Source organism: Streptomyces sp. NPDC059567, from assembly GCF_042735655.1.
In the GTDB taxonomy this organism is placed as follows: domain Bacteria; phylum Actinomycetota; class Actinomycetes; order Streptomycetales; family Streptomycetaceae; genus Streptomyces.
Genome location: NZ_JBHWBS010000022.1, coordinates 1 through 54,204 on the forward strand (window position 1 = coordinate 1; position 54,204 = coordinate 54,204).

The 54,204-nt window shown below is 71.3% G+C and carries 47 protein-coding genes, 4 tRNA genes and 1 other RNA gene; 21 read left to right on the forward strand and 31 right to left on the reverse strand.

What is annotated here, in order from left to right; translation table 11 throughout:
* Positions 1–413 precede the first annotated feature (413 nt).
* Positions 414–2,684: an ATP-binding cassette domain-containing protein gene (locus ACFVZW_RS13100; protein ID WP_384520350.1), complete on the reverse strand. Its 2,271-nt coding sequence runs from the start codon at positions 2,682–2,684 to the stop codon at positions 414–416.
* Between the two features lie 98 nt (positions 2,685–2,782).
* Between ACFVZW_RS13100 and ACFVZW_RS13105 the strand changes: the two genes are divergently transcribed.
* On the forward strand, positions 2,783–3,571 hold the full coding sequence (locus ACFVZW_RS13105) for a TetR/AcrR family transcriptional regulator (RefSeq protein ID WP_384520352.1): 789 nt from the start codon (positions 2,783–2,785) through the stop codon (positions 3,569–3,571).
* Here the strand turns inward: ACFVZW_RS13105 and ACFVZW_RS13110 are convergent.
* Complete coding sequence (locus tag ACFVZW_RS13110; protein ID WP_384520354.1) at positions 3,543–4,235, reverse strand: TetR/AcrR family transcriptional regulator; 693 nt, start codon at positions 4,233–4,235, stop codon at positions 3,543–3,545. The two genes, ACFVZW_RS13105 and ACFVZW_RS13110, sit on opposite strands and share 29 nt — an antisense overlap.
* Positions 4,236–4,402: 167 nt before the next feature.
* Here ACFVZW_RS13110 and wrbA point away from each other — a divergent pair, with 167 nt between their 5' ends.
* On the forward strand, positions 4,403–5,011 hold the full coding sequence (gene wrbA, locus ACFVZW_RS13115; RefSeq protein ID WP_384520356.1) for an NAD(P)H:quinone oxidoreductase: 609 nt from the start codon (positions 4,403–4,405) through the stop codon (positions 5,009–5,011).
* Positions 5,012–5,220: 209 nt separating this feature from the next.
* Here wrbA and ACFVZW_RS13120 read toward each other — a convergent pair whose 3' ends face one another.
* From ACFVZW_RS13120 to ACFVZW_RS13145, 6 genes are all read right to left on the reverse strand, one after another.
* Complete coding sequence (locus ACFVZW_RS13120; RefSeq protein ID WP_384520358.1) at positions 5,221–6,429, reverse strand: RNA polymerase sigma factor; 1,209 nt, start codon at positions 6,427–6,429, stop codon at positions 5,221–5,223.
* Positions 6,430–6,431: 2 nt separating this feature from the next.
* Complete coding sequence (locus tag ACFVZW_RS13125) at positions 6,432–6,857, reverse strand: YciI family protein (RefSeq protein WP_384520360.1); 426 nt, start codon at positions 6,855–6,857, stop codon at positions 6,432–6,434.
* A 22-nt stretch (positions 6,858–6,879) separates the two neighbouring features.
* Positions 6,880–7,872, reverse strand: a complete 993-nt coding sequence (locus tag ACFVZW_RS13130) for an ATP-grasp domain-containing protein (protein ID WP_384520361.1) — start codon at positions 7,870–7,872, stop codon at positions 6,880–6,882.
* A gap of 59 nt (positions 7,873–7,931) precedes the next feature.
* Positions 7,932–9,113, reverse strand: coding sequence for a winged helix DNA-binding domain-containing protein (locus ACFVZW_RS13135; protein ID WP_384520363.1), 1,182 nt, complete (start codon positions 9,111–9,113; stop codon positions 7,932–7,934).
* 476 nt (positions 9,114–9,589) lie between these two features.
* On the reverse strand, positions 9,590–10,645 hold the full coding sequence (locus ACFVZW_RS13140) for an aldo/keto reductase (protein ID WP_384520365.1): 1,056 nt from the start codon (positions 10,643–10,645) through the stop codon (positions 9,590–9,592).
* 167 nt (positions 10,646–10,812) lie between these two features.
* Positions 10,813–11,817 carry a DUF5937 family protein gene (locus ACFVZW_RS13145; protein WP_384520367.1) on the reverse strand — a complete coding sequence of 335 codons (1,005 nt, stop codon included), beginning with the start codon at positions 11,815–11,817 and terminating at the stop codon, positions 10,813–10,815.
* Between the two features lie 79 nt (positions 11,818–11,896).
* Between ACFVZW_RS13145 and ACFVZW_RS13150 the strand changes: the two genes are divergently transcribed.
* Positions 11,897–13,003: an MFS transporter gene (locus ACFVZW_RS13150; protein ID WP_384520369.1), complete on the forward strand. Its 1,107-nt coding sequence runs from the start codon at positions 11,897–11,899 to the stop codon at positions 13,001–13,003.
* 137 nt (positions 13,004–13,140) lie between these two features.
* Here ACFVZW_RS13150 and ACFVZW_RS13155 read toward each other — a convergent pair whose 3' ends face one another.
* The 4 genes from ACFVZW_RS13155 to ACFVZW_RS13170 form a co-directional block, all read right to left on the reverse strand.
* Entirely contained in the window at positions 13,141–15,423 is a 2,283-nt protein-coding gene (locus tag ACFVZW_RS13155; RefSeq protein ID WP_384520371.1) for an FtsX-like permease family protein, read from the reverse strand.
* Positions 15,420–16,079 (reverse strand): ABC transporter ATP-binding protein, encoded by a 660-nt coding sequence (locus ACFVZW_RS13160; protein ID WP_384520373.1) that lies wholly within the window; start codon positions 16,077–16,079, stop codon positions 15,420–15,422. The genes ACFVZW_RS13155 and ACFVZW_RS13160 overlap by 4 nt, the downstream gene beginning before the upstream one ends.
* A gap of 70 nt (positions 16,080–16,149) precedes the next feature.
* Positions 16,150–16,575, reverse strand: coding sequence for a hypothetical protein (locus ACFVZW_RS13165; RefSeq protein ID WP_384520375.1), 426 nt, complete (start codon positions 16,573–16,575; stop codon positions 16,150–16,152).
* A 219-nt stretch (positions 16,576–16,794) separates the two neighbouring features.
* Positions 16,795–18,336 (reverse strand): MFS transporter, encoded by a 1,542-nt coding sequence (locus tag ACFVZW_RS13170; protein WP_384520377.1) that lies wholly within the window; start codon positions 18,334–18,336, stop codon positions 16,795–16,797.
* Between the two features lie 218 nt (positions 18,337–18,554).
* On the opposite strand from ACFVZW_RS13170, the gene ACFVZW_RS13175 reads away from it, so the two are divergent.
* Complete coding sequence (locus tag ACFVZW_RS13175; RefSeq protein ID WP_384520379.1) at positions 18,555–19,274, forward strand: TetR/AcrR family transcriptional regulator; 720 nt, start codon at positions 18,555–18,557, stop codon at positions 19,272–19,274.
* Positions 19,275–19,379: 105 nt separating this feature from the next.
* On the opposite strand, the gene ACFVZW_RS13180 is transcribed toward ACFVZW_RS13175, so the two are convergent.
* Positions 19,380–20,123 (reverse strand): DUF4232 domain-containing protein, encoded by a 744-nt coding sequence (locus ACFVZW_RS13180; protein ID WP_384520381.1) that lies wholly within the window; start codon positions 20,121–20,123, stop codon positions 19,380–19,382.
* 329 nt (positions 20,124–20,452) lie between these two features.
* Here ACFVZW_RS13180 and ACFVZW_RS13185 point away from each other — a divergent pair, with 329 nt between their 5' ends.
* Positions 20,453–21,895, forward strand: coding sequence for a helix-turn-helix domain-containing protein (locus ACFVZW_RS13185; RefSeq protein WP_384520383.1), 1,443 nt, complete (start codon positions 20,453–20,455; stop codon positions 21,893–21,895).
* A gap of 361 nt (positions 21,896–22,256) precedes the next feature.
* Here ACFVZW_RS13185 and ACFVZW_RS13190 read toward each other — a convergent pair whose 3' ends face one another.
* Positions 22,257–23,678, reverse strand: coding sequence for a PLP-dependent aminotransferase family protein (locus tag ACFVZW_RS13190; RefSeq protein WP_384520385.1), 1,422 nt, complete (start codon positions 23,676–23,678; stop codon positions 22,257–22,259).
* Between ACFVZW_RS13190 and ACFVZW_RS13195 the strand changes: the two genes are divergently transcribed.
* Both ACFVZW_RS13195 and ACFVZW_RS13200 read left to right on the forward strand, forming a co-directional pair.
* Positions 23,677–24,915 (forward strand): aminotransferase class V-fold PLP-dependent enzyme, encoded by a 1,239-nt coding sequence (locus tag ACFVZW_RS13195; protein ID WP_384520387.1) that lies wholly within the window; start codon positions 23,677–23,679, stop codon positions 24,913–24,915. The genes ACFVZW_RS13190 and ACFVZW_RS13195 overlap by 2 nt on opposite strands.
* Positions 24,912–26,228, forward strand: a complete 1,317-nt coding sequence (locus ACFVZW_RS13200; protein WP_384520389.1) for an MFS transporter — start codon at positions 24,912–24,914, stop codon at positions 26,226–26,228. The genes ACFVZW_RS13195 and ACFVZW_RS13200 overlap by 4 nt, the downstream gene beginning before the upstream one ends.
* Positions 26,229–26,957: 729 nt before the next feature.
* Here the strand turns inward: ACFVZW_RS13200 and ACFVZW_RS13205 are convergent.
* From ACFVZW_RS13205 to ACFVZW_RS13220, 4 genes are all read right to left on the reverse strand, one after another.
* Positions 26,958–27,524, reverse strand: a complete 567-nt coding sequence (locus ACFVZW_RS13205; RefSeq protein ID WP_384520390.1) for a hypothetical protein — start codon at positions 27,522–27,524, stop codon at positions 26,958–26,960.
* A 96-nt stretch (positions 27,525–27,620) separates the two neighbouring features.
* Entirely contained in the window at positions 27,621–27,914 is a 294-nt protein-coding gene (locus tag ACFVZW_RS13210; protein ID WP_384520392.1) for a hypothetical protein, read from the reverse strand.
* A gap of 282 nt (positions 27,915–28,196) precedes the next feature.
* Positions 28,197–28,622: a PIN domain-containing protein gene (locus ACFVZW_RS13215; RefSeq protein ID WP_384520394.1), complete on the reverse strand. Its 426-nt coding sequence runs from the start codon at positions 28,620–28,622 to the stop codon at positions 28,197–28,199.
* Positions 28,619–28,897 carry a CopG family transcriptional regulator gene (locus tag ACFVZW_RS13220; protein ID WP_384520396.1) on the reverse strand — a complete coding sequence of 93 codons (279 nt, stop codon included), beginning with the start codon at positions 28,895–28,897 and terminating at the stop codon, positions 28,619–28,621. The genes ACFVZW_RS13215 and ACFVZW_RS13220 overlap by 4 nt, the downstream gene beginning before the upstream one ends.
* Positions 28,898–29,473: 576 nt before the next feature.
* Here ACFVZW_RS13220 and ACFVZW_RS13225 point away from each other — a divergent pair.
* On the forward strand, positions 29,474–29,848 hold the full coding sequence (locus ACFVZW_RS13225; protein WP_384520398.1) for a hypothetical protein: 375 nt from the start codon (positions 29,474–29,476) through the stop codon (positions 29,846–29,848).
* A 695-nt stretch (positions 29,849–30,543) separates the two neighbouring features.
* Here ACFVZW_RS13225 and ACFVZW_RS13230 read toward each other — a convergent pair.
* From ACFVZW_RS13230 to ACFVZW_RS13245, 4 genes are all read right to left on the reverse strand, one after another.
* Positions 30,544–30,966 carry a PIN domain nuclease gene (locus tag ACFVZW_RS13230; protein WP_046777528.1) on the reverse strand — a complete coding sequence of 141 codons (423 nt, stop codon included), beginning with the start codon at positions 30,964–30,966 and terminating at the stop codon, positions 30,544–30,546.
* The gene (locus ACFVZW_RS13235; protein WP_046777527.1) at positions 30,963–31,178 is read right to left on the reverse strand and encodes a type II toxin-antitoxin system VapB family antitoxin; all 216 of its coding nucleotides are present in this window, start codon (positions 31,176–31,178) and stop codon (positions 30,963–30,965) included. The genes ACFVZW_RS13230 and ACFVZW_RS13235 overlap by 4 nt, the downstream gene beginning before the upstream one ends.
* Positions 31,179–31,300: 122 nt before the next feature.
* Positions 31,301–33,724 (reverse strand): helicase-associated domain-containing protein, encoded by a 2,424-nt coding sequence (locus ACFVZW_RS13240; RefSeq protein WP_384520400.1) that lies wholly within the window; start codon positions 33,722–33,724, stop codon positions 31,301–31,303.
* A gap of 282 nt (positions 33,725–34,006) precedes the next feature.
* A tRNA-Ser gene (locus tag ACFVZW_RS13245) sits at positions 34,007–34,091 on the reverse strand.
* Between the two features lie 108 nt (positions 34,092–34,199).
* On the opposite strand from ACFVZW_RS13245, the gene ffs reads away from it, so the two are divergent.
* The 6 genes from ffs (at position 34,200) to ACFVZW_RS13275 (ending at position 42,757) form a co-directional block, all read left to right on the forward strand.
* Positions 34,200–34,298: signal recognition particle sRNA small type (ffs, locus tag ACFVZW_RS13250), an RNA gene on the forward strand.
* Between the two features lie 36 nt (positions 34,299–34,334).
* On the forward strand, positions 34,335–36,461 hold the full coding sequence (locus ACFVZW_RS13255) for a DNA polymerase III subunit gamma and tau (protein WP_384520402.1): 2,127 nt from the start codon (positions 34,335–34,337) through the stop codon (positions 36,459–36,461).
* A 61-nt stretch (positions 36,462–36,522) separates the two neighbouring features.
* Positions 36,523–37,773, forward strand: a complete 1,251-nt coding sequence (purD, locus tag ACFVZW_RS13260; protein WP_384520403.1) for a phosphoribosylamine--glycine ligase — start codon at positions 36,523–36,525, stop codon at positions 37,771–37,773.
* 217 nt (positions 37,774–37,990) lie between these two features.
* Positions 37,991–40,066, forward strand: a complete 2,076-nt coding sequence (locus ACFVZW_RS13265; protein ID WP_384520405.1) for a hypothetical protein — start codon at positions 37,991–37,993, stop codon at positions 40,064–40,066.
* A gap of 211 nt (positions 40,067–40,277) precedes the next feature.
* Positions 40,278–41,738, forward strand: a complete 1,461-nt coding sequence (locus tag ACFVZW_RS13270) for a N,N-dimethylformamidase beta subunit family domain-containing protein (protein ID WP_384520407.1) — start codon at positions 40,278–40,280, stop codon at positions 41,736–41,738.
* Positions 41,739–41,857: 119 nt separating this feature from the next.
* On the forward strand, positions 41,858–42,757 hold the full coding sequence (locus ACFVZW_RS13275; protein ID WP_384520409.1) for a phosphoribosylaminoimidazolesuccinocarboxamide synthase: 900 nt from the start codon (positions 41,858–41,860) through the stop codon (positions 42,755–42,757).
* Between the two features lie 52 nt (positions 42,758–42,809).
* Here the strand turns inward: ACFVZW_RS13275 and ACFVZW_RS13280 are convergent.
* The 8 genes from ACFVZW_RS13280 to ACFVZW_RS13315 form a co-directional block, all read right to left on the reverse strand.
* Positions 42,810–42,885, reverse strand: a tRNA-Gly gene (locus ACFVZW_RS13280).
* A 22-nt stretch (positions 42,886–42,907) separates the two neighbouring features.
* Entirely contained in the window at positions 42,908–43,525 is a 618-nt protein-coding gene (locus ACFVZW_RS13285; RefSeq protein WP_383558023.1) for a response regulator, read from the reverse strand.
* Entirely contained in the window at positions 43,522–44,748 is a 1,227-nt protein-coding gene (locus ACFVZW_RS13290) for a sensor histidine kinase (protein ID WP_384520411.1), read from the reverse strand. Before ACFVZW_RS13290 ends, ACFVZW_RS13285 begins: the two co-directional genes overlap by 4 nt.
* An 18-nt stretch (positions 44,749–44,766) precedes the next feature.
* Entirely contained in the window at positions 44,767–45,531 is a 765-nt protein-coding gene (locus tag ACFVZW_RS13295) for an ABC transporter permease (protein WP_384520412.1), read from the reverse strand.
* Positions 45,528–46,445 (reverse strand): ABC transporter ATP-binding protein, encoded by a 918-nt coding sequence (locus tag ACFVZW_RS13300; protein ID WP_384520414.1) that lies wholly within the window; start codon positions 46,443–46,445, stop codon positions 45,528–45,530. Before ACFVZW_RS13300 ends, ACFVZW_RS13295 begins: the two co-directional genes overlap by 4 nt.
* Before the next feature lie 150 nt (positions 46,446–46,595).
* A tRNA-Gly gene (locus ACFVZW_RS13305) sits at positions 46,596–46,668 on the reverse strand.
* A gap of 80 nt (positions 46,669–46,748) precedes the next feature.
* A tRNA-Gly gene (locus ACFVZW_RS13310) sits at positions 46,749–46,820 on the reverse strand.
* 112 nt (positions 46,821–46,932) lie between these two features.
* Positions 46,933–47,286 (reverse strand): Lsr2 family protein, encoded by a 354-nt coding sequence (locus ACFVZW_RS13315; protein ID WP_376445109.1) that lies wholly within the window; start codon positions 47,284–47,286, stop codon positions 46,933–46,935.
* Positions 47,287–47,609: 323 nt separating this feature from the next.
* Between ACFVZW_RS13315 and purS the strand changes: the two genes are divergently transcribed.
* The 5 genes from purS to ACFVZW_RS13340 all read left to right on the forward strand — a co-directional run bounded on the left by purS (position 47,610) and on the right by ACFVZW_RS13340 (position 52,253).
* Positions 47,610–47,855, forward strand: a complete 246-nt coding sequence (gene purS / locus ACFVZW_RS13320; protein ID WP_015035032.1) for a phosphoribosylformylglycinamidine synthase subunit PurS — start codon at positions 47,610–47,612, stop codon at positions 47,853–47,855.
* The gene (purQ, locus tag ACFVZW_RS13325) at positions 47,852–48,532 is read left to right on the forward strand and encodes a phosphoribosylformylglycinamidine synthase subunit PurQ (protein WP_329118159.1); all 681 of its coding nucleotides are present in this window, start codon (positions 47,852–47,854) and stop codon (positions 48,530–48,532) included. The genes purS and purQ overlap by 4 nt, the downstream gene beginning before the upstream one ends.
* Positions 48,532–50,781, forward strand: a complete 2,250-nt coding sequence (purL, locus tag ACFVZW_RS13330) for a phosphoribosylformylglycinamidine synthase subunit PurL (protein ID WP_384520416.1) — start codon at positions 48,532–48,534, stop codon at positions 50,779–50,781. Before purQ ends, purL begins: the two co-directional genes overlap by 1 nt.
* Before the next feature lie 112 nt (positions 50,782–50,893).
* Positions 50,894–51,400, forward strand: coding sequence for an ArsR/SmtB family transcription factor (locus ACFVZW_RS13335; RefSeq protein WP_384520418.1), 507 nt, complete (start codon positions 50,894–50,896; stop codon positions 51,398–51,400).
* Positions 51,401–51,425: 25 nt separating this feature from the next.
* A complete protein-coding gene (locus ACFVZW_RS13340) occupies positions 51,426–52,253 on the forward strand; it encodes a M23 family metallopeptidase (protein ID WP_384520420.1) in 828 nt (275 codons plus the stop codon).
* Here ACFVZW_RS13340 and ACFVZW_RS13345 read toward each other — a convergent pair.
* Positions 52,241–52,645, reverse strand: coding sequence for a nuclear transport factor 2 family protein (locus tag ACFVZW_RS13345; RefSeq protein ID WP_384520422.1), 405 nt, complete (start codon positions 52,643–52,645; stop codon positions 52,241–52,243). The two genes, ACFVZW_RS13340 and ACFVZW_RS13345, sit on opposite strands and share 13 nt — an antisense overlap.
* 77 nt (positions 52,646–52,722) lie before the next feature.
* Here ACFVZW_RS13345 and ACFVZW_RS13350 point away from each other — a divergent pair, with 77 nt between their 5' ends.
* Positions 52,723–53,511 carry a sterol carrier family protein gene (locus ACFVZW_RS13350; RefSeq protein WP_384520424.1) on the forward strand — a complete coding sequence of 263 codons (789 nt, stop codon included), beginning with the start codon at positions 52,723–52,725 and terminating at the stop codon, positions 53,509–53,511.
* A gap of 57 nt (positions 53,512–53,568) precedes the next feature.
* A partial coding sequence (locus ACFVZW_RS13355; RefSeq protein WP_384520426.1) for an META domain-containing protein occupies positions 53,569–54,204 on the forward strand: 636 nt, incomplete at its 3' end.

The window sequence follows — 54,204 nt, forward strand, 5'->3', positions numbered from 1 at the left end:
GTGGGGTGCCGTGGGTGGGGGAGGCGTGACCGGCCGGTGGGGGGCCGTGGGTGCGGGAGGTGCGCCCGGTTCCTGGGGTGCCGTGGGTGCGGGGGGTGTCCCCGGGCTGTGGGGTGCCGTGGGTGGGGGAGGCGTGTCCGGCCGGTGGGGGGCCGTGGGTGCGGGAGGTGCGCCCGGTTCCTGGGGTGCCGTGGGTGCGGGGGGTGTCCCCGGGCTGTGGGGTGCCGTGGGTGGGGGAGGCGTGTCCGGCCGGTGGGGGGCCGTGGGTGCGGGAGGTGCGCCCGGTTCCTGGGGTGCCGTGGGTGCGGGGGCGTGCCTGGCCTGTGGGGGGCCGTGGGTGCGGGAGGCGTGTCCGGCCTGTGGGGGGCCGTGGGTGCGGGAGGCGCTGCCCGGTCCGCACCCACGGTCACGGCTCAGGCGCCCACGTACGCCTTCAGGTGGCGTGCCGTCAGGGTGTCGCCCTTCTCGACCAGTTCGGACGGGGTCCCCTCGAAGACGATGCTGCCGCCGTCGTGGCCCGCGCCCGGGCCCAGGTCGATCAGCCAGTCGGCGTGGGCCATGACCGCCTGGTGGTGCTCGATGACCACGACCGTGTTGCCCGCCTCGACGAGCCGGTCCAGGAGGGCCAGGAGCTGGTCGACGTCGGCCAGGTGCAGGCCCGTCGTCGGCTCGTCCAGGACGTAGATCGCGCCCTTCTCGGCCATGTGGATCGCCAGCTTCAGGCGTTGGCGCTCGCCGCCCGAGAGGGTGTTGAGGGGCTGGCCGAGGCGGAGGTAGCCGAGGCCGACGTCCTTCAGCCGGCCGAGGATCGTCCGCGCCTGACCCTTCGCCGTGAAGAAGTCGTACGCCTCCTCGATCGACATCGACAGCACCTCGTGGATGTTCTTGCCGTCGAGGGTGTAGGAGAGCACCTCAGCGGTGAAGCGCTTCCCCTCGCACTCCTCGCAGACCGAGGCGACGCCCGCCATCATCGCCAGGTCGGTGTAGACGAGACCGAGCCCGTTGCACGTCGGGCACGCGCCCTCCGAATTGGCGCTGAAGAGCGCGGCCTTGACCCCGTTGGCCTTGGCGAAGGCGTTGCGGATCGGGTTGAGCACTCCCGTGTACGTCGCCGGGTTCGAGCGGCGCGAGCCGCGGATCGGGGACTGGTCGGCGACGACGACACCTTCACGGCCCGGCAGGTTCCCGTGGATGAGGGAGGACTTGCCGGAGCCGGCCACGCCCGTGACGACCGTCAGGACGCCGGTCGGGATCTCGACGCTCACGTTCCTGAGGTTGTGCTGGGTCGCCCCCTCGATGGAGAGCGAGCCGGTCCGGGGCCGTACCTCGGCGCGCAGCTTCGCCCGGTGCGCGAGGTGGTCGCCGGTCAGCGTCCCGGAGGTGCGCAGGCCGGGCACGTCGCCGGAGTAGCAGATCTCGCCGCCCGCCGAGCCCGCGCGCGGGCCCAGGTCGACCACGTGGTCGGCGATCTCGATGACCTCCGGCTTGTGCTCCACGACCAGGACGGTGTTGCCCTTGTCGCGCAGCCGCAGCAGCAGGTCGTTCATGCGCTGGATGTCGTGCGGGTGCAGTCCGGTGGTGGGCTCGTCGAAGACGTAGGTGACGTCGGTGAGCGAGGAGCCGAGGTGGCGCACCATCTTGACGCGCTGCGCCTCGCCGCCGGAGAGCGTGCCGGAGGCCCGGTCCAGGCTGAGATAGCCGAGGCCGATCTCCACGAGGGAGTCGAGCAGCTCGCGCAGGCCCGCGAGGAGCGGGGCGACGGAGGGGTCCTCGATCCGGCGGATGAAGTCGGCCAGGTCGCTGATCTGCATCGCCGAGCACTCGGCGATGTTGACCCCGTCGATACGGGAGGACAGGGCGGCCCGGGTCAGGCGGGTGCCCTCGCACTCGGGGCAGGTGCGGAAGACGACGGCGCGGTCCACGAAGGCCCGGATGTGGGCCTGCATGGCTTCGCGGTCCTTGGAGAGGACCGTGCGCTGGAGCTTCAGGACCAGGCCCTCGTAGGTGAAGTTGTTGGAGCCGACCCTCACCTTGCAGGACGGCTTGTGGAGGAAGTCCTCCCACTCCTGCTCGGTGAAGTCCGCCAGCTTCTTGTCGGGGTCGTAGAAACCGGAGTGGGCCATGATCTGCCACATCCAGGAGTCGACGGCGTAGCCCGGGACGGTGATGGCGCCCTCGTTGAGGGACTTGGTCCGGTCGACGAGCTCGTCGACGTCGATGTCGGAGATCTCGCCGACGCCCTCGCAGCGCGGGCACATGCCCTCGGGCAGGTTGAAGCTGAAGGCGCCGGAGGTGCCGATGTGCGGGGTGCCGAGACGGCTGAAGACGATCCGGAGCATCGTGTACGCGTCGGTCGCCGTGCCCACCGTGGAGCGGGAGTTGGCGCCCATCCGCTCCTGGTCGACGACGATCGCGGCGCTGAGGTTGTGCAGTCCGTCCACGTCCGGCCGGCCGAGGCTCGGCATGAAGGACTGGAGAAAGGCGCTGTAGGTCTCGTTGATGAGGCGCTGCGACTCGGCGGCGATGGTGCCGAAGACGAGCGAGGACTTCCCGGAGCCGGAGACGCCGGTGAAGACGGTGAGACGGCGCTTGGGGAGGTCGACGGAGACGTCCTTGAGGTTGTTCTCCCGGGCTCCGCGGACCTGGATGACGTGGTGGCTGTCCGCTGCGGCGGGGGTGGTCATGTGTGCGCCCTCCGATGGTGGTCCCGTACCAGGACCACGTTACTCTATACAGCGTACAAAGTAACGAGGAATGGGTCTGACCTGCGAGAATGGGTGTCATGGCAAAGGAGCGGAGCAGCGGGGCGGGGGATCCGGCGCGGACCCTGGAGCTGCTGTGGCGGGACGGCGCGTCGGCGGCCCCGGGGGGACGGCGAGGGCCTCGGCAGGGGCTCACCGTCGACGCGGTCGTCGACGCGGCGATCGGTCTGGCCGACGAGGGCGGGCTCGACGCGCTCACCATGCGCGCGGTCGCCCAGCGCCTGGGGGTGACCCCCATGACGCTCTACACCTACGTCCCGGGCAAGGCCGAGCTGCTCGATCTGATGCTGGACGCCGTCTTCCTGCGGATGCCGCGCGCGCCCTTCGCGGGGGACGAGCCCTGGCGGGAGCGGGTGACGGCGGTCGCCGGCGCCAACCGCGCGCTCTATCTGGGCCATCCGTGGCTGGCGGAGCTCAGGGTCCACCGGCCGCCACTCGGCCCGGGGGTGATGACGAAGTACGAGCACGAGCTCGGCGCCTTCGAGGGCGTGGGGCTCGACGACGTGGCCATGGACTCGGCGCTGACCCATGTCCTCGGCTTCGTACAGACCATGGCGCGGACGGAGTTGGACGCGCGGGCCGTGGCGCGGGAGAGCGTGCTGTCCGACCACGAGTGGTGGACCGCGCACGAGCCGCTGCTGGCCCGCGTGCTCGACCCCGAGCGCTTCCCGCTGGCGACGCGGGTGGGGGAGGCGTCGGCCGTGGCGTACCAGGGCCTGTACGACGCCGGCCATGCCTACGCCTTCGGTCTCGCCCGCGTCCTGGACGGGCTCGCGGCGCTCATCCCCCCAGGTTCAGCAGCGCGTTGAGCCCCGCCTTGAGCTCCTCCGCCGAGAGCTCGCGCTCGACCGACAGGTGGTGCATCAGGCTCGGCGAGAACGGTGCGAGCAGGAGGTGGGCGAGCAGCGCGCCGTTCGCCTCGGGCCGCAGCCGCGAGAGCAGCAGGGCGACATGGGTGTGCATCGCGAGGTACGCGCCGCTGGTGTAGCGCGCGCTGGGGGCGGCGGCCTGGGCGGCGAGCAGGAGCGCGCGCTGTTCGATGACCCGGTCGACGAGGGCGTCGAGGAAGGCGTGCAGCCGCTCGTCGGCGGGGGCGCCGGGGCCGAGCGGGGGCGGGCCGCTCATGTACGCCTCCTGGAACTGTCGCTCCCGGTCGTCGAGGAGGGCCCACAGGAGCTGGGAGACATCGCCGAAGCGGCGGTAGACCGTGCCGACGCCGATCCCGCTGGCGTGGGCGACCTGGTTCATGGTGACGGCCTCGGGCCCCACCTCGGCGACGATCCGGGCCGCCGCGTCGAGGATTTTGCGCCGGTTGCGCGCGGCGTCGGCCCGCTCGGGCGCGGCGCGCCCGGCGGTGGGGAGCAGGGTGATCCCGGGGACGGTGGGGACGCCGGAGGCGGGGAGTGGCCCGGGGACCGGCTCGGGTCCGCCCGGTCCCGGCCCCTGCGCCGGCTTCTTCTTTGCCGTGCTCATGTCGTCCGCCTGCCCTTCGCCCTTCGCCCCGAGCCCCCTCGGTCCGTCCGTGACACGAGCATAACGGAGCGCTATCCGGTTTTCGCGGCTTCCCCTTGCGAAGTGGATTGGTATCCACTTACGCTCGACTCGTTGAACCGGAACAGAATCCGTTTAAGGGGCTCGACATGTCCGTCAAGGTTGCTGTCATCTACTACTCGGCCACGGGGAACGTGCACGAGCTCGCCCAGGCCGTCGCCGAAGGCGCCGAGAAGGCGGGTGCGGAGGTCCGGCTGCGCCGGGTCCCCGAGCTCGCCCCCGACGCCGCCATCGACTCGAACCCGGCCTGGCGCGCCCACGTGGACGCCACGGGCGACGTCGAGATCGCCACGCTCGACGACCTGGAGTGGGCCGACGCCTACGCCTTCGGCTCGCCCACCCGGTTCGGCAACGTCGCCGCGCAGCTGAAGCAGTTCATCGACACCTCGGGCGGCCTGTGGCAGCAGGGCGGCATGGCCGACAAGCCGGCGACCGCCTTCACCAGCGCCCACAACGTGCACGGCGGCAACGAGTCGACGCTGCTCGCGCTCTACAACACCTTCCACCACTGGGGCTCGGTCATCGTCTCCCCCGGCTACACCGACCCGTCGGTGTACGCGGCGGGCGGCAACCCCTACGGCACGGCGCACCCGGGTGCGAACGGCACCCCGGAGGAGAACGTCCTCCAGGCCGCGCGCTACCAGGGCGCGCGCCTCGCGAAGTTCGCCAAGAAGCTGAAGGGCCTCGCGACCGACTGACCCCGCGCGCCGCACCGCGTTCCGCACCACCGGCCAGGGCCGGGACTCCACACGACGGAGCCCCGGCCCTTCGCCGTTCCGGCAAGCGGCTGGATACCCCTGGGGGAGCGGTCGGAGAGCGTGATGACGGCTTCGTAGCCCCGCCGGGTAGCGGTGTCCATGTAGTTCTGGACCTGCTCGGCGCACAATCACGAACCCGGCCGAGCCGCTCACTCACCCAGCCTGGATGCCTTTGTGCGCAGGTAGTGGCGTTCCGGGAGGCTGAGGGTGAGGCGGGCCGCTTCCTCGTAGGCGTCGCGGGCCGCTTCGGTCGCGCCGGTGCGTTCGAGGAGGTGGGCGCGGACCGCCGCGAGGCGGTGGTGGTCCTTCAGGCGGGGTTCCAGGGCGGTGAGTTCGGTGAGGCCGGACTCGGGGCCATGGACCATCGCGACGGCCACCGCGCGGCCCAGTTCCGCCATCGGGTCGGGGGCCTGGGCGACCAGGAGGTCGTAGAGGGCGAGGATCTGCGGCCAGTCCGTGTCCTCGGGGCGGGCCGCCTCGTCATGGAGGGCCGAGATCGCCGCCTGGAGCTGGTACGGGCCCGGCGGGCCCTCCGCGAGGGCCTCCTCGACCAGGGCCGTGCCCTCGGCGATCGCTGCGGAGTCCCAGAGCGTGCGGTCCTGCTCGTCCAGCGGGATCAGCTCGCCGTGCGAGCCCGTGCGGGCCGCGCTCCGGGCCTCCGTCAGGAGCATCAGGGCCAGCAGACCCGTCACCGTGCCCTCCCGCGGCAGCAGGCGGCGCACGGCACGGGTCAGCCGGATCGCCTCGCCGGCCAGGTCGCCGCGGTGGAGGGCCGGGCCCGAGGTCGCGGTGTAGCCCTCGTTGAAGATCAGGTAGAGCACCTGGAGGACGGTGGCCAGCCGGGCGTCCCGGTCGTCCGGGCCGGGAGGGTGGAAGGGGTGGTCGCGGAGCTTCGCCTTCGCCCGGCTGATCCGCTGCGCGATCGTCGCCTCGGGTACGAGATGGGCCCGGGCGATCTCCGCCGTGGTGAGGCCGCCGACGGCGCGCAGCGTCAGCGCGATCCGGGCGGCCGGCGCGAGCGCCGGGTCGCAGCAGAGGAAGAGGAGCGTGAGGGTGTCGTCGTCGGACGGGGCGGCCCGGGTCTCGCGGGGCTCCAGACGAGCGGCCGTCTCCTCCCGCCGCGCCCGCGCCTCGTCCGCCCGCAGCTGGTCGGTCAGCCGCCGCGAGGCCACCCGGATCAGCCAGCCGCGCGGATTCGCGGGCGTCCCCGCCTTAGGCCACTGCCGCGCGGCGGCCAGCAGCGCCTCCTGCACGGCGTCCTCGGCGGCGTCGAAGTGCCCGTACCGGCGTACGAGCGCGCCGAGGACCTGCGGCGCGTGCCGGCGCAGTAGGTCCTCGACCGTCTCCTCCCCGTCCACGCTCAGCCGGCGAGGAACTCGGACTCGGAACGCTCGTCGATCTGGCGGATCACCACCGGGTACTCCGGCGCCCCGGCCGGCTGCGGGCACCGGGCGACGCGCGCCGCGATCTCCGTGACCCGCTCCAGGCTCGCGCAGTCGAGCACCCAGTACCCGGCGAGCAGCTCCTTCGTCTCGCTGTACGGCCCGTCGGTGATCACCGGCTGCCCGGCCTTGTCGACGGACACGAACCGCGTCCTGGCCGGCTCGACGAGCCCCTGCGCGTCGACCAGCTCGCCCGACTCCGCGAGGTCGTTGTTGATCGACCCCATGTGCTCGAACATCGCCTTCATGTCCTGCTCGCTCCACACGGGACCCTGCCCGGAGCGCTTGCCGGTCATCACGTCGTAGTCGGCCTGGGATCCCTGCACCATGACGAGGTACTTCATGACGTTCTCCTTCGGTGGTGGCTCATCCGGTTTCCGGATGCCTTTCACAGGGGACGTCGGAGCCGGGCGCCGATCCTCGACACCTCGCGGGCGCCGTTCCGGATTCTTCTCGGATTCCACCCGCAGGAACCACGGCTCGAACCCCGGACCGCCTCGGCCGCAGGAAGCGACGGTCCCGCTCCGCGACGTGGTGCAGCGGGCCCGCCGCGCGCAGGACGACATCGAGGACCCGGTCGGGCTCGGCCGCGTAGCTGTGCGCGAACCACGGCATGTTCGCCTCGACCACCGCCCACCGTTCCCCTCCGGCGTCCATGTCCGTGACCAGGCCGATGTCGACGGCGACCGCGCTCGGCAGCGACTCGCCCGCCTCGGCGAGGAGCCGCTCGCCGAAACGGCGGGCACCGGCCGGGAGCGGACCCGGGTCGAGACGGCCGTACACGGCGTACCGGCTCCCCGTGACGATCCGGCCGTCCAGCGCGAACAGCCGGAACTCGGAGGCGAAGCTCACCACGTCCGAGACGAGGACCGCCGTGTCCGGTGGCAGGCGCCCCGGCACCCCCTCCGCGAGCCGCCCGCCGTCCTCGTACACGGCGGGCGGGAAGGACTTGTCGCCGGGCGGCTTCACGAACGCGGGCTGCCGAAGGCTCGCCCTGGCCTCGTCCAGCGTCGTCAGGACGACGTGCCGGGCGGTGAACTCCTCCGGGAGGTCCGCGAGCCACGTGTCCGCCGGTTCCAGAAGGCCCAGGCCGAGCGGCAGGGCGATCCGGTCGGCGAGCAGCGGGCCGCCGTACCAGTGGTACCCCGAACGCCCGGGGGCGCGCGGCTCGGGTGGCCCGTCCAGGACCCGTACCCCCATGCCCCGGCGTGCCGCCGCCTCGGACATCAGGAGGGTCGTGGAGGTGCGCTGGGGCGAGGTCAGCAGGACCGACTCCCTCGTCCTGCCGGTTCCCTGCATCCCGTTCTCCGTCGTGTCGGTTCCCGACGCCTCGTCCCCCGCCGTGCTGGTTCCCGGCATCTCGTCCCCCGCCCTGTCGGCCCCCGACATCCCGTCCCCCGTCGTCACTTCTCCCCGACTCACCGCCCGGCGGCCAGTTCCCGCTCCAGCGGCGAGCGGAAGCGGGGAGTCACCCGTACGTCGCCGATCCAGCCCGCGAGCCGCTCCGCCTCGGCCGCGATGGCGGCGCCGGCCTCCGCGCCCATGTCGGCGAGCAGCCGATGGACGATCTCGCCGTCCGGGCGCTGGGCCCAGACGCCGACGACACGGCCGTTCCACCACACCGTCGGGCCGATGTTCCCGCTGCGGTCGTACAGCGCCGGCCTGTACGCCGGGTCGATGTACCAGTCGCGCTGCTGCCAGCCCATCGCCGTCGGGTCGAGCAAGGGGAGCAGCGCCGCCCACGGCTCCGGCTCCGGTACGGGCGCGGTGTCGTCCGGCAGGACGTAGCCGGTGCCCTCCGCCAGCTCCACCTCCTCCGCGCCCAGCGCCGCCAGCGCCTTGCGGACGTCGGTGACCTTCCAGCCGGTCCACCACTTCAGGTCGGCCTCGGTCGCGGGCCCGCAGGCCGCCAGCCAGCGCCGTACGAGATCGGCATGGGCGTCCGCGTCGCTCGGGTCGGGGCGCTCCGGGGTCAGCGTCCAGCGGAAGCGGCTGGAGGTCCAGGTGCCCTGCGGCCGGCCGCGGGCGATCCGGCCCTCCATGCCGAGGACGCGCAGCAGCCGGCTGGAGAGCGGCTGGTCGCCCTCCTGGCGGGTGCCGACCCCGTGGACGTACTGCGCGCGCAGCCGAGGGACGGCCGCACCGAGCTCGGCGCCCGTCGCCTCGCCGCGCGCCGCCAGCTCCTCGGCCAGCAGACGCTCGGTCTCCGCCAGCCACTCCTCGTCGTACGCGCTGCCCTTGCGCAGGTCCCTGACCAGCATGGCCCGTTCGCGGGTGGCGACGTCACGCGTGGTGGAGGCGTGCACGGCCGGGGTGAGGTCGGTCGGGAAGACGAAGATGGTGTGCCGCATCCCGTGCATCCGGGTCAGCGTCCGGTCCTCGTAGAGGGCCTGTTCCAGGGCTCGTACCGGCCCTTCGTCCCCGCTCAGCCGCGCCCCCACCGCGAGGAAGACGCTCGCCGGATCGGTCGCATGCAGGGCCACCAGGGACCCCGCCACCTCTGCCACGTCCGTCGCCCGTGCCGCCCCGGCCAGCCGGTGCCGTACGGCCAGCCGGGCCCTGCGCTCGTCCGCCGTGATCGGCCGCCTCTTCGTACCCATGCCGGTAAGCATGGCCCCTCACACCGACAGGAAGCCGGTCAGGCGCTGCACGACCGGGCGGGATGGGGCCACTGGACTCACCGGGCGCGATGGGGGCCACTGAGCCGACGGGCCGCGGCCGGGCTCGCCGACGGGCTCACTGGGCGCGCGGGGGCCACTGGGTGGGATGGGGCCACCGGGTCGACGGGGCCACCGGGCGGGATGGGGCCCACCGGGCGGGATGGGGTCGACGGGTCGACGGGCCGACGGGGCCCACCGGGCGGGATGGGGTCGACGGGTCGACGGGCCCACCGGGTGGGATGGGGCCACCGGGCCGACGGCCCATTGGGGTTCGGCGCGCGGGGCGGGGCGCCCCTCAGGTGCCGCCGCGCGGTGGGGGCCCGCCCTTGGATGCCGTCGTGCGGTCGCCCCGCCCCTCAGCTGCCGCCAAGGGATGGGGCCCCGTCCCTCACCCCGCCGCGGGGTGGGCCCGTCCCTCACCCCGCCGCGCGGTCGCCCAGCGGCCGGCGGCGCAGGGCCGCGTTCGTCAGGGCCGGCGGGCGCCAGACGCCGTCCGCCTGGTAGAGGTTCGTCCCGGGCGGGACGATCTCGTCGATCCGGTCGAGGACCTCGTCGTCGAGGACGAGCGAGGCGCCCTTCAGGAGCCCCTCCAGCTGTTCCCCCGTCCGAGGCCCGATGATCACGGACGTCACCGCCGGGTGCGCCGTCACGAACGCGAGGGCCAGCTCGGGCAGCGAGCAGCCGATCTCCTCGGCCAGGGCGATCAGTTGCTCGACGGCGTCGAACTTGGCGGCGTTGCCGGGGAGCTCCGGGTCGAAGCGGTGCGGGGTGAGCGCGGGGCGGCCGCCGGTCAGGTCGACCGGCCGGTCCTTGCGGTACTTCCCGGTGAGGAACCCGGACGCCAGCGGGCTCCAGGTCAGCACCCCCATCCCGTACCGCTGCGCCACCGGCAGCACCGAGGCCTCGATGCCCCGCGCGAGCAGCGAGTACGGCGGCTGCTCGGTGCGGAAGCGGCGCAGGCCGCGCCGCTCGGCGACGGCATGCGCCTCGACGATCTCCTCGGCGGGGAACGTGGAGCAGCCGAACGCCCGTATCTTGCCCTGCGCCTGGAGGTCGCCGAGGACGGCGAGCGTCTCCTCGATGTCCGTACGGTGGTCGGGCCGGTGGACCTGGTAGAGATCGATCCGGTCGGTGCCGAGCCGCGTCAGGCTGTCCTCGACGGCCCGGGTGAGCCAGCGCCGCGAGAGGCCGCCGCGGGCCGGCCCCTCGCCGATCGGGAAGTACCCCTTGGTGGCGAGGACGACGTCGTCCCGCCGCTTGGGGTCGCGCAGCGCCTTGCCGACGATCTCCTCGGACTCGCCGGCCGAGTACATGTCGGCGGTGTCCACGAAGTTGATGCCCTGGTCGAGCGCGGCATGGATGACCCGTACGGAGTCCGCGTGGTCGGGATTGCCGACGGCTCCGAACATCATCGTGCCGAGGCAGTACGTGCTGACTTCGATCCCGGTCCCGCCGAGTACGCGATAACGCATGTGTCGGATCTCCCCGTTGGCCTTCCGGCGTGAAGCCGGTTCGCGCGGCACTCTAGAAGCTGGAGTGGACTCCAACGCAAGAGCGCACGGGAGCCGGGAAGTCCATCAGCGCCACGAGAGCCGTACTCCGCCACGTACGACGACGACCCGATCCGACCGGGACCGGGTCATACGAGCTCGTCCGAGGGGGCGAGCAGGGCGTCGGCGACCGAGGTGCGGGCGTAGAGGACGGAGCGGCCGCTGCGGTGCGCGGTGACGAGGCCCGCGTTGCGCAGTGCCGTCAGGTGCTGGGAGACACCGGCGGCCGACAGGCCGCAGTGGACGGCGAGTTGGGTGGTGGAGGCCGGGGTGTCGAGTTCGGTGAGGAGCAGGGTGCGGGAGCGGCCGAGGACGGCGGCGACGGCGTCGGTCGCGGCGTTCGTACGCGGCTCCCAGAGATTGCCGACACCCCGGGCGGGATAGGCGAGTTGGGGCGGATCCGGCGCCACCGCACGGGTCAGGACGCGGGGCCAGGCGAACGCCGAGGGGACGAGCAGCAGCCCGGAGCCGGTCTGGTCGCGGGTGAGTGCGCAGTGGCGGCGGACCAGGTGCAGGGTGCCGTCGTCCCACCGTACGGTCTCGTGCAGTTCGCTCAGGACGCGCGCCGAGCCGTGCTCGGCGACCTGCCGCGCGCGGTGGAAGACATCGGCTTCGAGGAGCTGGCGGATGCGGGCCCAGTAGGGGGCGAGGGCGAGTTCCCAGTACGTCTCGATCTCGGCGGCGACCTTCTCCAGGGCCTCCTCGGGCGCCTCGCGCAACAGCCGCAGCCGTGGCGAGGGGCGCCGGCCGGCCGGGTCCTTGGTCCGGAGGATGTCCAGGTCGGCGCGGACCTGAGCGGGCGTGGACGCGCGGATGGCGTCGAGTTCGGCGGCGAGGGTGGGGAAGGGGGTGGCGGGGGTGGGGTTGAGGAAGTCGGCGAGATAGCCGTGGCCCGGGACCAGTTCGGCCAGCCAGCCGCTGTCGAGTCCCGCCTGCGCTAGCCGGGGCCGTACCTGCGCGGCCCAACGCCGGTGCAGCGGCGGCTCGGTGGTGTCCCGGAGCAGCCGGAAGCTGGTGACGACCTCCCACATGGGGGAGACCGCGAACCGGGTCTGCGCCAGGTCGGCCGCCGAGAAGTTGAGCCCCGATTCCATGTGTCCCCCACACCGTAGATCGATTCGGTCTGAGCTTAATCAATGGCCGGTCCCGGTGTCCCGGGCGCAAGGTCCTCGCATGTTCTCCTCCTTCCGCGGACTTCCGCCCACCGTGTGGACCGTCTTCGCCGGCACGGTCATCAACCGGCTCGGTTTCATGGTCACGCCGTTCCTCGTCTTCTTCCTCGCGGCGCGTGATGTGACGGGGACCGAGACGACGTACGTCCTCGGTGCCCTGGGCGCCGGCAATCTGCTCGGCCCGGCCGTCGGCGGCGTCCTCGCCGACCGCGTCGGCCGCCGCCCGACGATGCTGATCGGGCTCGTCGGCTCGGCCGCGGCGCAGGGCGCGCTCTTCGTGGCGCCGGGCGTGTGGACGATGGCGGTCGCGGCGCTGCTGATCAGCGCGATGGGTGCGCTGGTGGGCCCGGCGGCGTACGCGCTGATGGCCGACGCGGTCGACGCGGAGCGCAGGCAGCGCGCGTACGCCCTGTTCGGCTGGGGCGTGAACATCGGTACGGCGGTGGCGGGCGTCCTCGGCGGCTTCCTGGCGGCGCAGGGCTACTGGCTGCTGTTCGCGGTGGACGCGGGGACGATGCTGATCTACGCGGTGGTGGTGGCGACGCGCCTGAGCGAGCCGCCGCGCGCGAAGGCGGCGGAGGGTTCGGACGACGGCATCGGCTACGGAGTCGTCTTCCGCGACCGACTGGCCATGGCACTGCTCCCCCTCTTCGGCGTCGAGCTCTTCGTCTACTCCCTGACCGAGGTCGCCCTGCCGCTCGCCGTCCACGACAGCGGTCTCTCTCCGGCGGTGTACGGGGCGATGGCGGCGGTCAACGCGATCCTGGTGGTCGCGCTGCAGCCCTTCGTCACGGCCAAGCTGGCGCGCCTTCCCCAGCTCCCGGTGCAGGGCGCGGGCAGCGCCCTGATCGCGATCGGCGTGGCCCTGACGGGCCTGGCGGACGGGGTCGTGGGCTTCACGGTGTCGGTGGTCGTCTGGTCCCTGGGCGAGGTGGTGGTCGCGGGCATCGCCGCGACGGTCATCGCCAACCTGGCCCCACCCCACGCCCGCGGCCGCTACCAGGGCGCCTTCAGCTGGACCAGCGCGATGGGTGCGCTGGTGGGCCCGGCGGCGTACGCGCCTGGCGCTGACGGGTCGGGTGGGGCGGCGCGCGGGGACGGGGCATGAGCTGGTGGCGTGAGGCCGGGGCGGTGGGCCGGGGGCGGGGTGGTCGGGCAGGCGGGGGCCAGGGTCGTGGGACAACTGATCGCCGGGCGGCCTTTGGGGGGCAGCCCGGCGACGACGGTGACGTACGCACGGCCGAGTCAGTCGCGCCGGATGTGCTCCGGGTCGACGTGGCGGCGTACGAGGGGCAGCGAGGCGACCGCGGCGGCGATCAGCACCCCGAGACAGCAGACGAGCAGCAGCGGCAACCCACTCCAGTCCCAGTGCACGGCCCCACCCCCGGTGATCAGATAACTCGACTCGGCCAGCCACCCGGTGACCACGGCCGCCCCGAGCCCGACGGCGAGCGGCAACACGACCTGCGCACACTGCACGACCCGCAAGGTCGCCGCCTTGGCCCCGAGCAACGCGAGAGCGGCAACCTGCCCCCGCCGCTCCATGGCCCGATCGGCGACGGACACGACGAACGCGGCGACGCTGATGACGAGACCGAGGACCATACCGGCGGCGAGGAGGCTGCGGATGACGGTGAGCTGGGCGAGTGAGTCGACGACGATGCCGACGGGCTCGACGGTGGCGGTGGGGGCGATCGTGCCCAGGGCGTCGAGGGTGGTGCGGACGGTCTGTGGTTCGGAATCGGTGGCGAGAACGAGCTGGCCATCTGCGGGAAGCGTGCCGGCGGGGAGCAGCGCAGGTGGGACGAGCACGTCCGCGGCACCCAGGTCGTACGACTCGTAGGTGCGAGCAGTCAGCAGTTCCCGAGGGACATCGATCGCGAACTTCTTGCCGTTGTCCAGAAGGATAGGGAACTTCCTCCCCGGCTGGGCATCTTCATCCGGCAGATTGTCGGGGCGTTGCAGGCGGACGATCTTCCCGTCAACGCACCCGTGGGACGACTTGCTGAAGGCCATGAGATGAGCGCATGTCGCGACGGTCACGTCGATGGTTGCACTGCTGGCGTCGTTGGCATCGGACCAGGTCGGAGTGCTGATGCCATGTGCTCTGATTCCCTCGACCTTGGTCATGCTCTCCCGCTGTTGAGGCGTCAGGCCAGCGAGGCTGATCTTGTACTCCTGGATGGGTGAGGTGTTGCGGCTCACCTGGCTGAGTTCCACGAGAACGCCCTGGGTGAGGGACGTGGCGTAGACGAGCAGTACGAGTCCTGTGATCACCCGCAGCGAGGCGCCGGGCTCGACCTCGGCGCGGCGCATGGCTAGCGTCAACGGCAGGGACCGTGTGGTGCCGGCCAACCGACGGGCGAGCCATGCGGTGATCGGTGGCAGCCCCAGGACCAGCCCGGCTCCGGTGAGCAGCACGGCAGCCGGGACAAGGATGGTGCTGGACGATCCGCCGGATGGATCTCTTCCCAACACGCTGAGGAGGCAGTAGCCGCCGATGACTCCGAGTCCCGGGACAAGTAGAAGCGTCCCGTAGACCCTGGGCGGCCTGTGCTCGGCTGTACGGCGGACGTTGAGCGGGGTGCGCGCGGCCGCACGGGCGCCGTGGCGTCCGACGAACCAGGCAAGGGCCGGACAGAGGATCAGGCAGGCGGCGAGCGTGGTGGCCTCGGGGCGTCCATCGATTGGGTACCAGTGGAGGCCTGGCAGGCCGATTCTTGCCATGATCTCGTTGACGACGACGTACCCGCCGATGCCGAGCAGTGCCCCGAGGAAGGCTGCGGCCACGGTTTCGCCCGCGCTGACGCGCAACGTGTCCTTGACGCTCAGTCCGACGAGCCGCAGCGCTGCGAGTCTGCGGGAGCGGGTCTCGGCCGAGAGTCGGGCGCACACCGAGAGGAACACGACGAGGGGGAGCAGTACCACGCAGGCGAGGGTGAACCGCAGGATGTCGAGGGTGGATTCTTCGACGACCTCGGTTACGGGGTAGCGAGCGCCGAAGTGGTCGACACGCTGGACACCCTCAGCAGGGAGACGGGCATGGGTGGTGCCGATGTAGGCGTACAGCTCGTCGGGTCCGGCAAGTCCCTGCTGCCCGATCGTGCCAGTCACCTTGCCGGGCAGGAGTCCAGCAACTCCCGGTGCCTCGGCCAGGACCGCGCGCAACTGCGGCGAAATAATGACTTCTCCGGCTGCCGGTAGCCTGTCGATGCCCGGAGGAACCGGCGTCCGGCCGGACGATGATCGGGCGACGAAGACCCGGTGGAGCGGCTGAGATCCGTAGGCATCCTTGCGGCTGAATGCGACGGTGTCGGCGGTCGACCATCCGTCCTTCAGCTCGTACCCGGCGCGTGGCTCACGGGCGGCGGAGCGGGCATCGTGGGCGGCGAGGATCGCCGGAATGGTGAGAACGGCGGCGAGGCAAGCAACCCCAACAGAGGTGCCACATGTCATGAGCAGGAATCGGGTCCAGCCTGTGCGACCACCACGCCACAGCAGGAGCATGCCAAGGAAGAGGGGGTTCACTTCAGGATCCCGTCGGCCATCGTGTACCGGCTGTCGGCCTGCTCAGCCACCGTGGCGTCGTGCGTGACGATGACGACGGCAGTGCCTTGTTCCCGTGCGAGCCGCAGGAACTCCTCCAGTACGGCAGAGGCGTTGGCGCTGTCGAGCGCGCCGGTCGGCTCGTCGGCGAACACGATGTCCGGCCGGTGTACGAGCGCCCGGGCAACCGCCACGCGCTGGCTCTGGCCACCGGACAGCTGCGAGGTCCTGCGTCGCAACAGGTCGGTCATGCCCAGTCGTCCGAGAACCTCACCGGCCGCCGCGTGAGCAGGCGCCTTACGCTGGCCGGCTAGGCGGAGAGGGAGTGCGGCGTTCTCTTCGACCGTGAGCTCCGGCAGCAACTCACCGTATTGGAAGACGAATCCGAACCGCTCTCGTCGCAGAGTGCTCAGGTCGTCGTCGGAGAGTGTCGAGAGCGCGACTCCGTCGAACGAGACCGTGCCGTTCGACGGAGCCAGCACCCCTGCCAGGCAGTACAGCAGCGACGACTTTCCCGAGCCGCTGCTTCCCATGATGGCCGTCACCTCCCCGCGCTTCAGCGAGAAGTCCGCGCCACTGACGGCCTTCTGCGTTCCGTAGAAGAGATCCACGCCCTTAGCGCGGAGAATGGCTTGCATCCTGGTGTGACTCCCTCGCATGCGGAGGGCGCACGCAGGCGGCCTCCGGAACCTTCGACGTTCGGAACGGCTACGGGCGGAGTGACTCCGGGCGCAGGTAGTGCAAGGTATCGGCACAATTGTCCGGGCGAAGGGACCCGCGGTCGCGGCAGACGCGGAGCCACGCCTCGTTCGTGTACTGGGCGGCGCCGTCGTAGATCACCTTCTTCAGAGTGACGGTCTTCCTCTGCGTGCCGTAGAGGCGGCTCCAGCTGTAGCCCTCGACCTTGGACTCCACGTAGACGTTGTGGCCGTCCGTGGCATCGTCGTCCTTGAGCTTCACCTCAAAGTTGAAACCGCCATGGTTCTGTCCCCTGAGCTCCCACTTGTACTTGCCCGTGGCGATCACACCTCGGGTGTCCATGCGCGGCAGGTTGTGCCACCCATCGGCCGCAGCCGCCCCCGCCCCACCCAAGAACAACCCCGCCGCAACCGCCACCGTCGCCAACTTCCGCATGCTTCCTCCAACTTGAGAGAGCCCCCACTGGGGTGTTGCGGAAAGTGTTCCAGCGATTACGGAGAGCTTCATCCGCCGTAACGTCTCTGCCGCCCCGGACCCCCCGAACCGGTGACATCACCACACGAGTCGGGCCATCGGGCGGTCCCGGAAACGCCGAAGGCCCCGGCCGGTTTCCCGGGCGGGGTCCTCCGTGCGCTTGCTGGTGTGGCGGCGGGGTCAGCCGACGAGTTCCCGCTTGTCGGCGGCGACCTCCGCGCCCTCCACGTCCGTGCCGTCCGCGGCCTCCGTCTCCGCCGCGCCCGGCTTCGTGTTGCGCATGACCACCGCCGCCAGGACCGCCGCGGCGAGGACGCCGATCGCGCTGATCGTGAAGGTGGCCGACATCGAGGTCGTGAAGGCCTCCCGGGCCGTGTTCATCAGGCCCGCGTCGCCCTGCGCCGCCGCCAGGGCGCCGCCGATCGAGCCCTTCGCCTGCTCCGAGGCGTCCGCCGGCATCTCCGCGGCGAAGCGGCTCGACAGGAGCGAGCCGAGGATCGCGATGCCGAGCGCGGTGCCGGCCTGCTGGATCGTGTCGTTCAGGGCCGAGCCGACGCCCGCCTTCTCCGCCGGGATCGTGCCCATCAGGGCGCCGACCGCGGCCGGCATCGCCAGGCCGGCACCGAGGCCGAGCAGGCCGAGGGCGACGGCCGGGACGGTGAAGCCGGAGGAGGCGTCGACCGTGGTCAGCAGGCCGAACGAGGCGGCCATGGTGAGCAGTCCGGCCAGGACCAGGGCGCGGTAGCCGAGCTTCGCGGCGAGCCCGGCGCCGGCGGCGTTGCCGATCAGGGCGGCGACGGCCAGCGGCATGAAGGCGAGGCCCGCCTTCACCGGCGAGTAGCCGAGGACGAACTGCAGGTACTGGGTGAGGACGAGCAGCAGGCCGCCGTTGCCGATCTGGACGAGAGTGAGCGAGAGCGAACCACCGCTGAAGTTGCGGTTCTTGAAGAGGACCAGCGGGACCATCGGCGACGGGGTGACGTTCTCCCAGATCACGAATCCGGCGAGAGCGGCGACCGCGACCACCAGGGTGATCGCCCCACGGCCCTCGAAGGCGCCGTGCTGCGGAATCTCGATGATCCACCAGATCAGGGCGGTCATGCCGATCGCGGACAGCACCGCGCCGAGCGGGTCCGGCTTCTGCCACGGGCCCTTCGACTCCGGCATGAGGGTGAGAGCGGCGATCACGGCGAGCACGACGACCGGGACGTTGATGAGGAAGATCGACTGCCAGGAGAAGTGGTCGATCAGCACACCGCCGAGGATCGGGCTGCCGACGAGGCCGAGCATGGACACCGAGCCCCAGGCCGCCATCGCCTTGCTGCGCTCGTCCTCCTCGAAGACGGTGATGAGGATCGACAGCGTCGAGGGCATGATCAGCGCTCCGCCGACGCCCATCGCGATGCGTACGGCGATGACCTCACCGGGGTCGTTCGAGAAGGTCGCCGCCAGCGACGCCAGGCCGAAGAGCAGCAGGCCGATGATCATGACCTTCCGCCGGCCGAACCGGTCGCCGAGGCTTCCGGAGGTGAGCAGGAGTCCGGCGAAGACCAGGATGTACGAGTCGAGGATCCACTGGATGTCCTGGGCGCTCGCGCCGATGTCCTCGGTCATCGAGGGCACCGCGACCGTCAGCGCCATGCTGTCGACGACCAGGACCAGCGTGCTGAGGCACAGCACGACGAGGATCCACCAGCGGCGTGGATTGCGGACGGTTTCCATGGGAGTTCCTCTCGGGCGAAGCGCACGGTGTTCCTTCGGTGCGAACACTGTACGCAGACGCGTACGCCGTGCGCAACCCTTCAATCCGTACGCAGCGGCGCACGCTGTGCGCAGAGCCCGACTCCTGTACGCTCGATGCGAACGCTGTACGCACTCGGGTATGGATGAGTACGGACGCGTATGCGCCTGTACGTACCTGTACGCACCGAAGGAGGATCATGGCCGCCAAGTCGAACCCGATCCCGTCCGTCTGGGCCCGGCAGCAGGCCGCGCCCGATCAGCCCGCGCTCAGCCGCGCCGCGATCGTCCGCGAGGCGATCGTGATGCTGGACGCCGACGGCACCGAGGCGCTGAGCATGCGCAAGCTCGGCGCCCGCCTGAACGCCGGCGCCACGTCCCTCTACCGGCACGTCGCGACCAAGGACGAGCTGATGGAGCTCGCGGTCGACGAGGTCTTCGGCGAGATCGTCGTACCTCCCGTCGACAGTCCGGACTGGCGCGCCGCCGCGACCGAGGCCGCCGGCTCGTTCCGCGCGACGGCGCTGCGCCACCCCTGGCTGGCCTCGGTCCTCGGCCAGGCGGGCCTCGCCTACCTGGGGCCCAACCTCATGGCGTACTCGGAACGGATGGCCACTCTCTTCACGAACGTCGGCTTCCCCGAGCCGAGCCGGGCGATCGAGACCCTCCTGACGTACGTCATCGGGATGAGTACGACGGAGGCCGCCTGGCTCACGACGGTCGCCCGCTCCGGTGACACGGAGGTCGAGTTCATCGCCCGCTTCACCCCCGCCGCCCAGCAGGCGGCGGCCGGACACGACTACCTGGTCGCGGCGTACGAGGCGTCCCTGAACGTCGATCCGGTCGAGATCCGCGACGCGAAGTTCACGTACGGCCTGGAGGTCGTCCTGGACGGCCTCGCCCTGCGCCTCCCGCGCTGACCCGCCGGTACGCACCGGTACGCACCGGCGCGACGAAGGGCGCGACCGGTGCCGGGCGCGCCCTTCGTCGTGCGTACGGATCGTGGTGCGCGCGGCGCGGTGCCGTCAGTAGGCGAGCGCCTCGTCGAGGCTGTTCAGCCAGTGCGTGACCTTGGCGTCGTCGGTCTTGTACGTGTCGGCCGGGAGCGTCAGGATCGCCGGACTGCCGACCGAACCGGACGCGTCGCGCGAGTCGAAGTGCACGCCGAGCCGGGACGTGGTGCGGCCGTTGGCCTCCTCGCCGGTGCGCTCGCCGATCAGGATGACGGAGGCGTAGGCGGACTGGCCCGGGGCGAGCCGGATCACGCTCTGCTGCTGGGTGCCGTCGTCGATGGCGGTGGCGGCCTGCTCGTCGTCGAAGCGGAGCAGCGGCGCCCGGTACAGGTCGCAGGACGCGGGGCCCTTGTTGGTGGCGGTGAGCAGCAGGTGGTTGATGGGGCGCGAGGGCCGGTTGACGACGACCCTGGTGTTGTCGCCGGTGCAGGTGACGACCTTGGCCTGATCGCCGCCCGGCTTCTTGGTGCCACCGGTGGTCTGCTTGCCGTCGGTGCTCGTCCCGCCGTTGGCGCCCGCGCTCGTTCCGCTGTTCGTGCCTCCGGCGCTCTCCTTGCCGCCGGAGTCGGTGCCACCCGTGCCCGACTGGCCGGACGAGGGCGCAGGAGCGACCGTCGACGTGGCGGACGGGCTCTTGCCCGACGCTTCGGCGGACGGTGCCTTGCCGGTCTCCGTGCCGCCGCAGGCGGTGGTGAGGAGAGCGGCGGTCATGACGGTGGCGGCGAGGGCGGTGCGGCGGACGGTGAAGGTACGCATGAGGTTGTTCCCCGTTGTGTGAGTGGTGGTGACGGTCAATCAGCGGAAGCGCCCGGCTGATCGGTGGAAGCGCCCGGCCCGAGTGGCGGCGCTGCACTCACCTTGCGTGCCGCCTTCGCATTCGCACCAGCAGCCGGGGACAATGTCGTAGGCGCGAATGCGCAGAGTGGGGTTGACCTGGGGAAACGTCTTCCCCCTGGAACGCCTGCCTGGGACGTCGAACGGCAATGGCGAACGGCACGGCGAACGGCACGGCGAACGGCACGGCGAACGGAAGGCTGCTCGGGGTGGGGATGCAGAGTGATGATCTGGCGGGTTTCCTACGGGAATTGAAGGAACGGTCAGGGCTCAGCTACGGCACCCTCGCCAAGCGCCTGCACATGAGCCCGTCGACGGTGCACCGCTACTGCAACAGCGATGCCGTGCCGACGGACTTCGCGCCCGTGGAGAAGATCGCCCGGCTCTGCGGGGCGCAGCGCGAGGAGCTGCTGCGGCTGCACCGTCTGTGGATCGTCGCGGACGAAACCCGCCGCCGGGCCAGGTCCGCGGCGGCAGGACCCGCGGTGGAGAAGTCCCCTTCGGGCTCTGAGCGGCCGACGGAGCCGAAGGGGCCGACGGAACGGACAGAGGCCGACCCGCAGCAGCATCAGGAGCAGCAACAGCAACAGGAGCAGGAGCAGCAGAACCCGCATTCGGAGCCGACCCCCGCCCCCGACACCGATCCCGCCTCCGCCCCCGACACCGATCCCGCCCCCACCCCCGCCCCGGACCTTGATCCCGCCCCCGCCCCCACCCCCGAGTCGCTACGGGACGAGGCGGCGTCGGCGCCCCAGGAACCCACCACCGCCCCGGCGTCCCGCCGGCGCCGGTTGCCGTGGCCGTTGACCGCCGCCGCGGCGATGGTCGTCGTCGCGGCCATCGGTACCGCGGTCGTCTGGACCAACACGCACGACACTTCGCGCGCGGGCGACCGGCCCGCCGAGGGCCCCGAGGCCTCGTCCTCGGCGGCTCGTACCCCCGGCGGCCCGGCCACGGGCGACGCGAAGCCCAGCCGTACGACGTCGAGCACACCGACCCCCGGCGGGCCGTCGACCGGTACGCGTACGGACGCCCCGGGGAAGACGGGCGGGGCCGGGGACGAGTCCCTTGAGGTGCCGGTGGCGGCGAGCGTCAACCCGTACGTGTGGAAGGACCCGTGCAGTCAGTTCTACGTCGTGGACCAGGGCCCGAAGGTCGTGCCGCCGCCGCCCTCCCAGCAGAACGCGCGCGGCTGGGTCACCGCCCTCGGCGGGGTGCCCGGGGGCGAGGTGGTGATCGACGTGTCGCTTCAGGGGCTCGGCGACGACACCGTCGTCCTCAACGCCCTGCACGTACGGACGGTCGAGACGTCCGAGCCGCTGCGGGGCAACGTGTACGCGATGGGCGTCGGCTGCGGCGGGGACGCCCGCATGCAGAGCCTGGACATCAACCTGGATGCGGCCCAGCCGCGGCCGGTCCCCGTGGCGGGGTGGAAGGGCGACCGGTACGTCCCGGCGTCGGACTTCCCGTACACGGTGTCCGCGAGCGACCCGCAGGTCCTGACGATCACCGCGCACACGCGGGGCCGGAGCGTGCGGTGGTACCTGGAGCTGGAGTGGAGCAGCGGCGAACGCAGCGGAGTGCTCCGGGTGGACGACCGGGGCAAGCCGTTCTCGACGAGCGCCACGGCGAACATGCCGACGTACCAGTTCCCCTTGGGGTCGAGCGCCTGGGAGCCGTATCAGTTCGGGTGACAGGTGATCGGCCCGTGGCCCGCAACCGGCGGCCGGTGTCCGCGACCCCCCACCTGTCACCGGCCGCCGACCTGTCACCGACCCCTCACCTGTCACCGGCCCCTCACCTGTCACCGGCCCCCCACCTGTCACCGGCCGCGACCTGTCACCGACCCCCCACCTGTCACCGGCCGCGACCTGTCACCGGCCGCCGACGTGTCACCGGCGGCGCGGGAGTCGCGCGCCACGCCATCCCGGGATGCCGGGGGAGTAGGCGCTCACGGGCCGCGGCATCCTGTACCGCCTGAAGGTCAGCGGCTCCACGGCGACGGTCGTCGATCACCGCGACTCTGCCCGCAGAAGCCGGTTCTTGGCGTGGGCCTCACTCCTGCCTATGGCGCAGATCCGCAAGCGCGGCTCCCAGCCGTCGTACACCCTCGGTCAGCTCGGCGTGGTCGGAGGTGGCGGCGAACCCGATGCGCAGGTGAGCCGCCGGCGGCTCGGTGGCGAAGTAGCGGCTGCCGGCGCTCACGGCCACGCCGCGTTGCCGGGCGGCGTTCGTCAGTACGGTGTCGTCCACGCCGGGCGGCAGGCGCACCCACAGGTGGAGTCCGCCCGTAGGCAGCGCGCCCAAGGCCGCGCCGGGGATTTCCTGGGCGACCGCGGCGGCCAGCACGGCGCACCGCTCCCGGAGCGCCATGCCGAGGGAGCGGACGTGCCGGTCCCAGGACGGGGAGCTGAGTACCTCGAGCGCGGCCTCCTGCAGCGGGCGGGTGACGAAGAAGTCGTCGACCAGGCGCACCGCCCGCATCCGCTCCATCACCGGCCCGCGGGCCACCAGTGCGCCGATCCGCAGGCTGGGTGCCGCGGGCTTGGTGAGTGAGGTGACGTAGACGACTGTGCCGTCGCGGTCGTCGGCCACCAGTGGCCGCGGCACGGCGCCGCCGTGTCCCAGATGCCGCGCGAAGTCGTCCTCGATCACGAACGCGCCCGAGGCGCGCGCCACATCGAGGACCTGGCTGCGCCGTTCGGGCGCCAGCACAGTGCCGGTCGGGTTCTGGTAGGTCGGCTGGCAGTACAGCAGTCGTGCGCCGGTCATCGCGAACGCGTCGGCCAGCAGGTCGGGTCGGACGCCGTCGGCGTCGAGCGGTACCGGCACCGGCCGCAGCCCGGCGGCGCGGGCCGCGGCCAGAGCCCGGGGATAGGTGGGTGACTCCACCAGGACCGGGCTGCCGGGCGCGGCGATGGCCCGGAACGCGATCGACAGCGCGCTCTGCCCGCCCGCGGTGACGAGTACGTCCTCCGGTGCCACACTGCCGCCGATGATGTGGCCGAACACGGTGCGCAGCGCCATCAGGCCGCCGGCCGGGGCGCGGTCCCAGGCGTCCGGACGGCGTGCCGCCCGCGCCAGCGCCGCGCTCAGGGCCCGGGCGGGCTGGAGCGACCGGTGCACATAGCCGCCGTCCAGGGTGATCGTCCCGGCCGGTGGCGGGCCGAGCGGGTCGGCGATCAGGTGGGTGTCGACGGCGCGGTCGGTGAGGGCGACCGTCTGCCAGGCCGTGTCGCCGGCGGTCGCTTCGTCGCCGAGCCGGGTGCGCTGCGCCACGTACGTACCGCTGCCCGGGCGGGTCACCACCGCGCCCTCGGCGGCCAGTGCGGCGATGGCCCGCGCCACGGTCGCGGGGCCGACCCGGTACTCCTTGATCAACTCCCGGCTGCTCGGCAGCCGGTCGCCGGGCGCAAGCCGGGAGAGCAGCGTACGGAGACTGTCGGCCAAGTCGCCAGAAGTGCTACCGTCGTTCATGAGAGACAACAGTAGCGCTTCTGGTCCTGGTCAGGAAGCACTTCAGCTGGACGTCGCCGCTCTGCGGGCCGACACTCCGGGGTGCCGGCAGGTCATCCACTTCAACAACGCGGGCTGTGGCCTGCCGGCAGCCCCGGTCCTCGACGCGATGGTCGGCCATCTGAACCTCGAAGCCCGGATCGGTGGTTACGAGGCTTCGGCCGCCCGAGCCGCCGAAGTCCGCGAGTTCTACACGGAGATCGCCGCCCTCATCAACACCACGCCCGACAACATCGCCTTCGCGGGCAGCGCCACCCACGCCTACTCCAACGCCCTGTCGTCGATCCCGTTCGAGGCCGACGACGTCATCCTCACCACCCGAGACGACTTCGTCTCCAACCAGATCGCCTTCCTGTCCCTGCGCAAGCGATTCGGCGTACGCATCGTCCACGCGCCGGACGCGCCCGAGGGTGGGGTCGACGTGGAGGCGATGGCCGCGCTGATGCGGACCCACAACCCGCGCCTGGTGTCCGCCACCCATGTCCCCACCAACTCGGGTCTGGTCTCACCGGTTGCCGAAATCGGCCGTTACTGCCGCGAGTTGGACCTGCTCTACCTGGTCGATGCCTGCCAGTCGGTGGGACAGTTCGTCATCGACGTGGAAGAGATCGGCTGCGACTTCCTCACCGCCACCTGCCGCAAATTCCTCCGCGGCCCGCGCGGCTCCGGATTCCTGTACGTCTCCGATCGCGTACTGCGCGCGGGCCACGAACCGCTGTTCATCGACATGCACGGTGCCCGCTGGACCGAGCCGGGCGGCTACGAGCCCGTCGGGACGGCGGCCCGGTTCGAGGAGTGGGAGTTCCCCTACGCCACGGTCCTCGGCAGCGCCGCCGCGACGCGCTATGCCCGCAAGGTCGGCATCGAGGCCATCGAGCAGCGCACCCCGGCGCTCGCGGCCCGGCTGCGCGACCGGCTCGCACCCATACCCGGGGTGCGCGTGCTCGACCGCGGCCCGCGTCTCGCCGCGCTCGTCACCTTCGGCGTGGAGGGCTGGGAGCGGCAGCCGTTCAAGGAGGCCATGGACGCCCGCTCCATCAACTCGGCCCTCAGCTTGCGTGAGTTCGCGCAGTTCGACTTCGGGGACAAGGGCGTCGACTGGTGCCTGCGCCTGTCGCCGCACTACTACAACACCGAGGAGGAGGTGGACCACGTCGCCGACGCGGTCGCGGACCTCGCCGGCCAGGGGCGGCGATGACCGCCACGGAGACGCGCACCGTGGAAAGGTCCACGGAAAGCCTCTGGCGCAACGGCGACTTCCTCAGGTTCTGGCTCGGCGAGACCCTCTCGCTCCTCGGCGCCCAGGTCACGAACCTGGCCCTGCCGCTGACCGCGATCATCGCCTTCGGCGCCACCGACGAGCAGGTCGGTGTCCTGCGCTTCCTGCAACTCGTCCCGTACCTCGGACTCGCCTTGGTCTTCGGGGTGTGGGTGGACCGCGCCAGGCGTCGGCGGATCATGCTCGGCGCGAACCTCGTCCGGATGATCCTGCTGGCCCTCGTGCCCGTCCTGTACTGGACGGACGCGCTCAGCATGGGATCGCTCCTTGTGATCGCCTGCGCCGTCGGCGTCGCCTCGGTGCTGTTCGACGTGAGCTGGATGTCGTACGTGCCCACCCTGGTGCGCGATCCCAAGCACTATGTCGAAGCCGGCGCCAAGATGGGGATGAGCTCATCGGCGGCCGACGTGGCGGGACCCGGGCTCGCCGGTGTCCTGATCGGCGCCCTGACCGCACCCGTGGCGCTGATCGTGGACGCGTTCTCCTATCTGGTGTCCCTGGTCTCGCTGCTACTCATCCGCACCCCCGAGCCCCGCCCCCAACCCCAGGCCGCACGACGGCACGTGCCGACCGAACTCCGGGACGGCCTGCGCTGGGTCCTGAAGAACCCGGTCCTGCGGTCCCTCGCGCTCATCGGGTTCTGCTGCAACTTCTCCATGGTCACCGTGTGGACCATGTTCCTGCTGTACGGAACACGCGACCTGCACCTGGACTCGACCACCCTCGGCGGCGTCTTCGCCACCGCCTCCGTGGGCGGACTGATCGGCGCGGCGATCTCCCGCAAGGTCATCCGGCGCTTCCGGCTCGGTCGTGTCTACCTGGTCGCCCAGTCGGCCCTTCTCGTCGGCCCGATGCTGATCGTCCTGGCCACCGGCCCCCGGCCGGTGATGGTGGGGATGTTCGTCCTCTCCTTCTTCACGACCTACCTCGGGCTCGGCGTCGCCGGCGTCATCATCGTCAGCCTGCGGCAGGCCAGTACCCCGCAGTCGATGATGGGCCGGATGACGGCGGTCTTCCGCACCCTGCTGTTCGGCGGCGGCGCACTCGGCGGCCTGTCCGCGGGTCTGCTGTCCGGCCGGGTCGGCGCCCAGGACGCGTTGACCGTGGCGGCGATCGGATCCGCCGCCGTGCTGATCGCGCTCGTCCTCTCCCCCGTGAGCCGACTCCATGGCCTTCCAGCGCCACCGGAAGACCCCCTCACGGCGGCAGCGAACGGGCAGGCCGGGGGCTGAGACCACCGAAGCCGGCAGACTGCGGAGCCGGGATCTCCATCTCGGCTCCGCAGCATGCTTCTGACCCGTAGCTCTGGCCGGATCGGTCAGTGGTGGCCATTCCGGCCGCTACCAGGCCCCGAAGGGGCGGGGCCGGCCGCGGGCGATCGCCGGGGTTGCGGTACCTGGCTGCTGTACCGCAGGATCCAGACGGGGGTGACCATGGAACGGCATGTGCTGGAATCGCTGTTGGCCGGTGACGACGAGGCGTCCGTGATAGCTCTGGCCCTCCTCCGGAGCGGCGCCACCTACAGCGTGGGAGACCGGGCACAACCCGCTGGCGCGCACGCTGGAGTCTTCAACCGCCGACTTCAGCGCATGCGGATGCACGGATTCGAACCACTTGGGCTGGCACGAGCAGTGCAGCTCGTCCGCGAACACGGCCGGCCCGTGCGCACAGGGCTGATCGATTCTGCCGATCGGACATGGACGTCCCTGCTCTTCCTCACCGAGGACGGCAGTGCGCTGGTTGCCTGCGCCAGCTGGCCGCGGGTTGTCAGGGAACCACCGCTTTAGGAGTTCGATCGGAGGTCGCCCGGAGCGCTTCACCACAGGACGGCACAGCCACCTCCAACCGCCCTGGACCGCTGGTGTTCTCGGACGTTGATGTCAGCCCTGGCGCGAACGAGACCAGAACTGAGACCAGCCTGCGCCGGTTAGCGGTGACCACTGCGAAACGGTCGGAGCCGATCAGGTGAGTGACAAATCACTGCCTTGGAGTGCTTGCCCCGCGATGGCGGCGATCTGTCCGACCTGCTCTCGCAGCCGGGCGAGTTCTGAGGTCTGCTGCCGTCCTGCCGCGATCTCGGACAGGGCGGCGATGACGGTCTCCTCGTGGCCGCTGGTACCGAGCACCTTGGCGGCCCGGCGGAGCAGAGCGGCGTTCACGCTGACCAAGTGGCTCGACTCCGCTGCGGACGGGATTGCGGGCCCAGGGGCCGGCCTGGCCTTGCGGCGGGACGAGGAAGGCGCCGGAGCAGGCGTGGGTTCGGCCGCCGGCGGGGGTTCGGTCGCAACGGTGTCGGGGCTGCCGAGCACTGTGACCACCGGCTTTCGATAGCAGACACCTCTACCCGCCTTGGTTGTGTAGACGACGAGCCCCAGGGTGAGGTCGCAGATGGCCGGGCCGTTGACCCGTTCCAGCGCGTCCGTCAGGTCGGAGAGCTGCGCGGCCATTTGCCACGAGCTGGTCATGAAGCGGAATTCGCCGAGCGCGGGTTCTGCTGCGATCCGGAAGGTGAGGCCGATGGACGGCATCGGGCCGCGGCCCTCTCTTGCGGCCAGCTTTCGGTCCTCGAGTCGTGGAGGGCAGCCGCATGGACGGCCCTTCTTCTCTTCTGGCGACAGGAACTCCTAGCCGTCACATTGGTGGACGATCCCCTTGCTGCCCCAGAGGACCATGTGAGCCGCCACCGCGTCAGGCCCATCCATGAGTACACGTACCGTCTCGACCTTTGTCAGGACCTCGTGGGCAAGTTCACCTCCCCCTTCGTTTGGTTGAGGCTGGCCGCCCAGGAGGCCGGCGACGGGGGCGGCTACCTCTGCGTCATCGGTCGTGACACGCCAAGCGTCCAGAGCCTGAGGGCACCCCTCGGCCGAACGTCCTGTGCGGAAGCGACCGACTGGGGTGAGTGCGCTCTGCGTCATTCGGGATCCTCGGTGGAGCGGAGTGTGGACAAGGCGGCAGCCAGTTCCCTGAAGCGGGCTCACGTTCCGTGCTGCAACGCCGACGACGGTGCGGCGTTCACCATTGTTCTCCCACCGGGCGGCAGTGCGGGAGATGCTCAGACTTGGCGGCAGAGGGCCGTCAGGGTGATCAGTTGGACGACCGGATCGGCCCGCGCCGGCCGTCCTGACCTGTGGCTGAGCGGGGGAATTGACGGTGCTGGGCGGGGAGAATGAGACCAGAACCGAGACCAGGGCGCCGTGTCATACATTCTTGACGACGATGGTGCCTGGGAGGAGCTTTTCCAGGTCGTCGATGTCCGAGGTGAAGACGGTGACCTGTCCCTTCTGCTGTCGGGCAATGACGGCGAGCACGGCGTCGATCGCGTACTTATGGCCGTGCAGCTTGGCATCGGCCAGGAGCCGGCGCGCCTCGCGGGCCTCGTCCTTGCCGATGTCGGCGACTTTGAGCCGCGACAGCACCCAGTCCCAGCGCTGCTCGGTGGTTCTGCCGTCGTACGCCTCGACCAGTGTCATGGGAGACGTCACCACCTCGGCCTCACCTGCTGCCGCGAGTTCGAGCCAGGCGATCATCTTCCGGTCGCCGCGCACGGCCAGGGACAGGGCCTCGCAGTCGAGTACGAAGACGCGCAGTGGTCGCTGCCTGTGTTCACCGGCGCGCTTCTTCACGCGGCCTCTCCGGCGTCATGCCCTCCGGCGGTGCGGCGGCGCTCGTGCTCGGCGTCGAGATCGCGCAGTCCCGCGAGGGCTGCTGCGCGCTCGTCCTCGGTGACCGGCCCGTGTTCCTCCTGCAGCCAGTCGACCAGCTCCAGAAGCCGGTCCCGATCGCGCTTGAACCGCAGTGCTTCGGCTACATACGCCGAAAGTCCCCGCTCAGCTGCGTCGGCGCGGATCTCGTCGAGGAGATCTTCGGGGATCGTCACCGTGACTTTTTTGGTGGCCATACAAGAGACCATACTCCTGGTGTAAGTGCCCTTACCAGTCACGGAAACAGGCAGGCTCGGGAGGCGGATGGTTGATCCCGGAGCCTTCCCTGCCGTTGACCGCTGGGCACCTCGTTTCACTCGGTCACCCCGTTGCGTTCACTCCCGCCAGCGCACTCAGCGACTGGTGCGGATAGATGCCCTTCGGGGCGGTGAGCCTCATGCCGTTGGCGGAACCATAAGAGGAGGGGCCGTGTCCCTGCTGCCTTCGGCAGACGTCTTCAGGTCGATCGAGCTAAAGGTTTCGCAGTTGCTCAGAGGACAGTTGGTCTGTCCGCATGCGCCCGGGGAGAGGTGTTCGGCGGGCGAGCACCTCACGCTCTCGGAGGCCAAGGACGCGGCGGCGCGAGATGCCGCTGACGGGGCCCTGCGGGATGCGCTGTGGCGATGCGTAGGCCGCGATGCCCATGTGACCTGCCGAACTTGGCTCAGCGGAGCCAGTTGCTCGCTCTGTATTTCGTCATCCCCTATCTCCGGAAGTCGGCCGGGAGAGTGTCGAGCACGCTCTGCGTCGACGTCGCCGAGGTGAGGTCGGCCATGGTGTTCGGTGCGTTGTACGGTCTGGCGCTGGTCACCGAAGGCGACGACGTCCGTGACGAGATCGTCCGATCCGCCAATGCGGCTGGCTGGGCGGTGGAACGGGCTGATCCGGCTGAGCGCACGATGGATCCGCACAGCCTTGTCCACTGCGCGAGCCATTTTGATGGCGGATACTCCCCGATCCGCAACGAGTCGGACATCCAATTGGTCGACGAGATGAACCCTTTGTCGTGGGAGCGCATCAGCGGCGAACGCATGGGCGCTACCTTGCACCGCCTCGGGCTCTTGGGCGAGTTCCTCGCCGCGGGTTCGGAGCAGGTTGCCGAGGGCGAGTCCGACGAACTCGACGGACCGCAGAAGCAAGCCGAGTGAACGCGGACGCAAGGCGACTGTCGCAGTGGCTGGCCGAGCCAGTGCCCTTGCGCACGGTGGCAGATCTCCTCGGAGTCGACGCGGCGAGGGCGTCTGGACTGGTGAGGGCGAATCGCTTCCCATGCCGTGTCACGAAGGTGAAGGGCAAGTACGTGGCCTCTGTCGCCGATGTGATGGCGGCCATGGGGATCGATGATCCGATCATGCGGACCGGCGACCTGCTGGCCGGAGCCGAGTTCGCGGGGCGATGGGAGTGAGGGGCGGTCGCCGGAGGCTGAGTGAAGCGTCAGGGGGTCGGGCCGTGCAAGCGGCCGGGCCCTCTGAGCGGGTGGTGGGAAGCGGCGTGAAGAGCATGCACGCTTCGTCATGCCGTCTAGAATGTCGCATTTGTCGGACGTAGATGAGGCTGTGACTGAGCAAACTGAGACCACGCACGAAGAAGGGCCCCGCTGCAAGCAGCGGGGCCCTTCGACTTCGTGCCCGGTGAGGCACTGGCGGAGGATACGAGATTCGAACTCGTGAGGGGTTGCCCCCAACACGCTTTCCAAATGTTCGTACCGGGGTCCGGCGGGGGCCGTAGGCGTCCTGACCTGCGGCGGAGCGTTCGCGGTAGCCCCGTCCGGACGGGTCCGGACAGGTGTGAACGAGACCAGAAGTGAGACTACGAACAGAGCAGAGCTCGGCCTCCTTCTGCCTTACTTGCCGGTGTCCGGTCCGTACCACTGAAGGGCCTGGCCGGTGACCGCCGCGATGCATTCGAAGTCGCGGTCGCAGTGCAGGAGCGTCAGCCCTTGCAGTTCCGCCGTAGCGGCCACGACCAGATCCACGGCTCCAGCGCTGCGGTGCTGTCCTCGCTTGGTGAGCGCTTCCTGTACCTGCCAGGCGCGGTCGTAGGCGCGGTCATCGACCGGCACCCATCCGAACAGCAGGCGCATGTCCTCGATGCCTTGGGCGCGGTCTGCCGCGGAGCGGGCGCTGTAGAAGAATTCGAGCTCCGTGATCGGGCACGTCGCGATGAGCCCGGCGGCGGCTGCCTGGTCCCAGCCGAACTGCTCGGCGTCGGTGCGCATGAAGCGTGCCAGGGCGCTGGTGTCGATCAGGAACTGCGCGGCGTTCACCGACGGTAATCGCCCTTCTCCTGGAAGAGCTCCAGGTCGAAGGCACCGTCGGCGGAGGCCGCGCGCAGTCGGGCGAGTGCGAGCGCCCTCCGCCGGTTTTCGAGTACCTCGCGCAGCGCGGTGTTGACCGTCTCCTTCTTGGTGCTGGTGCCGAGTGCTCGGGCGACATCGGCCAGCAGCTCGTCGTCGAGGTCGATCACGGTTCGACTCATGGGGCATCCCTCCTGATATCACCTGTGCCATCAAATATATCTCGATGGATGACCGGTGTCCCGGCTTTCCTCGGGGAGTGATGCCGCCGCTCCTCGGCGTGGGCGTACGCCAGGTCGTCTGCCTACGCCGGCATGACACTGTGGATACGGGAGAGCGTGAAGACGCGTTCGGCGTCGCGCAGGTGGCACCACGCTTCCAGGTAGGGCGGGTCGAGTTCGAGGCGGCCGAGGGTGCGCACGGTGCGGCTGCCCGAGGCGGGGACGTACTCGACGGTGATGGCCGTGCCCGTGTCGATGGCGTGGGCGAGCTGGCGGACGTCTGTGTACGTCAGCTGCTTTGCGTATCCGGCGACGATCTCCTCGGTGTCCGTGCCGAAGGGGACTCCGTTGCCGGATGGGTCGGGCTTCGGAGCGGTCGGCGGGGTGGCCAGCAGCCGGACCGCCAGGCCGAACGAGCCGACTGCGGCAGGCTCCTTCGCCGTCCGGTGTGCTGAGCGTCCGGTGCCGGCCTTCGTGGTGGCCTTCCGAGGGGCAGGAACGGCGGCGGCCCGTCGAGGCGGCACCTTCTCGATGCGTACGGTTCCGTCCGCGGCCTCGGCGACGGGCGCATAGCCCTGGTTCCGGAGCGCGGCGAGGGTCTTGTCGGGCGAGCTGCCGCTGACGAGCACCGTCGGGGCGAGCTGCCGCAGCCCGAGCGCGGCGAGTGCCTGGTGGGCGGCGAGCTCGGCCAGGAGCGCGGGTTCGTCGCTGTGGATGACGCAGGCGGCGGGGGCGATGCGCATACGGCCGTGACGACGGGCGGCGTCGGCGATGAGATAGGACAGGGGCTGCGGCAGGGGGCCGTCGGCGACGGCGGTCAGCTCGGCCGAGATCTCGTCCGAAGCGCGACCGGTGTCCAGGGCGCGGCGGACGCTGTCGGCGCTGAAGCGCCATACCGAGGCCGTGCCGCTGGTCTCCCGGTCGGCGGTCGAATCCAGGAGCTCGGCCAGGCGTGCGGAGGGCGTACCGGTGACGATGGCGGTGAGGTCGCCACCGAACCGGGCCGTTCTCGTGGCCTCCGGCAGCAGCCGTCGACATGCGACGGCCAGTTCCTCCCGGTCACCGGTCACCAGGGCCGCACCGAGCCGGGAGAGTGCGCCTCGGGCGATGACGCCCGTCAGCTCGGCCTCGCGGACCGCTGCGGCGCAGGGCGTCTCGTCGTGGAACGACAGATGAGCGAGCGGACGGTGCCAGGCGACGAGCGGACCCAGATCGGTGCCGACCTGCACACCCTGACCCTCCGGAAGCGCGGCCGCCGCTGCGAGCAGCCCGCGCCGGGCCTGCAGGCAGGCGCTGCAGCGAGGAGCTCCGGCCACGGCAGGAAGCGACTTGTTGTCCTCGTCGCGGGACTGCGAGGGAGTGAACTGCAGGTTCCACCATGCGTGAAGCAGGTCGGCGAACTGCGCTGCCGGTTCCTGCGCCACCCAGGTGTCGTATACCGCGGTGGGTGCGATGCGGTCGCCGTCGGCGCCCAGCAACCCTACCGAGTGGGCGATCTCCAGGGTGATGCGTACCACCGCGTCATCGGCCTGCGCGGCCTTGCCGATCCGCCCCAGTTCACGCGCGCCGATCCCGCCGGACTTCAGCCGGGCCGGTGGAGCAGCCGAGCAGGCCGACAGGACCGAGGCGGCGTGGGCGGCGAACGCCGTGGCCGCCGCCGCTGCCTCCCGTTCCACCTCCACCGCGGGGACGGGCACCAGCTCCGCCACGGGCGGTACGGGGTCGAACGGCGCACGCCAGTCCGGCCCGCGCAGCGCGAGCGTCACTTCGGCGGGCATGCGGGCGGGCCCGTATCCGTGGCGGTTGCGGATCAGGAACCCCCTGTCCAGGGCCCATCGCTCACCCGGCTGGACATTGGCCATGGGGGCTCCGAACACGACGAATTCCGTGTGTTGTGGTGCGGACTTCGCCCGTCGCTCCAGCAGCTGCCGGGCGGCCGAAGGGGCCTTCGCGATCACTGCGGCGACGCGCTGCGGATCGCCATGGTGTTCCAGGACAGCAGCCGTGCGCTGCTGCCTGGTGCCGGGCGGCTTGATGCCCAGTGCCACGAGCATGCCGCGCAGCTCCTCGGAGGTCACGCCTTCCAGCAGCTCCTCCAGCGGTGCGTCCAGCCCGAGAGGCGCGTCCCACGCCTGCCGCAAGGGGGCGGCCATGTGGAGGTTCCCGTCGCCGTCCGGCCAGACCAGTGCGTGATCGGCCAGAGCCTCCAGCACGGCGTCCAGTTCCCGAGCGGCAGTGGGTGGCGTCGCTCCCAGTGCCCTCGCCAGGGCGCCGCGCGACAGGGATGCTCCCAAGGCGGCCAGGGCCTCGGCCACTTGGAGGCAGGGCAGCGGTAGCTGTGGCAGGACGAGCGCCACCGAGCCGGGCCGCAGAAGACGTTCCGCCGACTCCTCCATGGAACGTGGCTCCGGTGGCGCCACGGCGTCCTTCCGTATCCCGAGTACGCGCGACAGCCGTGGGGCGTCGAGGCCGGCCAGCCAGGCCGTCAGCGTGGATCGGGACGTCATTGGGGAACACCTCGCGAGGCCGGGAAACACGGCTGGGGACCGGAGCGGCCCCGAGCGGAGCCAAGAATCGCGCATTCGATGGGTCCATCGTCGCCACTCGGTGGGGAGTTCACCCGCAGAGGGCGGGCTGTCGACGGGGCTGGAGTGCGGGCGATCCTGGCGCGCCGTACGAGATGTCGTGAATGCCCGAGATAAACGAGACTGGAACTGAGACCAGGACATGCCGAAGAACCCGGCCGCTGAAGCGGTCCGGGTTCTTCGTTTCGCCTGTTCAGGCGGCTGCGGAGGATACGAGATTCGAACTCGTGAGGGGTTGCCCCCAACACGCTTTCCAAGCGTGCGCCCTAGGCCACTAGGCGAATCCTCCGCCGCAAACAATACAAGACGCTGAGGGGTGCTCGCGAACGTGATCCAGAAGAGGTTTCCGTGATCGGGATCGGGGGACCGCGGGGCCTCCGGGATCGGGTACCCTTGGCGGAGCCCCTCACGTGGCGCTATCTGACTGAACTCCCCCAGGGCCGGAAGGCAGCAAGGGTAGGTCGGCTCTGGCGGGTGCGTGGGGGGCGCTTGCGTTCCCGGGTTGTCGGTGGGCGCCTATAACCTCGTATACGTGTCGTCTCTCGCGCTGTACCGCCGCTATCGCCCCGAGTCCTTCGCCGAGGTCATCGGGCAGGAGCATGTCACCGACCCGTTGCAGCAGGCCCTGCGGAACAACCGGGTCAATCACGCGTACCTGTTCAGCGGGCCCCGTGGCTGTGGCAAGACGACCAGTGCGCGCATCCTGGCGCGCTGTCTGAACTGTGAGCAGGGTCCCACTCCCACCCCCTGCGGTGAGTGCCAGTCCTGCCGCGACCTGGCGCGGAACGGGCCGGGGTCGATCGACGTCATCGAGATCGACGCCGCCTCCCACGGTGGTGTGGACGACGCCCGTGACCTGCGGGAAAAGGCGTTCTTCGGGCCGGCCTCCAGCCGCTACAAGATCTACATCATCGACGAGGCGCACATGGTCACCTCGGCGGGCTTCAACGCCCTGCTGAAGGTGGTCGAGGAGCCGCCGGAGCATCTCAAGTTCATCTTCGCCACCACCGAGCCGGAGAAGGTCATCGGGACGATCCGGTCCCGGACGCACCACTATCCGTTCCGGCTCGTGCCCCCCGGCACCCTGCGGGACTATCTGGGCGAGGTCTGCGGCCGCGAGGGCATCCCCGTCGCGGACGGCGTCCTGCCCCTCGTCGTCCGCGCCGGCGCCGGGTCCGTACGTGACTCGATGTCCGTGATGGACCAGCTGCTGGCCGGAGCCGCCGACGACGGTGTGACATACGCCATGGCGACCTCTCTTCTGGGGTACACCGACGGGTCCCTGCTCGATTCGGTGGTGGACGCCTTCGCCGCCGGCGACGGCGCGGCCGCGTTCGAGGTCGTGGACCGGGTCATCGAGGGCGGCAACGACCCCAGGCGCTTCGTCGCCGACCTCCTGGAGCGGCTGCGGGACCTCGTGATCCTCGCCGCCGTGCCGGACGCCGCGGAGAAGGGGCTCATCGACGCCCCCGTGGACGTCGTGGAGCGCATGCAGGCGCAGGCGTCCGTGTTCGGCGCCGCCGAGCTCAGCCGGGCGGCCGACCTCGTCAACACCGGACTGACCGAGATGCGCGGGGCCACCTCGCCCCGGCTCCAGCTGGAGTTGATCTGCGCGCGTGTGCTGCTGCCCGCCGCCTTCGACGACGAGCGGTCGCTCCAGGCGCGGATCGACCGCCTCGAGCGCGGTGCCGCGGCCGGCCCGGCGCCCGTCTTCACCACCGGTGCGCCCGCGCCCGCCATGGGGTACGTCCCCGGCCCCGAGGCCCATGCCCCGATGACGCCGCCCGCCCCCCAGGCCCCGGCCCCTCAGGCCCCGGCTCCGCAGGCCCCGGCCCCCCAGGCCCCGGCTCCGCAGGCCCCCGTACAGCAGCCCGCGCCCGCCGCCGAAGCTCCCCGCCCCGGTGCCTGGCCCGGGGCTGCGACCCCCGGCGCCCCGGCCCCCGGCGCGTGGCCGGGAGCCTCCGCGCCCGCGCCCCAGGCCCCCGCCCCCGTGCCGCAGGCCGCCGCCCCGTCCCCCGGTCCGGCTCCCTCCGGCGACATGGCCCAGGGCGCCGCCCAGGTGCGGAACATGTGGCAGCCGATCCTCGACGCCGTGAAGAACCGGCGCCGTTTCACCTGGATCCTGCTCAGCCAGAACGCCCAGGTCGCCGGGTTCGACGGCACCACCCTCCAGCTCGGCTTCCTCAACGCCGGCGCCCGCGACAACTTCGCGAGCAGCGGCAGCGAGGACGTGCTGCGGCAGGTGCTGGCCGAGCAGTTCAACGTGCAGTGGAAGATCGAGGCGATCATCGACCCCTCGGGCGGTGCCAACCCGCCTCCCGCCGCGGCCAACTTCGGTGGCGGACGCCCGGCCCAGGCCCCGCAGCAGCAGTGGTCTTCCCCACAGCAGAGCCAGCAGACGCAGCAGAGCCCGCACACTCAGCAGCCCCCGCAGACGCCCCCCGCCCCGCCGGTCCAGCAGGCGCCCGCACCCTCCCCCGTACCCCAGAACCAGCCCCAGGCCGCGCCGCCCGTCCACCATGCGCCGCCGCCCGTCGCGCCCGAGGACGACGTGCCCGAGGAGGACGACCCCGACCTCGTCGACTCCGCCCTCTCCGGCCACGAGCTGATCGTGCGCGAGCTCGGAGCCACGGTTGTGGAGGAATACACGAACGAGTAGGGGCGTCTCGCTCGGTGGCCCGCACAAGGGACATCCGGCCACGCGGGCTACCCTGGCTGGCGTGAAGGTCCTCGTCATCGGCGGCGGCGCCCGCGAACACGCCCTGTGCCGCTCTCTCTCCCTCGATCCCGACGTCACCGCTCTGCACTGCGCGCCCGGCAACGCCGGAATCGCGGAGGTCGCCGAGCTGCACTCCGTCGACCAGCTGGACGGCGAAGCCGTCGCGCGGCTCGCCGCCGACCTCCAGGCGGACCTGGTCGTCGTCGGCCCGGAGGCCCCGCTCGTCGCGGGTGTCGCCGACGCCGTCCGCGCGGCCGGCATCCCCTGCTTCGGCCCGTCCGAGCAGGCGGCGCAGCTGGAGGGCTCCAAGGCGTTCGCCAAGGACGTCATGGCCGGGGCCAACGTCCCGACCGCCCGCAGCTACGTCTGCACCACCGCGGAGGAGATCGACGAGGCGCTCGACGCCTTCGGCGCTCCCTACGTCGTCAAGGACGACGGCCTCGCGGCCGGCAAGGGCGTCGTGGTCACCTCCGACCTCGCCGAGGCCCGCGCCCACGCGCTCGCCTGCGGCCGGGTCGTCATCGAGGAGTTCCTGGACGGCCCCGAGGTCTCCCTCTTCGCGATCACCGACGGCGTCACCGTCCTCCCGCTCACCCCCGCGCAGGACTTCAAGCGCGCGCTCGACGGCGACGAGGGCCCGAACACCGGCGGCATGGGCGCCTACTCCCCGCTGCCCTGGGCCGACCCCAAGCTGGTCGACGAGGTCATGGACACCGTCCTCCAGCCCACCGTCGACGAGCTGCGCCGCCGCGGCACCCCGTTCCAGGGCCTGCTGTACGCGGGTCTGGCGATGACCAGCCGTGGCGTGCGGGTCATCGAGTTCAACGCCCGCTTCGGCGACCCGGAGACCCAGGTCGTCCTGGCCCGGCTGCGGACCCCGCTGGCGAGCGTCCTGCTGAACGCCGCCAACGGCACCCTCGACAACGAGCCGCCGCTCAACTGGCGCGAGGACGCGGCCGTGACCGTGGTCGTCGCCTCGCACAACTACCCGGGGACCTCGCGCACGGGTGACCCGATCGAGGGCCTCGACGAGGTGGCGGCCCAGGATGCCCCGCACGCGTACGTCCTGCACGCAGGGACGAAGCGCGACGGCGAGGCGATCGTGAGCGCCGGCGGCCGTGTCCTGTCGGTCACCGCGACCGGCACGGACCTGGCGCAGGCCCGCGAGCGGGCGTACGCGGCGGTCGGCCGGATCCGTCTGGACGGCTCGCAGCACCGTACGGACATCGCGCGCAAGGCCGCGGGGGAGTGAACCTCTAACCGGCCCGAACCGTCATCACCTTTGCCCAAAGCCATTCCATCGAGTGACGGCTGAGCCATCCGGATGACGCCCGTCGAAGCCCCAACTAGGGTGCGGCGCAGGCGTTCCGGCACTTGGCCCACCGGCATTGCGATGTCAGTGGCGGGTGCCACAGTGGGGGAGTGAGCAACACCGCCACAGGCAGTCCCGACGAGGGCAGGAGGGGGTGATGTACGGCGTGTCCGGTACAGGTTCCGGTGTCGGCGAGGAGATGGGTGCACGCGCCGCGCGCGCCCGTGCCCTCGCCGTGCTCCGGGTCCGCGGCAGGGCGCTTGGCCTCGCCGTGCTCCCGGCCGCCGCGGCCGTGATCTTCTACGCGGGAGGGGTCACCGGCCATTTCACCGGCGCAGGCTGGGACGCGGCCCGCTGGGTGACCACCGTGCTCGCGCTGGTCGTCCTGCTCGCCGCCGCGGCCGTCGCGCTGGTGATCGCGCGGTCCCGGCCCGCCGTCACCCCGACCGTGGAGCTCGCCGAGACCTCGGCCCCCGATCTCTACCGGATGGTCCGGGACCTCGCCGACCGGCTCGGCGTCCCCGCGCCCTCCGCGATAGCCCTGACGCCGGACTGCGACAGCTGGCTCGAGGACCGCACGCACCCGGCACACAGCGCCGGTCGTACGGCGGGACTCCGCCGCTCCGCCGACGCGCCCGTCCTCGTCATCGGCTCGCCCTTCCTGTGGTGGATGCGCGTCGGTGAGCTGCGGGCGGTCCTCGCCCCCGTCGTCGCCGGCACGGCTCCGGCCGCGCACCCCGACATAGCCGCGGCCCGCCGCTTCGTGCAGGGCCTCGACGCCGCCGTCGCCGCTCCCCGCCGCGAGGGGCTCGACCCGGTCAGCAGGCTCGGCGCCCATGGCATCGGGCGGGTCGCCCGGGTCCTGCTGCGCCTCTGCCGAGGGCATGCCGCCGAGATGGAGCGGGGCGTCGCCGTGGCCGGCTCCGAGCGTGCACAGGCTGTGGACTACGGAGTCCGGATCGTCGCCCAGGAGCAGGTCGGCCTCGCCTACGCGGGCTGGGACCGGCTGCTCACCCGGGTCGCGCTGCCCGCCTGGCGGATGGGCCGCTGGCCTTCGAGCCTCGACGTGGGCGTGGTGGCGGCCCTCACCGAGCTCTCCCGCCGCGACCGCCTCGCCGAGGGCTTCACCTCCCGACTGGGCGAGCGCCCGGCGTGTGACCTGCTCGAAGAGCCCGGTGCCGTCGACGAGGCCGCCTCGCTGCTCGCCGCCCGCCTCTTCCACGGCGGCCCGGCGGAGACCGGCCCGGACTGGTCCCCGGTGGACTGGGACCAGTACCCGGAAGAGGTCGTCGACCGCAAGTGGCGTGCCGACGCGGCCCGACTCCACCTCGTCCTCGACGAGCTGGGCGTGCTGCCCGCCGACACCGGCAGGGGTACGGGTGCGGGCGTCGGTACGGGTACGGCTGCGGGAACCGGCTCCGCGGCCGACGACGGCCCGACCCTGACCCGGGTGATGTCCCACCTCTCGACCCACGCCGAGCAGGAGTCCACCTCCCGGCAGGAGTCCCCGCCCGAGCCGACCACGCTCGGCGCCCCGGACGACCACGCCGAAGGCCCCTCGACGCCCACCCCCGAAGACCCCACAACGCCCGACCTCGCCGAAGGCCCCACGACGCCCACTCGGGAAGACCCCACGCCGCCCACCCCGGAAAACCCCTCGACGCCCACCCCGGAAGACCTCACGACGCCCGACCTCAGCGACCCCACGACGCCCACCCCGGAAGACCTCACGACGCCCGACCTCAGCGACCCCACGACGCCCGACCCCACCGACCTCACCCCCGGCGACCCGGTCCCCGACCACCCCGACGCCTCCGCCGAGCACGCCGGGGCCGGCAATCCGGCCGCCGACGTCCTCGCCTCCGCGCTCACCGCGCATGTCGCCCGCGAGGAGGCGGCCAGGCCCGCCGCCTCCGCCCCCGCTCCCGCGCCGCATGCCTCCGCCTCGGGCGCGGACACGCTGCCGCTCTTCCCTCTCCAGCCGCCCAGGACCGGCCGGGACCTGCTGGCCGACCATGTGACGGCCATGGTCTGCTGCGCCGCCGTCGACACCGCGGGCGCCGCCCCCGGCCTCGACTGGCTCGACGGGCCCGCGCTCCTCGTCGGCGGCGAGCGGAACACCGACCTGGCCGCCCGCGTCCTCGCCCTGGTCGAGGACGGCGACCCCGAGCCCCTGCGGAGCTGGCTCACCGAGACCGGCGTCCGCCCCGAGAAGCCCGTCCGCCTCGTCTGAGAGGCGCCGGCACTACCGGAAGCGCGCCTTCCGTTCACGTCAATTCGCGACGAACGGTGACGGAGTGCGTGCGTTATGTGATGTGCTGGGGACCGGCACTGACAGCAGCACATGACAGCCCGCACCGCGGACAGCGCGCGAGGGCACACACGACGGCACAGACAGCACACGACGGGAATTCGGCGCGGGGGAGTCGAGGGAGGGGTGCGGCATGGGGGCGGAGCAGATCAGGCGGTGGGAATCGGGCGCGCTCGCCCACGCCGTCTCGGACCCCTTCGGCCAAGGGCCCCTGCCCTGGCTGCGCGGCTCGGAGAACTACTTCGACGACACCGGACAGGTCGTCCCCTGGTACGCCGACGAGACCCTGGCCCGTGGCGGTGGCGGCGGCCCCCGCACGGCCGACGACGTCCGCAGCCAGATCAAGGGCTTCGCGTCGAACGGGGCCGTCGCTCCCGGTGAGGCGATCGATTTCCACATCACGGTGGACCCGCCGCAGCAGTTCTCGGTCGACATCTACCGGATCGGTCACTACGCGGGCGACGGCGCCGCCAAGATCACCACCAGTCCACGGCTCTCCGGCATCGTCCAGCCGGCCCCGCTCACCGCCGACCGGACCGTCTCCTGCCACCACTGGTGGCAGTCCTGGCGTCTGCAGATCCCGTCCCTCTGGTCGATCGGCGCGTACGTCGCCGTGCTCACGACCGCCGACGGCTACCGCTCCCACATCCCCTTCACCGTCCGCGACGACCACCCCGCCGACCTCCTCCTCGTCCTCCCGGACGTGACCTGGCAGGCGTACAACCTCTACCCGGAGGACGGCCGCACCGGCGCGAGCCTCTACCACGCGTGGGACGAGCAGGGCCGACTCCTCGGCGAGAAGGACGCGGCGTGCACGGTCTCCTTCGACCGGCCCTACGCGGGCGCCGGACTGCCCCTCCACGTCGGCCACGCCTACGACTTCATCCGCTGGGCCGAGCGGTACGGCTACGACCTCGCCTACGCCGAGACGCGCGATCTGCACGCCGGCCGTGTCGACCCGACCCGCTACCGGGGCCTGGTCTTCCCCGGCCATGACGAGTACTGGTCGATCCCCATGCGCCGGACCGTCGAGCTCGCCCGCGAGCAGGGGACCTCGCTCGTCTTCCTCTCCGCCAACACCATGTACTGGCAGGTCGAGCTCGGCCCCTCGCCGTCCGGGGTCCCGGACCGGCTCCTCACCTGCCGCAAGCGCCGAGGCCCCGGCCGCCCCGCCCTGTGGCGCGAGATCGACCGCCCGGAGCAGCAGTTGCTGGGGATCCAGTACGCGGGACGGGTGCCGGAGCCGCACCCCCTGGTCGTGCGGAACGCGGAGCACTGGCTCTGGGACGCGACCGGGGCCGGGGACGGGGACGAGATCCCGGGCCTGGTCGCCGGCGAGGCCGACCGCTATTTCCCGCGCACCGCGCTCCCCGAGCACCAGGGCCGCATCCTGCTGGCCCACTCGCCCTACCAGGACAGCGAAGGCGCCCTGCGCCACCAGGAGACCTCGCTCTACCGGGCCCCGTCCGGGGCTTGGGTCTTCGCCTCCGGCACCTTCGCCTGGTCGCCCGCCCTGGACCGCCCGGGCCATGTCGACCAGCGGATCCAGCGCGCGACCGCGAATCTTCTCGACCGCATCTGCAAGCGGGACTGACCCACACGGACCGATCGGCGAGCGGGACCGGCCAGGTTCCTTCGAGGGGCCGCTCGCCCGGCAGTCCGGCGAGTGCGAGAGAATCGAACCGTTCCTGGATCAACCTACGCGGAGGAACCGTGTCCGGATTCGTAGAAAAGCCCGAGCCTGTTCAGGTCCCGGGCCTGACCCACCTCCACACGGGCAAGGTGCGCGAGCTCTACCAGAACGAGGCGGGCGACCTCGTGATGGTGGCCAGCGACCGCATGTCCGCGTACGACTGGGTGCTGCCGACCGAGATCCCCGACAAGGGGCGGGTCCTCACCAAGCTCTCCCTGTGGTGGTTCGACCGCCTCGCCGACCTGGTCCCCAACCACGTCATCTCCACCGACCTCCCGGCCGGCGCCCCCGCCGACTGGGCCGGCCGCACCCTCATCTGCAAGTCGCTGACGATGGTGCCGGTCGAGTGCGTGGCCCGCGGCTATCTGACCGGCTCCGGCCTGGTCGAGTACAACGAGTCCCGTACGGTCTGCGGCCTCGCGCTCCCCGAGGGCCTCAGCGACGGCTCCGAGCTGCCCGCGCCGATCTTCACGCCCGCGACCAAGGCCGCCGTCGGCGACCACGACGAGAACGTGAGCTACGAGGAGGTCGCCCGTCAGGTCGGTGCGGAGACCGCGGCTCAGCTGCGCCAGACGACCCTCGCGGTCTACGGCAGGGCCCGGGACATCGCCCGCGAGCGCGGGATCATCCTCGCCGACACCAAGTTCGAGTTCGGCTTCGACGGCGACAGCCTGATCATCGCCGACGAGGTCCTGACCCCGGACTCCTCCCGCTTCTGGCCGGCCGCGAGCTGGGAGCCGGGCCGCGCGCAGCCCTCGTACGACAAGCAGTTCGTCCGCGACTGGCTGACGTCGCCGGCGTCCGGCTGGGACCGCAACAGCGAGCAGCCGCCGCCGGCCCTCCCGCAGGAGATCGTGGACGCGACCCGCGCCAAGTACATCGAGGCGTACGAGCTGCTGACCGGCAACGCCTGGAAGTAGAGCCCGGAAAACGAAGAAGCCCCCGGTCCGAGAGGACCGGGGGCTTCTTTCGTGGAGCGGACGACGAGATTCGAACTCGCGACCCTCACCTTGGCAAGGTGATGCTCTACCAACTGAGCCACGTCCGCCTGCGCCGTAGCGCGGAGCCAACTATACCCAACCTTTCTCCCGTGCGAGACGCACCGCCGTATGACGGTTCTCGGCACCGAGCTTCGCGGCGGCGGAGGAGAGGTAGTTGCGGACCGTTCCCGGTGACAGGGACGCCCGCTCGGCGATCTCCGCGACGGGTGCCCCGTCGGCCGCGAACTCCAGGACCTCGGCCTCGCGCGCGGTCAGCGGGGAGTCCCCGGCGGCGATCGCGTCGGCCGCCAACTCCGGGTCCACGTAACGGTTTCCGGCATGCACGGTACGGATGAGCTCGGCCAGTCGCTGGGCGCTGACGGTCTTGGGCACGAAGCCCCGCACACCGGCCGCGAGCGCCCGCTTGAGGTGCCCGGGGCGGCCGTGGCTGGTCACGATCATGGTCCGGCAGTCGGGCAGTTCGTCCCGGAGGGATGTGGCGACCCTCACACCGTCGAGGCCCGGCATCTGCAGATCGAGGACCGCGACGTCGGGGCGGTGGGCGCGGGCCATGGCGAGCGCCTCGGGCCCGGTGGCGGCCTGGGCGACGACGACGAGATCGTCCTCCAGGGCGAGGAGGGCGGCGAGGGCGCCCCGGATCAGGTGCTCGTCGTCGGCGAGCAGGACGCGTACGGTGCCGGCGCTCACGCGGTCGCCTCCGACCGCGGTACGGGTACGAGGGCCGCCACGCGGAACGTACCGCCGTCGCCCGGACCTGCCTCCAGGGTTCCGTCCACCGCCGCGAGCCGCTCCCGCAGCCCGGCCAGACCGGAGCCGTGTCCCATCGCCGCACCTTCCCGTACGCCGTCGTTCCGTACCGTCAGCAGCACCGAACCGTCCTTCTCCCGCAGCGAGATGGCGCACCTCTTCGCGTCGCCGTGCCGCAGGACGTTCGTCGTGGTCTCCCGGACGACCCAGCCGAGCACCGACTGGACGGTGCCGGGCAGTTCGACCGTGACCGGGTCGATCGCGCAGTCGATCCCGGCGGCGCCGAGCACTCCGCGCGCGCCCTCCAGTTCGACGCGCAGGTCCGCCTCGCGGTAGCCGCGCACGACGTCCCGTACCTCCCGCTGGGACTCCTGAGCGATCCGCTGCACCTCGATCATCTGGTCGACGGCCTCGGGCCGTTCGCGCCGGGCGAGCTGGACGGCGAGTTCGCTCTTGAGCGCGATCACCGACAGGTTGCGGCCCATGACGTCGTGGAGGTCGCGTCCGAAGCGCAGCCGTTCCTCGGCGACGGCGAGCCGGGCCTTCAGATCACGGGAGCGCTCCAGCTCCCAGACCATCTTCATCAGCCAGCCGGAGAACCCGCAGGCGGCGACGAGTCCGCCCCCGCCCATGAGGATCCCGACCGCGTAGCCGAGCGCCTCTCCCGGGTCGATCCCCATGGCCGCGACGGCGGCGCCGGTCGCGAGCGCGGCGACCGGGGCCACGTACAGCATGCGCCGGGGCCGTCGCACGCACAGCACGAGGCTGCCCAGGGTGAACGTGACCAGGCCGGTGACGACGGCGGCGGCGACCGAGATGTCCGCGAGCACCCCCGTGGCCCGCAGTGCGATCACGATCAGCGCACCGGCCGCCGTCAGGGCGATCAGCGCGGTCGCGAGGCGGACCGGCCGATCGCGCCGGTCCAGGGCCCAGTCCAGGGCGCGCGACGAGAGCACGGCGGTCAGCACGGCGTGTCCGCAGACCAGCAGCGACAGCGCGAGGGCGAGCGGGGCACCGACCGGGTGGTCCCCGGCGTTGGAGAACGGAACCAGACCGATGGCGCCGATCTCGATCACCGTGAAGAAGTGGAAGCTCCACCGGGTGTACAGCTCGACCTTGGCCGCAGTGCTGCGGCCGCTCCACCACCCCGTCAGCCTGGACACGCGCCCGGCCCCCCTTTTCTAGCGACGCGGTTCCCAGCGGAACCACCGTCGGACAGCAAACACGGTGATCACGCCCCAGGCCAATGTGTTGAGGACGGCGGTCAGCAGGTCCTTGGTGTCGCCGACGCCGAGCCAGCCGGCGCGGACGAGCTCCATGACGCCGCTGAGCGGCAGCAGTCGGCAGATGTCGGCGACGAGGTCCGGGAGCACGTCGCTGGGGAGCATCAGCCCCGAGCCCACGGCGGAGACGAGGAAGAACGGCAGGGTGGTGAGGCCGGCGCTCTCCACGTTGCGGGTGATGGCGGTGGTCGCGGCGGCGAGTCCGGCGAGCAGGACGACCGCGGCGACCAGTCCGAGCACGAGCAGCTCCGGCCGCTGTGGCGCGGGTACGTCGAGGGCGACGGCGCCGCCGACGGTCAGCACGGCGCACTGGACGAGCGCGATGGCGGCGGAGGGGAGCGCGGCGCCGGCGAGGATCTCCAGGTCGCTCGCCTCGCCCGTGCGCAGCCGCTTGAGGACGAGCTCTTCGCGCCGGGCCACGAGGGCGGATGTCAGGCCCATGTAGACGACGAGGACGAGGACCAGCCCGGTCCCGCCGATGAGGGTGGCTCCCGCCATGCCCATGGGCAGTTCGCCCGTGGTCATCTGTGAGAGCGAGGACCGCAGCACGAAGATCATCAGCAGCGGCATCAGGAGGGCGATGAAGAGGTTGTTCTTGTTCCGCCCGAGGAGGGTGAGTTCGGCCCGCCCCAGCGAGGTCATCCGGCGTGCGGTCGCGTTCATCGAGCAGTCTCCAGGGCGTCGTTGCGGGAGGCGATCTCCAGGAACGCCTCTTCGAGGGAGGCCGAGCGGGCGTCGAGCCCGTCCAGCCGCACACCGGCCTCGCGGGCCCAGTCGAGGAGTTCGCCGAGCGCGTCCTGGAGGTGGTGCGTACGGATCTCCACGCGCCGGCCCTCGGCGGCGGCCTTCAGGCCGAGCGGGATCCGGCCGGGCGCCACGTCCTCGGGGAGGACGAAGCGGATGCGGGCGGGCCGGGCGGCGGTGACCTCCGCCGGGGTGCCCGAGAGCACGATCCGGCCCTGGTTCATGATCGCGAGCCGGTCGGCGAGCGACTCGGCCTCCTCCAGGTAGTGCGTGGTGAGGACGACGGTCGTGCCCGCGTCCCGCAGCGTCCGGACGAGCGCCCAGGTGTCGCGCCGGCCTTCGGCGTCGAGCCCGGTGGTCGGCTCGTCGAGGAAGAGGACCTCGGGGCGGCCGAGGAGGGCGAGCGCGAGGTCGAGGCGCCGCCGCTCGCCGCCGGAGAGCTGCTTGATCCGCACATGGGCGCGGGGGCCGAGGCCGACCTGCTCCAGTGCCTCACCGGTCGGCCGGGCGCCGGTGGTGCAGCCCGCCCACATGCGTACGGTCTCGGTCACGGTCAGGTCGGAGGGGAATCCACCCTCCTGGAGCATGATCCCGATCCGGGGCCGGACGGCGGCCCGTTCGCGGTACGGGTCGTGGCCGAGGACGTGGACCGTGCCGCCGCTGGGAGCGGCGAGGCCCTCGAGGAGCTCGACCGTGGAGGTCTTGCCGGCTCCGTTGGTCCCGAGCAGGGCGAAGATCTCGCCCTGGGGGACGGCGAAGGAGATCCCGTTGACGGCTTCGAAGCCGCCGGAGTAGGTCCGGCGGAGGTCGTCGGCCTCGATCACGTTGGTCATGACGTCAGCTTCGCGGCGGTCGGAGCCGCTCGGCAGTGCGCGCTGTCATCTCTGTGCATGACAAATGTCAGATGCCACTCGGCACCGCACGGTCGGCACTCGGCATACGACAAAGGCCCCGGTTCCTGAGAACCGGGGCCTTTGCTCCCGAGCGGACGACGAGATTCGAACTCGCGACCCTCACCTTGGCAAGGTGATGCTCTACCAACTGAGCCACGTCCGCATTGCTGCCGCTCAGCTCTCACTGGGCGGTGCGAGCACCACTGTACCTGATCCACAAGTGGAGTCGGTAATGCGATGCAGAGCGGGTGACAGGAATTGCACACTGCGCCTTCCCCCTGGAAGGGGGATGTTCTACTACTGAACTACACCCGCACGCTGCGTGAGGTCCGGCCCTGCGGCCTCGCCCCTCGGCGTGATCCAGACTCTAGCCGATCGGCGGGGGTGCAGTGCAACTCGACTTCCGGCTCCGGGGTGGTTCGTCGGCTCAACTGGCTTCGCGGAAGGCTTCGTAGACCCGCTTCGGGATGCGTCCGCGGGCGGGCACGTCCATCTTGTTGGACTGGGCCCAGGCGCGGACCGCGGCCGGGTCGGGGGCCAGGGCGGTGTGCTTGTACGAAGCCACGGACGCGGCCGAGCCGCCGGCCCTGGCGGTGGCGGCCTTGCCGGTCAGCTTCCGGCCCGCGGCGAGGTAGGGCGCCAGCGCCTTGCGAAGTTTCTTTGCATTGGCGGGATTCAGGTCGATCTCGTACGTCTTCCCGTCGAGGCCGAACGCAACCGTTTCCGCGGCTTCTCCGCCGTCGATGTCGTCGAAGAGAGTGACCACTACTCGCTGAGCCACGGATATCGGTCCTTTCGTGTCGGTCCGCCGCGTCGTCTCGACGTGTGGAACGCCTCTGACGTGCGGCGACACCGGCTTTACGGCTGCCCCGGGGAAGTGTTGTTTTCCTCTGTATTCCTTTGTACAGCGGTAGGCGTCGCATTGCGAAGCCCAGCCAATTGCATCAGCGTGTCCCACCGCAATGGGCCGCGCAATATTTCACTTGAATTTTCCGTGAGGGTCTTTGGGTCCCTTTGTAGGGTCCTCCAGACTTCTACCCGCGTAGAATTTGGAGGCAGGTACGCTGAGGGAACCGCCCACGCAACACACCACCGGGAGTGCCAGTGGCACGCGTCGTAGTCGACGTCATGCTCAAGCCGGAGATCCTCGACCCCCAGGGGCAGGCGGTGCAGCGTGCACTGCCCCGCCTGGGATTCGCCGGAATCGCCGACGTCCGCCAGGGGAAGCGCTTCGAGTTGGAGGTGGAGGGACCGGTCGACGACGCCGCCCTCGCCCGCATCCACGAGATGGCCGAAACCTTCCTTGCAAACACCGTGATCGAAGACTTCGTCGTGAAGGTCGAGTCGTGACCGCACGCATCGGGGTCGTCACGTTCCCCGGAACGCTCGACGACCAGGACGCGCTGCGCGCGGCCCGCCTCGCGGGCGCCGAGCCCGTCTCGCTCTGGCACCGCGACAAGGACCTCAAGCAGGTCGACGCCGTGGTCCTGGCCGGCGGCTTCTCCTACGGCGACTATCTGCGGGCCGGAGCCATCTCCCGCTTCTCGCCGGTGATGGAGACGATCATCGAGCAGGCGAAGGCGGGCATGCCCGTCCTCGGCATCTGCAACGGCTTCCAGATCCTCACCGAGGCTCATCTGCTGCCGGGCGCGATGCTGCGCAACAACCACCTGCACTTCATCTGCCGCGACCAGAAGCTGCGGGTGGAGAACGCGGACACCGCGTGGACCGTGGACTACGAGCAGGGCCAGGAGATCCAGGTCCCGCTCAAGAACATGGACGGCCGGTACGTCGCCGACGAGCGGGTGCTCGACGAGCTGGAGGCCGAGGGGCGGGTGGCCTTCCGCTACCTGGACATGAACCCCAACGGCTCGCTCCGTGACATCGCGGGCATCACCAACGCCGCGGGCAACGTGGTCGGCCTCATGCCGCACCCCGAGCACGCCGTCGAGCCGCTGATCGGTACGGGCCGTACCGACGGCCTCGGTTTCTTCACCTCGATCCTCAAGAAGCTGGTCAACGCCTGATGACTCTGGACACGGTCAAGCACGCGACCGAGACGCCGGACAGCGAGCAGCCCTGGAAGGAGCTCGGCCTCAAGGAGGACGAGTACGCGCGCATCCGCGAGATCCTCGGCCGCCGTCCCACCGGCGCCGAGCTCGCCATGTACTCCGTCATGTGGTCCGAGCACTGCTCGTACAAGAGCAGCAAGGTCCACCTGAAGCAGTTCGGCGAGAAGGTCCCGGAGAACGACGCCATGCTCGTCGGCATCGGCGAGAACGCGGGCGTCGTCGACGTCGGCCAGGGGTACGCGGTCACCTTCAAGGTCGAGTCGCACAACCACCCCTCGTACATCGAGCCCTACCAGGGCGCGGCCACCGGCGTCGGCGGCATCGTCCGCGACATCCTCGCCATGGGTGCCCGCCCGGTCGCGGTGGTGGACCCGCTGCGCTTCGGCGCGGCCGACCACCCCGACACCAAGCGGGTGCTCCCCGGAGTCGTCGCGGGCATCGGCGGCTACGGCAACTGCCTGGGTCTGCCGAACATCGGCGGCGAGGTCGTCTTCGACGAGTGCTACCAGGGCAACCCGCTGGTCAACGCCGGCTGCATCGGTGTCATGAAGCACGAGGACATCCACCTCGCCAAGGCCTCCGGCCCGGGCAACAAGGTGATCCTCTACGGCGCCCGTACCGGCGGCGACGGCATCGGCGGTGTCTCGGTCCTCGCGTCCGAGACCTTCGACGACACCAAGCCCACCAAGCGCCCCGCGGTCCAGGTCGGCGACCCGTTCCAGGAGAAGCTCCTCATCGAGTGCACCCTGGAGATCTTCAAGGAGAAGCTGGTCGCGGGCATCCAGGACCTGGGTGGCGCCGGACTCTCCTGCGCGACCTCCGAGCTGGCCTCCGCCGGCTCCGGCGGCATGCGCGTCGAGCTCGACCGGGTCCACCTGCGCGACGCCACGCTCTCGCCGGAGGAGATCCTCATGAGCGAGTCGCAGGAGCGCATGTGCGCGATCGTCGAGCCCGAGCACGTCGACCGCTTCCTGGAGATCTGCGAGAAGTGGGACGTCATCGCGGTCGTCATCGGTGAGGTGACCGACGGCGAGCGCCTGGAGATCTTCTGGCACGGCGAGCAGATCGTGGACGTCCCGCCGCGCACGGTCGCCCACGAGGGCCCGGTCTACGACCGGCCGTACGCCCGCCCGGAGTGGCAGGACGCGCTCCAGGCCGACGACGCGAACAAGCTGCCCCGGCCGCAGAACGGTGAGGAGCTGAAGGACCAGGTCCTGAAGCTGGTCTCCTCCCCGAACCAGGCGTCGAAGTCCTGGATCACGGACCAGTACGACCGGTTCGTGCAGGGCAACACCGTTCTCGCGCAGCCCGAGGACGCGGGCATGGTCCGTATCGACGAGGAGACCAACCTCGGCGTGGCCATGGCCACCGACGGCAACGGCCGGTACGCGAAGCTCGACCCGTACACCGGTGCGCAGCTCGCGCTCGCGGAGGCGTACCGCAATGTCGCCGCCTCCGGCGCCAAGCCGCTGGCGATCTCGGACTGCCTGAACTTCGGTTCGCCCGAGGACCCGGCCGTGATGTGGCAGTTCGCCGAGGCCACCCGTGGTCTCGCGGACGGCTGCCTCCAGCTGGGCACCCCGGTGACCGGTGGCAACGTCTCGCTGTACAACCAGACGGGCGAGATCGCCATCCACCCGACGCCGGTCGTGGCCGTGCTCGGTGTGATCGACGACGTCAACCGCCGTACGCCGATCGCCTTCGCGGAAGAGGGCCAGCTCCTCTACCTGCTGGGCGACACGCGCGAGGAGTTCGGCGGCTCGGCCTGGTCCGAGGTCGTCCACAAGCACCTCGGCGGTCTGCCGCCGGCCGTGGACCTCGACCGGGAGAAGCTGCTCGGCGAGATCCTGATCTCGGCCTCCCGCGACGGCATGATCGACGCGGCGCACGACCTGTCGGACGGCGGTCTGGTCCAGGCGGTCGTCGAGTCCTGCCTGCGCGGCGGCACGGGCGCGCGCCTGGTCGTCCCGGACGGTCTGGACGCCTTCACCTTCCTCTTCAGCGAGTCGGCCGGCCGTGCGGTCGTCGCCGTCCCGCGCAGCGAGGAGCTCCGCTTCACCGACATGTGCGGCGCGCGGGGTCTGCCCGCGACCCGGATCGGTGTCGTGGACGGCGAAGAGGTCGACGTGCAGGGCGAGTTCAGCATCTCCCTGGAGGAGCTGCGCGCGGCCCACGAGGCGACCATCCCGGGCCTGCTGGTCTGAGCGGCGTCTGACACATCGCGGTACGGGAGCCCCCGTCCGGATCTTCGGGTCCGGACGGGGGCTTTCGCGTTCCCAGCTTGCGCGAGATTACGTAATTACGTAATCTCGACGCATGGAGCTGGAAGAGCGGGTCGCCGAGCTGGAACGCCGGATGGCGGCCCTGGAGGGCGCGGAGCGCCGCGCACCCGAGACCGTCGACGCCACCTTCTGGGCCCTGGAAGGGCTCAAGGCGCAGCTCGCGGACGCGGGCGCGCAGGGCGAGGACGGCGCGGTGCTGTTCACGGGATCGGTCCGACTGCCGACCCAGGAGCGGTACGAGTGGCAGTTCGGCGCTTTCGTCGAGCGGCTGCTCGACGAGGACTGGGCCGAGACCGCCGACTCCTTCGCCGCGCTCGGTCATCCCGTACGGCTCCGGCTGCTGAGGGAGATCCTCGGCGGCCGGCGCACGGCCGCCGAGCTGGCGGAGCTGGAGGAGATCGGCACGACCGGCCAGATCTACCACCACCTGCGCCAGCTGACCGGCGCCGGCTGGCTCCACACCGTCGGACGCGGCCGCTACGAGGTCCCGGGAGCTCGGGTCGTCCCGCTCCTGGTGGTGCTCACTGCCGCCCGTCCGTAACCGCGATCGTTCAGGGGGAACGTTCATGTCTTCGCGCAAGACCGCGGTGGTCCTCCACCGCACGCTCTGGCTGCTGTTCGTCGTGCAGGCGCTCGCCTCGGTCCTCGTCGACCTGCCGTATCCGTACTGGGCGGGCTGGCTGCCGGCCATCGCCGCCGCCGCGCTCGGGATCACGCTCGCCAGGACCGCGGGCCGACGGGTCGCGGCGGCGCCGCGCGCCACGGTCGAGGTGGATCCGCCTGTCTCCGGCAGCTGGTCCGCGCTCAACAGCCCGGCGGACCGGACGCCCAGCCACGGCACCCACCAGTTCGGCCAGACCTACGCCATCGACGTCGTGGCGGAGGACGAGGCGCGCCCCCGTCCGTCCTTCGCCTGGCTGTGGCCGGTGTTCCGCCGGAGCGAGGACTTCCCGGCCTTCGACGCACCGCTGCTCGCGGTCGCCGACGCGACCGTGATCCACGCGGAGGACGGACAGCGCGACCACCTCAGCCGCAACTCGCTGCCCGCCCTGGTCTATCTGATGCTGGTCGAGTCCACCGTCCGGGCGCTCTCGGGAGCCCGCCGGGTCACCGGGAACCACCTCGTCCTCGACCTCGGGGACGGCACCTACGCGATGTACGCGCATCTCAAGCGCGACTCGCTCGCGGTGCGCGCGGGCGACCGGGTGGTGGCCGGCCAGGAGCTCGCCCGGTGCGGGAACTCCGGCAACTCCACCGAGCCGCACGTGCACTTCCAGCTGATGGACGGCCCGGACCTGGACATCGCGCAGGGCGTGCCGTTCACCTGGCGCGGTGTCGGCGTGCCGAAGAACGGCGAGACGTTCGCGGCGGGGCGCGCGGCCTATCCGGCCTGACCCCAGAAGGCGTCGTTCTCGTCCATGTTCTCGACGCACTCGTCGACGTCGGTGATCTTGCCGCCGACGATGGTGAAGAAGAGCGCGCCGTGCATCTCGATACCGCGGTCGCCCCGGTCGGCGTGGAACTTGTGGGCCGCTATGGCATGCCCGCGGCCGTCGACCGTGATGCTCTCGAGGTCGACCCGCATGGTGCCGTTGGTGAGCGCGCCGAGCTGCCCGTAGTAGGCGATGCAGTTGTCCACGCCCTTGTGGTGCCCGGATATCCGGTTGTCGCCCGGCGCGTGGTGGGTACAGTCCGAGGTCATCAGCGACCGGATGGTGTCCATGTCTCCCTGGGCGAACGCTTCGTAGCCCCGGCGGACCAAGGCGGTGTCAGGGTGCTCAGCCATGGCTGATCGACCCCTCTCCTACGCGTAGGTGACTGCTGGAAGCCCTCCCTCTTCAGTCTCCGACTACCCTCGCCCCCATGCCACCGGCCAAGAAGCGCACCCGCAGCTACGACTCCGCCAAGACCCGGGCCGCCGTGCTCGCCCAGTTCCGGAACGTACGCGAGGGGGTGCTCGCGCTGTCGCCCGAGCAGCTCGACGGGCCGACCCGGCTGGGGAAGTGGACCGTACGGGAGCTGGCGGCGCACATCGCGTGGATGGTCGACTCCGTCCCGCACTGCCTGGGGATGCCCGAGCCGGCGCAGCAGGAACTCGCACTGCTCGACTGGCCGTTCGTGACCGCCTCCGGCGCCGACCGGATCGACGAGCACACCCGGGGGATCGAGTCCTCCGATCTGCCGGCGCTGTACGCGCGGACCCTGGAGGCGTACGAGGAGGGGGTCGCGGGCGCCCCCGACGACCGGCTCCTCCCGATCAGCTTCGGCGCCATGCGGCTGGCCGACTTCCTGGTGACCCGTACCGTCGAACTCGTCGTCCACACCGACGACCTCAACGCGGCGACCGGACTGGACGTCCCGTACGACCGGCAGGCCCTGGCCGCATGCACCCGGCTGCTCGCCGACGCGCTCGCGGTGAAGGCCCCCGGCGGCGCGGTCGAGGTGCGGATCCCCCCTTATGCGGTCGTGCAGTGCGTGGAGGGGCCCCGGCACACCCGCGGTACTCCGCCCCATGTGGTCGAGACCGATCCGCTGACCTGGCTCCGGCTCGCCACCGGCCGTACCGACTGGGCGGAAGCCCTGGACGCGGCCAAGGTCAGCGCGAGCGGGGAGCGGGCCGACCTCTCCGGCCTGCTGCCGCTCATGGGATGAGCTGCACCGCGCGGTAAGCGGGCGGAACCGTCTGTACCGCTCGCCCGTCCCATCCCCATGCTGAAGACACGTCCCATCGCAGCCACCGCGGTCCTGGCCTCGCTCGTCGTGCTCTCGGCGTGCGGCACCGAGAAGGCCGGTTCCGACCCCGGCGCCGGCACCGTCGCCCCTGATGTGCCCGTCGCCGGAGTCCACTGGACCTTCGACGCCGTCACCGTGGCCGGCAAGGAGACCCGGGCGCCCGACGGCGCCCACATCGAGATCGCCGCGAACGGCCAGGCGTCGGGGAACAGCGGCTGCAACGGCTTCGGCGCCGAGGTGGCGGTCCAGGGGGACACGGTCACCGTGAAGCAGGGCCAGGGCACCGAGATGGCGTGTCCGGGTGAGCGGGGCGCCTTCGAAGCCGTGCTGCAGAAGGTCTTCGCCGGCTCGCTGAAGGCTCGGTTGGACGGCGACCGGCTCACCCTCACCTCGGACGACGGCAAGAACGTCGTCGCGCTGACGTCCGAGCCGCCCGCCCCGCTGAACGGCACCAAGTGGACCGTCGACTCCCTGGTCTCCGGAGAGACGGCCTCGGGGGGGGGCCCGGCGCGCGGGGGGGCGGGGCGGCGCGCGGGGGCCGTGGGGTGGCGGCGCCGGGGGCGCGCGGGGGGCGAGGCGGGGGGGGGGGGGCGCGGGGGGGGGGCCCGGGCG

What these genes read in the sequence shown, in the direction of transcription:
- ACFVZW_RS13100 (WP_384520350.1), bottom strand. Translation starts at nt 2,684, where the DNA reads ATGACCACCCCCGCCGCAGCGGACAGCCACCACGTCATCCAGGTCCGC.
- ACFVZW_RS13105 (WP_384520352.1), top strand. Translation starts at nt 2,783, where the DNA reads ATGGCAAAGGAGCGGAGCAGCGGGGCGGGGGATCCGGCGCGGACCCTG.
- ACFVZW_RS13110 (WP_384520354.1), bottom strand. Translation starts at nt 4,235, where the DNA reads ATGAGCACGGCAAAGAAGAAGCCGGCGCAGGGGCCGGGACCGGGCGGA.
- wrbA (WP_384520356.1), top strand. Translation starts at nt 4,403, where the DNA reads ATGTCCGTCAAGGTTGCTGTCATCTACTACTCGGCCACGGGGAACGTG.
- ACFVZW_RS13125 (WP_384520360.1), bottom strand. Translation starts at nt 6,857, where the DNA reads ATGAAGTACCTCGTCATGGTGCAGGGATCCCAGGCCGACTACGACGTG.
- ACFVZW_RS13130 (WP_384520361.1), bottom strand. Translation starts at nt 7,872, where the DNA reads ATGCCGGGAACCAGCACGGCGGGGGACGAGGCGTCGGGAACCGACACG.
- ACFVZW_RS13135 (WP_384520363.1), bottom strand. Translation starts at nt 9,113, where the DNA reads ATGGGTACGAAGAGGCGGCCGATCACGGCGGACGAGCGCAGGGCCCGG.
- ACFVZW_RS13140 (WP_384520365.1), bottom strand. Translation starts at nt 10,645, where the DNA reads ATGCGTTATCGCGTACTCGGCGGGACCGGGATCGAAGTCAGCACGTAC.
- ACFVZW_RS13145 (WP_384520367.1), bottom strand. Translation starts at nt 11,817, where the DNA reads ATGGAATCGGGGCTCAACTTCTCGGCGGCCGACCTGGCGCAGACCCGG.
- ACFVZW_RS13150 (WP_384520369.1), top strand. Translation starts at nt 11,897, where the DNA reads ATGTTCTCCTCCTTCCGCGGACTTCCGCCCACCGTGTGGACCGTCTTC.
- ACFVZW_RS13160 (WP_384520373.1), bottom strand. Translation starts at nt 16,079, where the DNA reads ATGCAAGCCATTCTCCGCGCTAAGGGCGTGGATCTCTTCTACGGAACG.
- ACFVZW_RS13165 (WP_384520375.1), bottom strand. Translation starts at nt 16,575, where the DNA reads ATGCGGAAGTTGGCGACGGTGGCGGTTGCGGCGGGGTTGTTCTTGGGT.
- ACFVZW_RS13170 (WP_384520377.1), bottom strand. Translation starts at nt 18,336, where the DNA reads ATGGAAACCGTCCGCAATCCACGCCGCTGGTGGATCCTCGTCGTGCTG.
- ACFVZW_RS13175 (WP_384520379.1), top strand. Translation starts at nt 18,555, where the DNA reads ATGGCCGCCAAGTCGAACCCGATCCCGTCCGTCTGGGCCCGGCAGCAG.
- ACFVZW_RS13180 (WP_384520381.1), bottom strand. Translation starts at nt 20,123, where the DNA reads ATGCGTACCTTCACCGTCCGCCGCACCGCCCTCGCCGCCACCGTCATG.
- ACFVZW_RS13195 (WP_384520387.1), top strand. Translation starts at nt 23,677, where the DNA reads ATGAGAGACAACAGTAGCGCTTCTGGTCCTGGTCAGGAAGCACTTCAG.
- ACFVZW_RS13190 (WP_384520385.1), bottom strand. Translation starts at nt 23,678, where the DNA reads ATGAACGACGGTAGCACTTCTGGCGACTTGGCCGACAGTCTCCGTACG.
- ACFVZW_RS13200 (WP_384520389.1), top strand. Translation starts at nt 24,912, where the DNA reads ATGACCGCCACGGAGACGCGCACCGTGGAAAGGTCCACGGAAAGCCTC.
- ACFVZW_RS13205 (WP_384520390.1), bottom strand. Translation starts at nt 27,524, where the DNA reads ATGCCGTCCATCGGCCTCACCTTCCGGATCGCAGCAGAACCCGCGCTC.
- ACFVZW_RS13210 (WP_384520392.1), bottom strand. Translation starts at nt 27,914, where the DNA reads ATGACGCAGAGCGCACTCACCCCAGTCGGTCGCTTCCGCACAGGACGT.
- ACFVZW_RS13220 (WP_384520396.1), bottom strand. Translation starts at nt 28,897, where the DNA reads ATGGCCACCAAAAAAGTCACGGTGACGATCCCCGAAGATCTCCTCGAC.
- ACFVZW_RS13225 (WP_384520398.1), top strand. Translation starts at nt 29,474, where the DNA reads ATGGTGTTCGGTGCGTTGTACGGTCTGGCGCTGGTCACCGAAGGCGAC.
- ACFVZW_RS13235 (WP_046777527.1), bottom strand. Translation starts at nt 31,178, where the DNA reads ATGAGTCGAACCGTGATCGACCTCGACGACGAGCTGCTGGCCGATGTC.
- ACFVZW_RS13240 (WP_384520400.1), bottom strand. Translation starts at nt 33,724, where the DNA reads ATGACGTCCCGATCCACGCTGACGGCCTGGCTGGCCGGCCTCGACGCC.
- ACFVZW_RS13265 (WP_384520405.1), top strand. Translation starts at nt 37,991, where the DNA reads ATGTACGGCGTGTCCGGTACAGGTTCCGGTGTCGGCGAGGAGATGGGT.
- ACFVZW_RS13270 (WP_384520407.1), top strand. Translation starts at nt 40,278, where the DNA reads ATGGGGGCGGAGCAGATCAGGCGGTGGGAATCGGGCGCGCTCGCCCAC.
- ACFVZW_RS13295 (WP_384520412.1), bottom strand. Translation starts at nt 45,531, where the DNA reads ATGAACGCGACCGCACGCCGGATGACCTCGCTGGGGCGGGCCGAACTC.
- ACFVZW_RS13300 (WP_384520414.1), bottom strand. Translation starts at nt 46,445, where the DNA reads ATGACCAACGTGATCGAGGCCGACGACCTCCGCCGGACCTACTCCGGC.
- purL (WP_384520416.1), top strand. Translation starts at nt 48,532, where the DNA reads ATGACTCTGGACACGGTCAAGCACGCGACCGAGACGCCGGACAGCGAG.
- ACFVZW_RS13335 (WP_384520418.1), top strand. Translation starts at nt 50,894, where the DNA reads ATGGAGCTGGAAGAGCGGGTCGCCGAGCTGGAACGCCGGATGGCGGCC.
- ACFVZW_RS13340 (WP_384520420.1), top strand. Translation starts at nt 51,426, where the DNA reads ATGTCTTCGCGCAAGACCGCGGTGGTCCTCCACCGCACGCTCTGGCTG.
- ACFVZW_RS13345 (WP_384520422.1), bottom strand. Translation starts at nt 52,645, where the DNA reads ATGGCTGAGCACCCTGACACCGCCTTGGTCCGCCGGGGCTACGAAGCG.
- ACFVZW_RS13350 (WP_384520424.1), top strand. Translation starts at nt 52,723, where the DNA reads ATGCCACCGGCCAAGAAGCGCACCCGCAGCTACGACTCCGCCAAGACC.